The sequence below is a fragment of the Nitrospira sp. genome, assembly GCA_029194675.1.
Classification (GTDB): domain Bacteria; phylum Nitrospirota; class Nitrospiria; order Nitrospirales; family Nitrospiraceae; genus Nitrospira_D.
On the sequence record JARFXP010000002.1, the window covers coordinates 749,389 to 807,059 of the forward strand.

Sequence of the window (57,671 nt, forward strand, 5' to 3'; positions counted from 1 at the left end):
GGGAGGGCGGGCGATCTCAAACTCCACCGAGATTTTGACCTCGCCTAAAATGGTGGCCCTCGTGGAGGAGTTGAAGCATCGGTATCCCTCTCGAGTCGTTATATTTGATCTCCCTCCATTGCTCCATACAGCGGATGTCTTGGCCTTTTCCCCCTACACAGATGCCCTTCTTATGGTGGTTGAGGAGGGAAAGACGACGGGTGAAGAGCTGCAGCGGGCTCTGGCACTGGTCAAGAATTCGCGTCCTGTTCTGGGAACGGTGTTGAACAAGGCCGGTCGATCCTCTCTGACCCTTGCGGAGATGAGGACTATGTTGGCCACATAGATCTGGATGTCGGTCATCGAGCGGCGTAATCATGTACGAAGCATTCTACCGATTCAAAGCTAAACCATTCTCGCTCTTGCCGGACAGCGGCTTTCTCTATCCCGGCTCGGAGCACCAAGCTGCCTACAGCCTCCTGGAGTACGGCATTCTGAGTCAGGCACCGTTTATGGTGCTCACGGGCGATCCCGGCATGGGGAAGACATCCCTTCTCCAAAAGCTCATCGCGGAACATGGAAACAAGCATAAAATTGGGCTGGTCACCAATGCCCGTTACGATATCGAGCAGCTTTTACCGTGGATTCTGTTGGCTCTTGGATTAAGCACCAAGCGACTTGACCCGATCGAAGCCTACCATATCTTTTCAGAGTTTCTGTTGCAGGAGTCGAAACGTTTACGACGGGTCATTCTCATCGTTGATGAAGCCCAAAGTCTGGGCGTGGAGCTGCTCGAAGAACTACGGCTGTTGTCCAACATGAACGACGGCAAGAGCTTTAAGCTGCAGATCATCCTTTCAGGCCAATCCGATCTCCATACGTTGCTCCGGCGTTTCGATATGACTCAATTCGCACAGCGGATCGTCGTCGACTATCATCTGAAACCGCTCTCCGACATCGATACCGCCAACTGTATCCGCCATCGAATACAGGTCGCTGGTGGACATCCAGCCCTCTTTACGGACAAAGCTTGTGCATTGGTGCATCGACTGAGTCAAGGGAACCCGCGACTGATCAATCAAGTGTCAGATATCGCCTTGACCTACGGGTATGCCGAACAAGCACGAATCATTACTTCCAAGTTGGTGGCCCAAGCAGCCCTTGATCGGAGCAAGGGAGGAATCCTTCCCTTGGCTGCGAAAGAGGAGTTGGCCGGACTTGCTGCGGCGCCGGAAGCTCCCTCGGAAATGGATGATCCGATTTCGAGCGCAGGGCAGACCACCGTGTCCGTGGAATCGGCCGACGACCATCTGATGACTTCTCCAGACGAGGACTATACGCGAGCGATGGTGCTGGAAGAGGAAGGGCGATTGAAAGAGGCAGTGGAGTTGTTTCATTCAGCGGCCAGAGACAAATCGATGTGGTTCAAGGCCTATTCGCACATCGGATTCTGTTACGTCAAGATGAACGAGCATCATGCCGCGATACAGGCGTTTCGCACTGCCTTGGAGGATCCCACGGCCCAGCAGCAAGATGTCTTTGAGGTGCTCTATGTATTGGGGCGCAGTCTCGAAACCATCGGGAGGGTCGACCAGGCGCTGGAGGTCTATCATCGCGTCAACCATGTAACCCCAACATTTAGAGATGTCGCCAATCGGTTACGAGAGTTGGAGCGGACGCCGAAGCAATCGAGTCACATGGGGAAATCAGTCAACGAAAAGCACGCTTGGTTCGGTAGCGTCGTGGATAATGTCCACCGCTTTCTCATCGGCAGTCAGAAGTAGGAGGATTACAGGCGAATCGTGTCGGATTCGATCAAGAACCTGTCCGACCTTGAAGTGAGATCTGCGGAACGCTATGAACGGGGGCTCGCGCTGAAAAAAGCCGGGCTGCACAAGGCCGCGATCGAGCAGTTAGAAATGGCTGCTGGCGATCCACTATTGGCCGTGAAAGCGTACGCCCAGATCGGCCTCTGCCATAAATTGTCCGGCCGTTATGAGGAAGCCGTCCCGGCCTTTCAGAAAGCCCTCAAAGCCAAACCGGCGTCGCCGAATGAAACCGTTCAGATTCTCTATGTCCTAGGGCGCACGCTGGAATCATTGGGTCGCGTGGCGGAAACGTTGGAAGCCTATCGCTGGATTAGGCGGGAGGATGCGGCCTATCGGGATGTCGCTGAACGTATTGAGCGGCTGAGCTCCCGCCGCCCGACAGTAGCCACGAAAAAAAGCTAGGGCGAGACAGCGGTGACGCGGGCAGGGAAGAGGCTCGCAATTCGTAATCGAAGCCTCGGCGCCGCGAGCAGAGTAGTCCTCGGCCACTGAGTTAGTTACCCACCCTGTAATCCCAAAATGATAATGTCCGGTTTCACCAAAGTAGAAATGTCCTCTTCGTTGATAGACTGCCCGTTCTTCAAAGGAGGACGGGATGGTGGGAGAGGACAGGGTGATGATGACCTGGGTTGTCAATAGTGGACGCCATGAATTGCCGCCTCACGCCGCCAGCTGTTGACGAGCCCACTGCTGGGCAAACACCGCGGGCGAGCAATTTCCCAGCCTGGAATGCCGACGCTGACGGTTATAGAAGAGCTCGATGTACTCCGTGATCTCTCGCCGAGCCTGCTCCCGTGTTTCATACCGCCGGTGGTGCACCAGCTCATTCTTGAGCGTTCCCCAGAAACTCTCCATCGGCGCGTTATCATAGCAGTTGCCCTTCCGACTCATAGACGGGGTCAGGCCGAACTGCCGCAATTGCGCTTGATAGTCCTGGGCACAATATTGAGAGCCGCGATCAGAATGATGAATGAGCCCCGGGGCCGGGCGCTTGGTGTCGAGAGCGTTCCTGAGCGCCCCCTGCACCAAGTCCGTCGTCATCCGCGCCCCCCTCGCATGCCCAACCACCTCACATGTATACAGATCTTTGATCCCCGCCAGATACAACCACCCTTCTGCGGTGGGGATATACGTGATGTCGGTGACCCAGGTCTCGTTCGGGCGCGTGGCGACAAACGTTTGGGCCAAGACATTCTCCGCCACCGGCAGCGAGTGCTTTGAATCCGTCGTGGTCGTGAACCAGCGCACCTGTTTGCAACGTAGTCTCAGTTTCTTGCGTAGCCGTTTGATGCGTCCGACCCCAGCGGGGAACCCATCCTCACGCAATTCCGCTTGGAGACGTTCCGGCCCATAGGTCTGCCGGGTGCGCACATGCGCGGCCTGGATCGCCACTTCTAGGCGCGCGTTCTCCTGAGCGCGCTTCGAGGGACGGCGCGTGCGCCAGGCATAGTACCCACTTCGGGACACCTCCAGCACCCGACACAACACACTCAGGGGATACTGGGGCCGCAGCGTCCTCATGAGCGCGTACCGGGCAGCTGCGCCTTGGCAAAGTACGCGGTGGCTTTTTTTAAGATGTCGCGCTCCATCCGCGCCTCGGCCAGGTCGCGCTTCAGCCGAGAGACCTCGGCCTCCAGCTCTGTCACGGGCCGTCGGCTCTCCCCCAGCGTCGCGAGCTGACCGCGCCGGGCTCGACACACCCAGTTCTCGAGCGTCTTGCCCGACATGGCCAGGCGTCTTGCTACCTCTGGAATCGTCAACTTCTGTTCCAGGACCAGCTGCACCGCTTGCTCACGGAACTCCTTCGTATACTGCTGTCGCGGAACTCGTTCCATCTCACACCTCCAGACCTCAGATCATAGGTTGAAGGCGTCCACTTTTTCGAGCCTAGCACATGATGAGTGCCAAGGAGTTGCGGCGGATCCATGTGATTCGCCAGGTGCGGGACAAGCGGATCACACAACAGGAGGCGGGCACCATGTTGCGGCTGACGGAGCGTCAGATCCGGCGCCTTCTTGGGCGGGTAAAGGAGGAGGGCGACCAGGGACGTGTCCATCGGGGACGGGGGAAGCCGTCGAATCGGCGCATCGCGGAGCCGGTCAAGGCGAAGATGCTGCGGCTGTATGAGACACGCTATGGAGACTTTGGGCCGACGTTGGCGGCGGAGAAGTTGACGGAGCGGCACCGACTCGAGGTCAGCGACGAGACTCTGCGGCGCTGGTTGCGGGAGCGGGGGATTGATCATTTCGCACGCCGGAAGCGACCGCATCGCGCGTGGCGTGCGCGCAAGGCGCATGTCGGGGAACTGGTGCAACTGGATGGGTCCCATCATGATTGGTTGGAGGGGCGCGGCCCGTGGGGTGTCCTGATGGCCTACATCGACGATGCGAGCAGTCGCGTCTTTGCTCGGTTCTATGAGTACGAGGGCACGATCCCGGCGATGGACAGCTTCCAGCGCTACATTCGGCACCAGGGGATTCCGCTGGCCATCTATGCGGACAAGCATACGACCTACCAGTCGCCAGCTGAGCCCACGGTGGCGGAGCAGCTGGCCGGGGAGGCACCCCAGAGTCAGTTCGGACGGGCACTGGATGAGCTGGGGGTTGAGCTGATCGCGGCGCACTCCCCACAGGCCAAGGGGCGGGTGGAGCGGCTGTTTAAGACGTTCCAGGATCGACTGGTCAAGGAGTTGCGCCTCGCACGGATTGGGACCTTCGAGGCGGCGAACCGATTCCTGGAGGGCTATCTGCCGGTCTACAACCGCCGGTTCGCGGTGCGGCCGGCGCACGCAGTCAATCTGCATCGGCCGAAGCCGACGGCCCAGGTGCTGGAGCGAAGCCTGTGTATCAAGACATCCCGGTGTCTGCGGAAGGACTTCACCATTGCTCATGAAGGGCGGCTCTATCAGGTTCACGACAATCTCCGCGCCACTCGTGTGGTGGTCGAAGAACATGTGGATGGGACGATGCGGCTCACGCACCACGGACGGGCGCTCGCCTTTCACGCGATCGCGGCGCGACCTGTGTCGGCGGCAGCGGTCACGGCGGTGTCCCGATCGCAGCGCCCGATCAAACCGCCGGCGGATCATCCATGGCGCAAGCGATGGCGGCAGGAACGAGGACACCACCCGGCGGCGGCCGGAACATAAACCGGACATTTCTACTTTGGGAGAAAGCGGACATTTCTATTTGGGCTTGACAGAGTTAGTTACCCACCCATGTAAAACTTGTGTTAATTGCACAGGCTCTCTGTGTTAGGCTCGTTCGCCACCATGCAGAGGAGGTGTTATGGATTGTATCCTGATTCGTCACGGGATTGCGGTAGGGCCTGATGAGTGGGAAGGGGCGGAGGAGAATCGCCCTCTTACCGAAAAGGGAAAGAATCGCGCCAGGCAGGCTGCCGAAGGGTTGGCTGCACTTGACTGTAAGCCGACCCACCTATTCACGAGCCCCTTCGTGCGGGCTTACGATACAGCGAGGCTGGTACGCGCTGTCGTCTGTCCAACTTTGAAGGTCGAGACACGGGAAGAGTTGGCGGTCGGAGTAAAGCCTGAGCAGCTGGTTGGATGGTTCCGCACACTCCCGTCGGATGCAGTGGTGGTATGTGTGGGGCATGAACCTCAGCTCGGTGAAGCGGTAAGCCTGTTGCTCTGTGGAAAAGCCCTTCCGAACTTTCCACTTAAGAAGGCCGGGGCCGCCTATCTTGAGGTCGCGGACGGTCTTAGACCTGGCCAGGGTCGGCTCTGCTGGCTGCTTCAGCCGACGCAGTTGCGTGCCATAGGCAAGCGAACGCATGGCAAGAAACGGCTGGGGCAGGATTAAGACGGCACCGTTTCGGTACCGATCGTGGGTTTGGGGTTCTGTAACACCGGGAGAATACATCCTCGGAGCTCGTCCTGAATCTCTTCGGGAGACTTTCTCGCATCGACGACATTGAAACGAAACTCCATTGCCATCTTGTCGAATTCTTCTATCAGCAGCGATTGATATTTTTTAAAACTATCGTAGAGGTCAGCCCCGAGACGGAGGTCCATTCCGGATTCCCAGAAGTTCATTCCGGTCGTCTCGATGACTCGAAGTGCCAGGGTTTCAACATCGATCCGCAGGTAACAAACCAGGTCCGGAATCAGCGCAAACCCAAATACGTCGCGGATCCATTTGCGGTCGGCGCTCCGTACGAAGTCGCGCGCGAACGCCGTGTAGATATAGCGATCCGCCAAAACCACGAATCCTGATCGTAGAGCGGGAATGATCTGGTGCTCGAGGCGATCGGCAAAATCCGTCGCATAGAGCAGGCTGAGCGACCAACGGTCGAGGATATTGCCGGCCTTCGCCATTTCGATGGTCTTGGACATGAGGTTGGAACGGGTCCAGCCGGTCGTCATCACGCCGTAACCCTGCACCTCCAGCCATTCTTGCAGCATCTCGATGTGGGTCGTTCGGCCGACTCCATCGGTTCCTTCAATGGCGATCAACTTGCCTCTCAGATCACTCGGATCTAGGTACTTCAAACCGTCGCCAAAAAAGCGTGCGTCGGCCATAGGTGCCTCGTCTTGGTTTATAGCCACGGAGCGCTTCTTCCACCAGCGCCCGCATGTGTTCCTGCTGGGTCTCGATGTCTTGGGTCGCATCCATCGTCAACAGCCCATATTCATCGACGATCTTGTCGTATTCGGCGAGAATCCGTGATTGAAAGAGTCGGAAGCTTTCTGTGATGTCCGGGCTCAGATCCATGTCCATGCCGGCTTCATAGTACTTGAAGTGGCCACGAGTTCCTCGCGAGAGCCGAGAGATGGCGATTTCGATGGGGACTTTGAAATAAAACGCCATATCGGGCTTGATCGCAAATGCGTAAAGTTTCCGTACCCACTCGTTCGCCACGCCCCGTACCACATCGCGCGCAAACGCCGTATACATATATCGATCGGCCAGGACAAGCATGCCTGCCTTCAGGGGAGGGAGAATCTGATGATAGAGCCGACTGGCAAAGTCCGTGGCATGCAGCAAGCTGAACGTCGTCGGGGTGAGGCTCTTCGATTTTTTTCCTCGTTTGGTGGTTTCCTTCACGAGTGCCGAGGAATTCCATTCGGTAAAGAATACCTTGTACCCCTTGGACTCGAGCCACTTATGCAGTAGTTGCAGTTGAGTGCTTTTGCCTGACCCGTCGATGCCTTCGACGATGATCAACTTCCCTGGGTAAGGGTGACAGGCTGTCTTGAGTAGGTGAGGTTCAGTCATGAGTGATCCGTTTTCAGTAGTCCGGAGAACTGGACACGTCGACGGAAGACCTGCTCGAACAGGTCGGCTCTGGTCTTCGCGGCCCATAATTCCATTTCAGCGTCCGCTGTCAAATGAACTTCAATTGTAATCTGTTTCCCGAATTTGACACTCAATGCCTGAACAAGCGAGAAATGCGTCCGATCGAGCCCGTCGGCGATCCGTAGCAGCGAGGCAAGGATCTTGACCACACGTTGCAAGCGGGGTGTCAGACAGGCGAATGCTTCGTGCTTCGACGACGGCAAAGCCCGCCGGTGGTAGCGGGCGATGTTGGCGACCACATCGATTTCCTCAGCCGCCAATCCACCCAAGTCACTATGTTTGATGAGATAATACGCGTGTTTGTGATGTTGTCTCGGATTGATGAGATATCCGACATCGTGCAGAATGGCTGCGTACTCCAGCCAGGTGCGCTCTTGCTGTCCCAAGCGATGTTCTCGCTTGGTTTGATCGAACAGACTCAGTGCCAAGTCGGCCACATGCAGTGAATGAGCCTCCGGTGCCTGGCAGCGCCGGGCAAGGCCGACCACGTTTCGACGACGAACGTCGGGAATATCACGTTCAGCTTTCAGCCCCTCTCGGTGCCGTACGATAAAATCATAGATGACACCCTCTCGAATAGCCTTGTCGCAGAGCGTGATCTCGTTGAGGCCGGACAGCTCCAGCAGACATCTGAGGACCACGGCGGTCGGCAACAGCGTATCGACCCGCTTGGGGTCTAGACCGGGAATCGCCAAACGAGCCTTGACCGATGACTTCGCCAATTCCGCTTCGAGAGAGCGGATATCCTTCAGGAGAATCGTCGCGAGATTATGCTGTGGCAACGGTCGTCCGGTTTGACGGAGATGGATGACTTCACCGACATTCCCGGCCATACCGGAGGTGGCGACCAATGACTGAAACTTCTTCATCTTGAATGATCCGAGCGCATCGCGCAGATGGGCGAGCACGGCATTGTCCAGGGCATGCATCATCGACTCAGACGGCGGAGTTTTGGGAAGGAATTGCTCAGCTAAACGGATCGCTCCAAGTTTGAGACTCTGGCCGTGAATCAAACCTTCTCGATTCCCCACGATCAATTCCACGGAGCCGCCCCCGATGTCGACTACCAATGTCGGTCCGTCCGGGAGGGCGATGCTGTGCTTGACGCCCAAGAAAATCAGTCGGGCTTCCTCTGTCCCGCTGATTACCCGCACCCTCAGGCCCATGTGCTCCATGATCAAGGCGACGAAATCACCGCCGTTTTGGGCTTCGCGCACGGCACTGGTCGCGACTGCGACGATACGGTCGAACCCTTTGTTGCGGGCGAGCGTGACCAACGTCTTGAGGACTTCCAATGCACGGGTCATAGACTCTTCCGAGAGCCGCCTGGTCGCGAACACTCCGTTGCCCAAGCGCGTGATGTCCTTAAAACGGTCCAGTATCTTGAAACCGGCGTCGGGGAGAACTTCAGCCAGCACCATATGAATGGAGTTCGTCCCGATGTCGATGACGGCGAGCTTAGACACAGAAGTTCCCTACGATTGGAGAATCGACGGACCTTAATGAAAGAGCGGGCAGCCTGTCAACAATCAAAGTGTAAACTGTACGGTACATGCACATGACAGCTGGGGCGCATGGCGGAGAATGATTATTTGACGACGAAGTGGACGCTCCGGTTTCGCTGTCTGCATTCGCTGGTATACTCAAAACACAGCGGGCGATCCTTCCCGTAACTGGTTGTCTGGACATCGATGGAGAGCCCCAGTTCCTGAAGGTAGGCTTTCACATTGCTGGCTCGACGCTCGCCCAACACGAGATTGTACGTTGATGTGCCGAATTCATCGCCGCGCCCTTCCAGGAGCAGGCCTGCCACCCGGTCTTGTTGCAGTTGCTTGGCATCGGCCTCCAAGACGCGCATCGCATCCATCTGGATGGTGACCTGGTCAAAATCAAACAGGACGTCGCCCAATGTCTCATCGGAGAGGCCGGTGGCGTTTCGAGACAAGAGCTCTGATTGCATGCCCAGGCTTGTTCGCGAGTCGGTCAGTTGGCCGTCGTCAGGAGGGATCTCCTTAATCGCGGGTTCCTTGATCAGTTCTGCTTGTGCCGACTCCTCTTGACCAGATTCCGATCCCCACCACCCTGTTATTGCGCAGCCCTGTAGGAGGAGAAGGGTGAAGACGAATAGGCTCGACGCCATGATACCGCGCACCTGTCTCATAGATGCTCCTCCGAGTGAAGGACGAGCCGATCGTTATCGAGGAAGCGTCATCGCTGCTTCATAGATCGGCCGAGTATCTGTGATCGGTTCCCATGTTAAGACTGCCAACGAATCCTCCACGTATTTCGGCACGCGCATGCCGTTTAACACGCAGGTGACTCCAGGCGTACTCGTGAGAAGCCACAACATTTTTTGTGACAGCGAAGCGGTGCGGTGTGAAGTCGGCACGAGCGGGTCGATCGTTCGCGCAACCTGTTCGGTCTGGGCTTGACTCATCAGAGTGGCTTCGCGCCGGAACCCCCGCAGCAAAGTCAGCAGCTCCGGAATGTAGCGTTGACGCCAGCGTTCCCACTGTTCGGCCACGTCTCCGGAAAGCTGGTGCGAGAGCAACTGTAAGACTTGGTTGATGTGTGGGGCGATCATCTGATGCTCAATTTGTTCCCAATGTTCGATCCCCTGTATCTGCTGATGAATACGGCGCAGTTCGGCAGACCAATTGAAGTAATCGGCCGGGGCCGTCCCTGTTCCGGAGACTGGAATAGTCGGCGAGAGGGAAGTACGGTACTCCTGTTCGAGTGCGCCGACCTTGCTCAGCTGTTGATCGACGTCGAGAGGCGGGTCTTCGAGCGGGAGATCCGCCAGTCGCAGCATCCTGTTGTGAGACAACATAGCATTCAATGGTCGATTCACCAAGATGGCGATGTTTTTCTGGCGTGCGTACTCGAGGACGGTGTGAGAGCTGGACCGTCCAGTATTGACGGTAACGACGGCTCCGGATTCGAAGAGATTCATCGGGCATTGAAGGACCTGAAAGTGATGAGTAGAAGCTCCTGCAGATTTGGCGGCGGCTTCGGCCGCTTGGATCATCAGCGACAGAGAGGTGGCGTCCGGATTGTCGGCAGGAGACGTGGCCGTGTTGGATGATACCCCGTAATATTGGAGTCGCCCCGCCTTGATTTGCGTTTCGAAGTAGACGAACGCCCGCTCGATCCGGGCATAGAAATCGGCACGAAGTTTCTCCAGGTTTTCGCCTCCACGATGCGCCGCCGCTGAAAAGAAATATTCGGGATTGTGCAACAGGCAGATATCGAGCGTGGCAAGTCCCAGCCGATCCAAGGACAGCGCCAGCTGGTCCGCCAAGAATTCCGGATGAATGCAATGCCAAATACCGTCCCCATACTTCACCAGTTCGGGGTAGGGACGGCCGGACCGTTCTTTGGCTTCGGCAAGCTTGAGATTCTGCCCCTGGATATACCCGATTTTGGAGACGACGATGATTTCGTCACGGCGAACCTCACCCGAAGCAACAAGCTCGGCCAGCACAGACCCCACCAACCGTTCGCTGTCGCCGTCGGTGTAATTCGTCGAGGTGTCGATCAGATTACAAGACGATCGCAACGCCATTTTCAACGCTTCGCGGTGTTGAGAATTCTGCATATCAACGCGATATGTTCCGAACCCTAACCTGGTCGTGGTCAAACCGGTTGCACCGAGCACTGTCAAGCCGTTTGCCAAGCCTGCCTCGTCTGCCCGTGCCATCACCCGAGACGCATAGGTCGCCGTACCCTGGGCCGTTGCGCTTCCTGAGAGACTGGCGCCCTGCAGCAGTCTTGGTTCGGCTCCTCGATCCGCCGATGCAGTCTGGTCGGCCTGCAACGCCTCTTCGACGGAACGAGGATCGGTGATCGGTTGCCGGCAGGTATAATTCCGACAGATGTAGAGTGTTGGTTGTCCAGAAATGGTCGGCCTATCTCGCAAGAGTGGAAGGGAAGTTGGTTGCCCCGGAGAACCAGTCGCCACGATGCGGTTGGGAAGGTAGCAGTGCGCCACCGCTTCACGGAGGGCGCGAACATTGTCCTGCGACTCATCACCCACGAGGGCCAGTTCCACCGGTCCTTGGGTCAGAAAATCCACCACGGCCAGACTCTTGGCGAACGCGCGAGGGTAACGGGCTATTTGCCGACCATAGGCGCGTACAGCAGCAGCCGCGGCGCGGCGCCAATCTTCGCGATCAAAGTGGAAAGACAGTCGGGCCAGTGCTGAAGCGGCGACGGCATTGGCGCTGGGCGTGGCTCCATCCATGCCTTCCCGGTGTCGGAGAATGAGGGATTCATGATGACTCGCTGTCGTGAAAAACCCGCCCTGTTCCTGATCCATAAAGTCGCTGATCAGGTACTCCGCCAGCCGTCCAGCCGCCTGGAGGTACGATTCAGCGGAACCAGCTTCATAGAGGTCCAGCAATCCCTCTGTGAGGTACGCATAGTCTTCAAGATAGGCGTCGAGATGGGCACGATCGCCGCGTGATGTGCGCAGCAATCGGCCGTCCGGCTTGGCGTGACTGCGCAGCAGAAAATCGGCCGTCCGTTGAGCGCTCTCGAGATACCCGGCCTGTCCAAAGACTCGGGCTGCCTCGGCCATGGCCGACAGCATCATACCGTTCCATGCGGTGATCACCTTGTCGTCCAGTCCGGGGGGGACGCGATGTCGGCGTGCTTCGTACAACAGGGGCTTCGCACGGGATGCGAGCTCCATCAACTCGTCCCTCGTCAGATTCAGCTGTTTGGCTATATCTTCGAGCGGTCGCAGTCGATTGGGAATGTTCGTGTGTTCCCAATTGCCTGATTCCGTGATGTCGTAGAGCGCACAAAATCGCCGTGTGTCTTCGTCGTTCTTGAGTACGTCTTGCACTTCGGTCGGCGTCCAAACAAAGAACTTTCCTTCGATACCTTCAGAGTCGGCATCCGTCGATGAGTAGAAGCCGCCTTCCGGCCCTGTCATTTCCCGGCGCACATAGTCAATCACCTCGGTGGCCACCTGGCGATAGAGAGGCTTCTTGGTGACTTGATAGGCCTCGACATACACGCGTGCCAGAAGCGCGTTGTCATAGAGCATTTTTTCAAAATGCGGCACCAGCCATCGGGCATCGGTCGAATAGCGCGCAAAACCACCGCCGATGTGGTCGTAGATTCCCCCGGCCGCCATCATGTCGAGGGTTTTGGTCACCATCGTGAGCGTGTGGGGCTTGCCCGAGCGTCGGTGGCTCCGGAGTAAGAACGACAATCCCATGGCCGGGGGAAACTTGGGTGCTGTTCCGAATCCACCATGGGTTTCATCGAACTCGTCCTTGAACTGGCTGACGGCTTCGTCGAGCACAGATTCGCTGATGGAGATGGGGGAGGGGAGTTGTTTCAAGCCTTGCAACTGAGCCGTCAGCTCTTTGGCCTGCTCCCGGACTTCCGATGGACGTGTGTCCCAATAGTCCGCAATCTTTCTTAGGATATTGCCGAAGCCAGGCCGTCCCCACCGATCTTCAGGAGGAAAATACGTGCCTGCGAAAAACGGCTCTTGAGCGGGCGTCAGAAACACCGTCATGGGCCAACCGCCTTGACCCTGATTCATGGTGACCGTGGCGGCCATGTAAATCTCATCGAGATCGGGCCGTTCCTCCCGGTCTACCTTAATGCAGATAAACCACCGATTCATGAGTCCCGCAATCGCCTCGTTCTCAAAAGACTCGCGTTCCATGACGTGGCACCAGTGGCAGGCGGAGTAGCCGATTGAGAGCAAGATGGGACGATTCTTCGTCTTCGCCAGTTGCAGTGCTTCCGGCCCCCAGGGGTACCAGTCTACGGGGTTGTAAGCATGTTGCAGCAGGTAGGGACTGGTTTCATGAATGAGTCGATTGGGAGTACGTGTCTCAGGAGCGGATGACATGAGGTCAACCTAGCATCGCGACGAGAACAGCGTCAACGGAGCTGAGGGACACGTCGCGGTCCCGTCCAGTAGAGGTCGGAAATTCCAATCTTGCTGTGAATGTAAGTTGTGATAGTCTAGGAGGATCAGGACACGAATGAGAGAGATCGGCCCATACTCCAATTACCGGCTGACTGTTCGCCTCGAATTGGCGAACAAGCCCGGCATCTTTGCCAGAGTGGCTGCGCTGTTGGCGGAAGAACAGGCCAATCTCGGCGCTGTCGATATTGTGTCGGCGACGAAGACCCGCATGATTCGGGATATCACGTTCGATGTTCAGAGTGAGCAGCATGGCGAAAAAGTTGTCGCTCGTTTGGGCGAGTTGCCGGACGTCATCGTGCTCTCGGCATCCGATCGAATTTTCCTCCTCCATCTTGGAGGCAAAATTCGGGTGGGGAACAAGTTCCCGATCAGTACCAGACACGTGCTCTCCATGGTGTATACACCGGGTGTTGGTCGTGTTTCTCAAGCGATCGCGAAAGACAAGTCGAAAGTCTACACCTTTACGAGCAAGAGCAATAGCGTTGCGGTCGTCTCGGACGGGTCCGCGGTGTTGGGGCTGGGCAATCTTGGTCCGGAAGCGGCCCTTCCCGTCATGGAAGGCAAGGTGATGCTCTTTAAAGAGCTGGCGAATATCGATGCCTGGCCGATCTGCGTGAATACGCAGGAGCCGGACGAAATCGTGCGGATCATCCAAGGTATCGCGCCTGGATTCGGTGGCATCAATTTGGAAGACATCAGCGCCCCACGTTGCTTCGAGATCGAGCAAGAACTGAAACAATCGCTTGATATTCCTGTGATGCATGATGACCAGCACGGCACGGCCGTGGTGCTGCTGGCAGCGCTCTCGAATGCGCTGAAGGTCACTGGCAAACAGCTGGAACAGGTTCGGATTGTCGTCAATGGGCTCGGTGCCGCCGGCACGGCCTGCTGTAGAATCTTGCTGGCTGCCGGCGCGGCACATGTGCTGGGATGCGACAAGGAGGGCATCATCCTGTACGGGGAAGCCGAACAACTACGAGCCTGCCGAACCGACCTTCGTGCCTGTTTGACGCGAGACAGTCCGAAAGGAACTTTGCGTGATGCGTTGAAAGGCGCCGATGTATTTATCGGGCTGTCCGTCGGCAATGCGGTGACTGCCGACGATCTCGATCTCATGGCCCAGGATCGAATCGTCTTTGCGTTGGCCAACCCGGATCCGGAGGTTCCTCCGGAGCTGGGGACGACTCACTCCGCGATCTTCGCGACCGGACGGTCGGATTATCCGAATCAGATCAACAATGCCCTCGCATTCCCAGGGATCTTTCGGGGTGCGCTCGATGTCCAAGCCGGTGAGATCAACGAGGCCATGAAGTTGGCCGCAGCGCAGGCTATCGCCCAGGTGATTCCGGAAAATACGTTGAGTGAGGACTATATCATCCCTAGCGTTTTTGATAAGGACGTTGTCCCGCGTGTCGCCCGGGCGGTCGCTGCCGCTGCGCGCGCCAGCGGAGTAGCCAGACGACGGGCTAAGGCGGACGATCCCTCCATCCTTGAATAAGCGTCACGTCGCCCCCATGGGAAATAAACAGTCTGCTGTGGTCTTCAGGCTGTCCTGGTGGCTGTGGTACAATACGTCTTCTTGGAAGTCCAGGGAACCATGCCGTTCTCAACCGCGAAATTTGTGAAATTCCGAAGCGGGATGCAGAAACGCATCGGTTCACTGCGTTTAAAGACGGAAGACAGCTTGGAATGTGCCGTCGATACGATGATGGAAGAACGTGTGGACGGATTCTTTCAGGTGGAACAGGGACTCGAGGAAATCATCAAGTCCCTCGTCGAAATCGAGGAAGAATTGGAGGCGATTCGAGATCTGGCCGGAGCCATGCGGTTGGAGTCCCGGCTGGAGTTCGTCGAAGAGCGGTGGGATGAATTCGACAGCGAAATTCGCGAACGCCCCCGGCGGCGTCGTAAACGAGTCAGTCTCGCCGATATGCTCAAAGCCGCCGGTGGAACAGGACAGCTGTCCGAGAATCCACATGCCGTGAATAACGCGGTGGATGCCTATGCGATCATGGGTATGGAATTCGGCAGCTCTCTCGCCGATGTCACCGCAGCGTTCCGAACCAAGGCGAAGCAACTCCATCCTGATGCGAACAACGGCGATCGCAGTGCTGAACCGGAGCTCCGCCGCATGTTGGAGGCCTATCAGTTTCTGAAGGAATATCTCAGTCTCAGCAATACGGAACCCATGCCTCCTCCTGATCGCTCCTACAGTCCATCTGAGTAACACACCGGTGACGATGCCCGCCCCACATCAGTACATCACGAGCGCAGCCACACTCAACGAATTGTGCGCGCGACTGCGGGACAGCCCGCGCCTGGCGCTCGATACGGAATTCGTGGGCGAGGAGAGTTTTGTACCGAAGCTCGAACTCATTCAAGTCGCGACCGACCACACTGCGGCCATTATCGATTTTCCAGCCGTTCTATCAAGAGAAGCACTCGATGGGTTCTGGGAGATTGTCTGCGATTCGAGGATTCAAAAGGTCGTGCATGCGGGACGGCAAGATCTGGATCTCTTCGCAGTCCATGCCGGGCAAGTCCCAAAACCGTTCTTCGACACCCAGATTGCGGCGGCGCTGGTCGGCTTCGGCCCTCAGGTCGCCTATGCCAACCTTGTGCAACGGGTGCACGGAAGAAGGCTGGACAAAGCCCATACCTTTACGAATTGGAGTGCCCGCCCGTTGTCCCAAGACCAACTGGCCTACGCGCTGGAGGATGTGACGTTTTTGTTGGCTATCCATGACCATTTGCACAGCCGACTGTCGAAGCTTGGAAGGCTCCAGTGGGCTCATGAAGAGTTCTCTCGCCTTGCAGGTGTCGTGGGTGAGACTCGTCGCGAGCCACAAGAACGGTATCAACGCATAAGAGGATGGGATCAGCTGAAGCCGAGATCGGCTGCGGTACTTCGGGAACTTGCAGCCTGGCGTGAGGGGGAAGCGAAACGGAGAAATGCGCCTCGGAGCAGGATCGTCCGGGATGAAGTGCTGCTTCAGCTGGCGCGACATCCTCCGCGGCACCAGGATGAGTTGCGCAACGTCAGGGGTCTCCACGCTTCAGAAGTAGACCGAAATGGAGAGTCGATCCTTGTCACGATTCAAGCGGCGCTTGGGCTTCCCCCCTCGGCTTGGCCGGTGCTTCCGAAAGAGCGAAAATCTGAACCGGAATCGAATGGACTCGTCGAATTGCTTCAGGCGATCGTGAAGGCTCGCGCCGTGGAAGAAGAGATTGCTCCGACCTTGTTGGCGACGAGCGCCGATCTCCAGGAGTTGGTCGATGTCAAGACGAATCGGTCAACGCTGGATCTCCCAGTCCTGAAGGGATGGAGACGAATCTTGGCAGGTGATCTCCTGCTTGCCGCGCTGGACGGAAAGGTCTCTTTTACTGTTGATCCACACACCAGGACGATTCGGTGGTCGCTGTCCGAGCCGACCACCGGTGGCTGAGCGATTCAGCCTGAGGATGTTGCAAGAGTCCGTCAGCGTCGTTCTCGCATCGCTCAACGCCTCAACGTACCAACCACCTATGCCCCAACCTTTCGCTCGCTGCGGCCTTGCCTGGCGAAAGGCGCGTCTCGGCGCGCCGGGGTTCAGGAGGTGAGACGATGAGCTTTTTCACCATCCTCTGAGGTGTTACAGTGCGTCTTTAGGTTCGTGCATCGAAAACCATGATCTACAAGAGTTTCTTGATCGAGTCAGCCGGTCTCGCCAGCATGACCTGGTCGCCTTTCTCCACGATCGGCCGTTGAATAAGGTCTGGGTGTTTCACCATCAGGTCGAGTAGCTCATCGTCCGAGAGCTGTTTCTTCGCCAGACCGAGCTCGCGGTACAGGTCTTCTTTGGTTCGAAGTACGTCCTTAGGGGATAGGTCGGCCTTCTTTAAAAGCGTTTTAAGCTGAGCTTTGGTAAACGAGCGCTCGTAGTAGTTGATGGCTGTAAAGGGCGCCCCGCTGTCCTTGAGCAGCTGTACGGCTTGTCGGCAGGTTGTGCAGGTCGGTTTGTGATAGATCGTGATATCCGCCATTGTCACTCCTTGTGAAAACCCGTCTTGACGATTTTTTTCAGTCTGTGTTAGATCCCAACTAGGGAGATGCCTGAAACAGGATCATTTATGCCGTGGATCGGAACCAGCTCCATCGGTCAGTTCGCCTGCGCCAACGTCTTTCAACGCACGCTGAGGGATCTCCGTATCAAGCGTAAGGGCCAGCCCGTCTTTGTCCTTGGGCATGTGCTCGCTCGCAAAAAGCAAGAAGCAACCTTTGAAGCCTTCAACGACCGGCTGGCCGTTGTGAAGTTCAACGATGAGGGACTTGTGGGCTATGACCCTCAAGAGCTCCTGCTTCCAACTGAAATTGATGAGCATGGCGTTCCGTATTTTGAGATCCGGTCATGCCGATCCTGTGGGGTGCTCTTTCCTCTTACCATTGAGGAACAGGAGTCTGACCATGAACCCGAACAGTGCCCAGACTGTACAGCCTGATCACCCCGATGTTAGTCGACAAAGGGAGCCACTTCCAAGGCTTTTTTCAGGAGGCAATCTCCCGCAACCCCCTGCAACACCATCGGTAACATGGCTGCGTCGATCGCACGCACCGAGAGAACACGGAATCCGTCCGGAGACTTCTGACCTTCGAGTTTGAGAGCGTGACAGATTTCCAGTGTTTTCCAGACTAAATTGGACAGAATTTGGTCGGATGCAAGCAGATTCATGTCCGCGACCGTATCCTCGATCGCGACCTTTGCTGGAATCCGTGTCCTCTCCTTGGGAGGTTCGCTGACGACGGCGAACGCGACTGTTGTTTCGCTCGCCATGGCGGCTGAGACTGTCATGATCCCCGTCGGCATGATCAGGAAGCAACACATGATGACGGCTGGTCGTCTCATTCACATCTCTGATCCATGCCTCTATACCATCCGATCATGCCGTGCTTAGTATGCCAATCATGATTTTCCATTGCAAGAATGACGCGCCGTCATGGTAGGGTAGTGATAGACAAAGCAAGATCTTTTTTAACCTGAGGGTCCATCATGCCACATGATTTCATGCCGGGATTAGCCGGAGTCCCGGCTGCTACCTCATCGATCAGCGATGTCGATGGTCAACGCGGCGTTCTGGAATACCGCGGGATTCGAGTCGAAACACTCTGTTCGAATTCGTCGTACCTGGAAACGGCGTATCTGCTTCTTTTCGGACATCTTCCTTCAGCGACTGAATTCCAACGATGGGTCACCGACGTCACCCATCATCGGCGCATCAAATTTCGCATCATCGATTTGTTGAAAAGTTTGCCGGAACAGGGTCATCCCATGGATGCGCTCCAGGCGGCAGTGGCGGCGCTCGGCATGTTTTATCCGGGCCGCAACGTCAAGGACGTCGAGAATAATTATTGGAGCGCGGTGCGACTTGTCGCCAAGTTGCCGACGATTGTGGCGGCCTGGGCAAGGCTTCGCCACGGCGATGCTCCGATCACGCCGCGCGACGATCTGGGGTTCAGCGAGAACTTCTTCTATATGTTGACGGAGTCTGTCGTCCCTCTCTTGTGGGATGAAATATTCGATGATTGCCTCATCCTCCATGCCGAACACACCATGAACGCGTCCACATTTACGGGACTGGTCACGGCATCAACCCTGGCCGATCCCTATACCGTCGTGGCCTCGTCGATCGGTGCGTTGAAGGGTCCCTTGCACGGAGGCGCGAATGAAGAAGTGGTGGTGATGCTCCAAGAGATCGGAACTCTGGATAAGGCGCGGCAGTATGTTGAGCATACCCTGCAGAACAAGAAAAAGCTGATGGGATTCGGCCATCGCGTCTACAAGGTCAAAGATCCTCGTGCCACCGTTCTGCAGGAACTCTGTCGGCGATTGTTCAAAGAATACGGAAGCTCGCCCTTGTATGAAATTGCATTGGAAGTGGAGGCGGCGGCCGCAACAATGCTGAACGGCAAGGCGATCTATCCCAATGTCGATTTCTACTCCGGAATTATTTACGACAAGATGGGTATCGATGTCGATCTCTTTACTCCGCTCTTTGCCATGTCGCGCGTGTCAGGCTGGTTGGCCCATTGGCTGGAGCAGCTGCGCGAAAATAAGCTGTTCAGGCCGGACCAGATCTACTCCGGCGAGCATAACCGGCCCTACGTGCCCATCGATCAGCGGTAATCCTCGTATGGACAAGGCCCTCAAACTCTTGACTTCCCTCTTGGCCGATTTATCTAAGAACCATACAGGTGAATCGGCGCAGCGCCAGTAGACTCAATCAGACAATCATAGGGGAAAGACACGAAGGAGGTTGCTATGACACTCGTACGATGGGATCCGTTTCGGGAATTGGAAGAAGTCTCAGATCGATTGAACCGGATGTTCGCTCGTCCCGCTGCGGCACGCACCAATGGGAAGGAGACCATGATCGTGGCGGACTGGACGCCATCCGTCGATATCAGCGAGACCGAAGGGGAGTATCAGATTAAGGCTGAGATTCCGGATGTGAAGAAGGAGGATGTGAAGGTTACGTTGGAGGACGGAGTGCTCACCATTCAGGGAGAGCGGAAGCACGAGAAGGAAGAGAAGGGAAAGAAGTTCCATCGGATTGAGCGATCCTACGGTAGCTTCGTCCGAACCTTCTCCTTGCCCGATGTGATTGACGATGAGAAGGTCAAGGCGGAGTTCAAGGATGGAGTGCTCAACCTTCATCTGCCGAAATCGGAGAAGGCCAAACCGAAGGCCATCGAAGTCAAGGTAGCGTAAGCTGGTCTGAAAGGTTCCTTAGAACAAAGGCTCGCCCCACCAGGCGGGCCTTTGTATTTCTCGGCACCTTATTCCCACATCACCAATTCCCAGGCAGCATTAGTCCCGACGTAGATCCAAAAGCTTGACGCCGAACTTAACCTTGCCGCGCAATCGCCGCAGGCGACCATAGGCCCCTCCGGCAGCGACCAATTCCAATCCTCTTCGCACGGTCGGGGTTACATCTTCGCCGTTTGCGGTGGTAGCCCGCTCTGGGCGGTCAGCCGAGACTTCTATCGTGAGCTTCTTAATGTGTCTTGCCACGAGGGCTCTCCTTGTTCAACCGCCATAGTCGTCTCTGCGACAACGCTCTGTATACCGTAGGGGCATACGGTATTTCATGGTCATCGGGTTTACAAGGGGAGACGTTTGGTTTCGAGATGCTCAGCGGTGGCGGCTCGGAGGAGTTGGACGTCGGCTGAAATAAGAACCGACGGTTCATCGAGGTGATCCTGCAGCTCGATCGCCGAAGCCAGATGGATGGCATCAAGAGCTCGTAGGGGATATCGTTCGAGTAGCGCCCGGGAGCGTCCAAGGATACTTTCGTCCAAATTAACCCTGACGTAGGCAGGCCATTCTTGTAAAAAATGGCGAACCACTTCGTGGTAGTGCGATTCTCCTAGGACTGCTTCCCGAACACGCCTACGCAAAGCCGAAAAGGTCTCGGTATAGGCAATGGTGGCGGTGGCGTGAGGTGGAGTGTCTGCTCGCAGAGCAATGGCTTCAGCCGTCCCAATTTCCTCGATGAATTGTTTCACGAGTGCGCTCGTGTCCCAGTAGAGCATCGTCAACGTTCATCACGGTCATCGACGACCGCACGACCTAGCGATGGGCCTCGATAGGAAAGAGGTTTGAGCCGTTTCCTCGGCGCGCCTGTCGGCGGGATGATCTTTCCCAGCGCGGTAAGTTGCGCCAACCGGGCCTCCCGTGTCCCAGGCTTCCCGGCCTCGATGTGCTGAAGCAGGGCGATCGGTCGTCCTCGGTCGGTTACGATGATTTCTTCACCCTTCTGTGTTCGACGAAGATAGTGAGTCAGGCGATTTTTGAGTTCTTTGACGCCGATCCTGCTCATCGTACACCTCGGTGGCTATTGTAGCTACCTCTATAAACGAACACAAGGATTCGTCGACATCTCTCCAGTTGTGTCGTCAGAAGTTCACGCGAAAAGTTGCCGCACCGACGTGGTTCGTGGTGCGGTAGGTGCCGTTGACGGTGGGATTGGGGCTGCCGGTCACTGTATGGGTATCGAAGACCTAAGCTTGGTTAAAGACATCCAGGCCAATGGAGGATTTCGCCGAGAAGTTCTTTTCAGAGAAATGCAGTGAAGGGGAATAGCCATAGTCGGCCGTGGCGGGTATCCACACATGGACTGGATTGATTCCTACTTGAGGGGAAATCATGTACTAAGTTGATCTACTAGAGCCTCAGGGTTACTTCAACTTGTGATTCCCCGTAGCTTGCTACGGGGATCCTCTTCTCTGGTACCCTCTGGCGCATGGTGGATCAGAGGGACAATGAGGTTCGTAAGGGAGCGCACTGTGCGTGGCAAATCCACTACCATATTGTGTTTCCAGTGAAATACCGCAACGCGCTGCTGGATGAGGAGGTGACAACGATTATCCAAGAAACGGCGGCAGAGATTGCGGAGCGGTTTCCGATTGAGATGGAAGCGATGGGAACGGACAAGAATCATATCCATCTCCTCTGCAGTGCCCATCTGAAAATGGCTCCAGGACGGATTGTCCAGGTGTTCAAGCGCATCACGGCCCGGGAAATCTTTCGACGGAAGCCAGCCGTCAAACGGGTCCTGTGGGGCGGGGAATTTTGGACCGATGGGTATGATGTGGCGACCGTGGGGGAGCGAGCGAACTGGCAGACCGTCGAGCGGTACGTGCAGCGGCAAGGGCAACCGCATGAGGATATTCGGCAACTCCGAATGTTTTAGTTCTGTGATACCCCGCAGCTTGCTGCGGGGAGCTTCAGTGTGCCGGGCATGTTGAACAGCTTGAGGGTGAAAGTCCCTTCCTCAACCTGATGGAGGTGAAGGGGTAGCGAAGCGCAAGGGCACAGGTCGTGAGGGCGTGTCTGAAGGAAGCGTGGAGCAAACCTGCGCGCCGACGAACAGGAACCGGATACGAGGCGCGAGCGCCGGACGAGCACGCTGGAGATTGCGAAGTCCAGTTCCATCAAGGGCGTAAGACGTAGATCCGGCGGCGGTGCAGGGAAGGCGGTTCAACTGACCCCGGGAGATCTGTGCCGTGTCTCGGCAGCGAGACTGAAGGAGTCGAGAGACTCTTGAGCGCGACACAGAAGTCAGCAGACGGCATAGTAGGGGCGAAGGCCTCGAAGGCCGGAACGGCTCCCTCAACCGAGGGTGTAAGGGAGAGACCAGTAGGGCGTGCTGACCCCGGTTGTCAATAGTGGACGCCATGAGTTGCCGCCTCACGCCGCCAGCTGTTGACGAGCCCACTGCTGGGCAAACACCGCGGGCGAGCAATTTCCCAGCCTGGAATGCCGACGCTGACGGTTATAGAAAGAGCTCGATGTACTCCGTGATCTCTCGCCGAGCCTGCTCCCGTGTTTCATACCGCCGGTGGTGCACCAGCTCATTCTTGAGCGTTCCCCAGAAACTCTCCATCGGCGCGTTATCATAGCAGTTGCCCTTCCGACTCATAGACGGGGTCAGGCCGAACTGCCGCAATTGCGCTTGATAGTCCTGGGCACAATATTGAGAGCCGCGATCAGAATGATGAATGAGCCCCGGGGCCGGGCGCTTGGTGTCGAGAGCGTTCCTGAGCGCCCCCTGCACCAAGTCCGTCGTCATCCGCGCCCCCATCGCATGCCCAACCACCTCACATGTATACAGATCTTTGATCCCCGCCAGATACAACCACCCTTCTGCGGTGGGGATATACGTGATGTCGGTGACCCAGGTCTCGTTCGGGCGCGTGGCGACAAACGTTTGGGCCAAGACATTCTCCGCCACCGGCAGCGAGTGCTTTGAATCCGTCGTGGTCGTGAACCAGCGCACCTGTTTGCAACGTAGTCTCAGTTTCTTGCGTAGCCGTTTGATGCGTCCGACCCCAGCGGGGAACCCATCCTCACGCAATTCCGCTTGGAGACGTTCCGGCCCATAGGTCTGCCGGGTGCGCACATGCGCGGCCTGGATCGCCACTTCTAGGCGCGCGTTCTCCTGAGCGCGCTTCGAGGGACGGCGCGTGCGCCAGGCATAGTACCCACTTCGGGACACCTCCAGCACCCGACACAACACACTCAGGGGATACTGGGGCCGCAGCGTCCTCATGAGCGCGTACCGGGCAGCTGCGCCTTGGCAAAGTACGCGGTGGCTTTTTTTAAGATGTCGCGCTCCATCCGCGCCTCGGCCAGGTCGCGCTTCAGCCGAGAGACCTCGGCCTCCAGCTCTGTCACGGGCCGTCGGCTCTCCCCCAGCGTCGCGAGCTGACCGCGCCGGGCTCGACACACCCAGTTCTCGAGCGTCTTGCCCGACATGGCCAGGCGTCTTGCTACCTCTGGAATCGTCAACTTCTGTTCCAGGACCAGCTGCACCGCTTGCTCACGGAACTCCTTCGTATACTGCTGTCGCGGAACTCGTTCCATCTCACACCTCCAGACCTCAGATCATAGGTTGAAGGCGTCCACTTTTTCGAGCCTAGCACAGTCAGCAGTTTCAAGGGCCGCCCATCCTGGGTCCGTTCCATCACACAGTCATAGGCCCACACCTGAGTCGGAGAGAGCGGGCGCCGCCGCAGCCATGAGCCATCGGCCACCCAGAGCCGCGCGCGTTGGGGCTGCTTCTGGGGCACCTTGAGCCCCTCCTCACGCCAAATCCGCTCCACGCGGTTGAGGTGGACGCGCCACCCTTCTTGTTGGAGCAGGGTCGTGATCCGCCGGTACCCATACCGCCCATAGGCAGGAGCGAGTGCCACGATCCGTGTTCGCAGCGGCTCCTCATCATCTGGTCGGCAGGGTACATACTGCTGCGTGGCCCGGCATTGTCCCACCACACGACAGGCCCGGCATTCCGACACGGTCAAGGCAGCCACGGCATGCTGAACTGCCTCCCGCCGTCGGGCCGGGCTTAGAAGTTTCCCGCCGCCACCTCCTTCAGGATGCTGTTATCAAGGGAGAGGTCAGCCACCAGGCGCTTGAGCCGGGCATTCTCCTGTTCCAAGCCCTTCAACCGTTTGGCCTGATCGACCCGCAAGCCACCGTACTCTTTCTTCCACCGGTAATAGGTCTGTTCGGTGATGCCTAACTTGCGGCAGGCCTCGGCGAGCCCGAGGCCTCGGCCCGTTGCAAGCTCGATGGTCCGCAAATGTCCGATGATGTCTTCCGCTCTGTACCGTTTCCGTGCCATCGGTCCCCCTCCTTGATTGGGCCAGCGAGCCTAACTGCACCTCTGGCCTGGTTTTAAGGGGGAAGGTCACCGATGGCATGACAGTTGCTGAACCTGTATGCCGAGCCGGGCAGATCACTTACGAAATTCCTCCAAGGAGGAGACTCTCGATGATTCGACTCCAACCAGCAGCAATGGGTGCCTGCATTCTTGCCAGTGCCCTCGGGCAAGCTGTGACGGTCGACGCGGCAACGTACTATGTCGCCACGAGTGGAAGCGATTACAACCCGGGCACCAGCTCACAACCGTGGCGAACCATAGCCCATGCGGCCCGCACGATGATCGCCGGAGATACCACCTATGTGCGGGGTGGAACCTACAAAGAGGGGCTGATCCAATTCGGACGATCGGGAACCTCGTCGGCTCCGATCAAGCTCCTCAATGCGTCGGGCCAGTTCCCCATCATTGATTTTGTCGACAAGGCTCTTACGAAACAGGTTAATTTCAAGAACTACGCTGGGTATCAGAAGGCGATCGGCTGGATCACGATTGAAGGATTTGAGATCCGGAATGGGTATAATGGTCTCAAAATCGATAATGGTAATGACATCACCATTCGGCGGAATTGGATTCACCACAACCTTATGCAAGGGATTTTCGGAAATGGCCCCAGGATTCTGATCGATCGGAACAGGATCAATCACAATGGACGCTTTGCTGCCTGTGCCACGACACCATCCGTGTGCAACTTGGATCATGGCATTTACCTGAACGGCACGGCGGTCACGATCACCAGCAATCTCATTTATGACAATCTGGGCTATGGCATTCAAGCAAATGGGACAGTCAGTTATAAGCCTACAGTCCATCCGGGACCGGAGTACGCGTTGTCGAATAATTGGGTCATCGCCAACAACACCATGGCGTACCAAGCCCAGGGGAGCGGCATGGTCGCCTGGGGGTCAACCCTCCAGAATCTGAAGGTTGAGAATAATATTTTCTACGAGAATGGCGTGAGACGGACCGCTTCCTATACAAACGGGGTGACGTTCATCTCGATGGGGAGCACAGGCATTGTGATTCGAAATAATTACGCCTGCGCGACTGGAGCAGGTTCGACGGTCTTTCTCAGCGCTGGCGCCACTCAAGGGGTCAATTACACAGCCTCCGGCAACATCGTCACCACGACCAATCCCGGATTCGTCAATGCTCCAAGTACACTGGTGGCGTCTCCCAACTTTGCGCTGACCTCTCACAGCCCAGTCATTAACAAGGGCTTGACCACGACGGCCAAACTAGCTTACGACGGCGTTGTTCGGCCCCAAGAAGGCGCCTACGATGTAGGTGCCTATGAATACTATATGGGGGGCACCATCGCCCAACTGCCCATTGCGCCAACTTCGGCCACAGCATTCTAATGTTCAGAAGCGTCCGGTGACCTGACGTTGGGGGCATACTGCCCCCAGACGTGAGGTGGCGGTGTCTCCGGCGAAAGCGAAGACACGCGCCGCCGTTCAAGAATATTCACCTAAATCTGAGGGAGTTTCTTATGCTGAGAAACGCGATTTCGCTTGGTCTCGTCCATCGAAATTTCACGATTGCGATCGCCCAGGTCATAGTGTTGGGCCTTATCGCCTTCCCACTAGCTGGATGTGGTGCCGACGGACAAGGGGGACCGACTCTTTCGTCTCTTTCCACACCATCCGACACCCATTCGGGTGAAGGTACGCAGTCGAAGTCTAACCCTGCTACAACGGGATCTCCGGTCGATGACGACCCAACAACAACATCGACAGATCACGCGACCTCACATGCGGCCGTGGAATACAAGACCGCAGAACACGCGGACGAAGAACAGGCGATCGCACATGCGGTGGCAGATTCTGACCATTCAGCCGGAACGGAACCTGCTGAAGGAGAGGAAGACCCGACCGTCTCGGTGAGCCCCACTCGGACCGGCGCTAAAAACCGTAACGGGGTCGGATCCCATTACTGGGCTGTCGCGTCAATAATCGGTGACCGTCCAATCAGACCCTCGCGACGTTCAATATTGAAATGATGGTTGGCTCGAAGGTGTTGGGCGGAGGCCTTCACGGTTGACGGAAGCGTCCACATGGCAAACGAATGCTGCGTGATTCATGTGTCTGTTTTACCGGACTATCGCAAACTGACCCCCTGACGATTAGTTCAAGTATTGATTCATTTGTCCCGCCCGTGGCGCAGGATGCTAACAATGCCAACGAGGATGATCACGGCTGCGACCATCCCATACCAGGGCAGGATGGCCCATGGATCGCTGTGCTTGACGTAGCTCATGATCCAATGACCGGCAAACACAAGGCCCAACACGATCAGCGCTGCAACAACGAGGCTTCCTTCACGCTGCGACTTATCAGCGGGCATGCGTCAGCTCTTGAAAATCCGCATCGCAGTCTTATAGCTCCGTTCCCACCAACAGCTTGCAGGAATACAGGGGAGTCGACGCTGGCCGTCGACGAAACGCCTGACTACTTGTGCGCCGAGCAAATTCGTTCATCGTACACAAAACGGTTGAGCGTTGGCGAATCTGGCCGGCGATCAAGCGCCTCTGTCGGGAGAACCTGTGGCAGCTTGCATCGCCGTCATCATGAATCATGAGCTTTCTCGATGATCTGGAGCGGCATAGAGCCTATGAGCGGTCAAGAGAGATCGAACGTCTTTCATCACCATAATTTGTGGCCGACTGAAGCGGGGCAGCGTTGGGCCAGATCGCCGTGCCGCCCGCGTACTCTTCGCCCCCACCAAGATCGGCAACGTCATCGACACGCGGCTCTTCTACAGCAGTTGCCGTCGCGTCGTCAAGAAGGGCACCCCGCCCTCTTTGTCACCGGATGAGAGAACAAAGGGTCAAGCCTTGTTCTGTGCATCACCAAAGTCGAGGCTGTATTTCCGAGGGGCGCACAACAAGCTGTGGCCCAGCAATGAAGCGGGCTGGAGAACGTCCGTCGCTGGCGACAGGCTAGATTCACACGACGAGGTCTGCAAGCTGCTAAGAAAATAAGATGCGCCGCAAGGTTGGTCATCGGATCCGTTTGCGCGAAGGGTGATACACAGCCAGTTCTTCGCGCTTGCCGATTGCCACGACTTCCACAATCACCTCTTGCTCGATGATACGGTAGACGATTCTGACGCCCTTCTTAGCCTCATAGTGCTTGTAATAGCCTGTGAGGTTGAGTCCGGCTTTATTTCCGAGATGCTCCCCGAGGAGAGGAGACGTTTCGAGCTTCTTGAGTTGCTTGGCAACAGGTTGTTTCAGAAAGCCATCGAGGCGGCGAAAGTCGTCGGCTGTATCCACCGTGAGCGTGACGTTATAGCGCAAGGCGTTGTTGCTTCACCAAGGCGTCAAGGCTGATGGATTTACGGGGCTTGCGGCCTTTTCGTTGTTGCACGAGGCGGTAGATCTCAAGATGCTCCAACAGACTAAGTGCCTCCGCCATGGTTTCGCATTCTTCGACAGGAAGGGGAATGGCCTCCAGATGATTATTTTTCACGACGGCTACGCGGCGACGGCGTTTCTCGCTCAGATCAGCCAATACTTGGCTAAAGCGCCGCGCGACTTTCGATGCGCTGAGCAGTTCGTCTTTCTTGTAAGCAACGGCCATGGTGCATCTCATAGTAATAAATTACGCGTGTGACATAGCGCATAATTGTCGTAGTCTCAACTCGTTATCAGAATACATGCAATGCCGACAAAGCAGTCCACGTCGTCACCGCCGATCCAATTGTGGTTTGTGTCTGATGCTCCGGTCAGATCACCGATGTCGGTCTGGCCTCTGCGATGGCATAGGGAGCGTGGGTGCGAACGGGATAACGGGCGACCCGACGGCGGGCGAACCTCCGATAAGACCATCCCTGGCGATCTCGGTCCAATACTAGGGCCTGTCATCAATTAAGCCATGTGATGGAGGCAGCGAGATAGATTGCGCCAAGGAAGTTGGCCGCGCGTTTGTCGTAGCGTGTAGCAATCGCGCGGAATTGTTTGAGTCTGGCAAAAAAGTTCTCGATCAGGTGCCGTGCCCTGTACAGGGCTTTATCGTATGCTCGGGTGGTTGTTCTGTTGGATTTTGGCGGGATGACGATATTCTTGCCCGCTTGTTGCAACGGCTGGATTATCCGTTCATCGGCGTCAAACGCCTTGTCGGCGAGGATCGTGTCGGCGTCGATGCCGGGAAGAAGGGCATCGGCCCCATCAAGGTCATGCGCCTGGCCTGGTGTGAGATGAAAACTCGTGGGATTGCCCAGCGCATCGCAGGTGGCGTGGATTTTCGTGGTCAATCCTCCTTTGCTGCGTCCGATCGCTTCCTGTTCGCGATGCCCCCTTTTGCGCCCGCACTGTGCTGGTGAGCACGGACGATCGTTGAATCGATCATGGCGTATCCGTTGTCGGGATCATCGGCCAGACGCTCGAACACCTGCTTCCAGACACCGCCCTTGCTCCAGCGCGTATGACGCGTGTGGATCACCCGGAAATCCCCGAACCGCTCCGGCAGATCCCGCCATGGGATCCCGGCACGGTAACGGTACAAAACAGCCTCCACAAACAGTCGGTTGTCTTTCGCTGTCACACCCACTGCGCCTTCACGCCCTGGCAGCAGTTTCTCGATCTTCTCCCATTGGTCATCACGCAACCCGTATCGTCTCACCATCCGCAGGCCCCTCCCTCGGCCTGTGGATGAGTGAATCACAACATTATGGCTCTGTGAACCCAGAAAATTAATTGATGACACGCCTTAGTTGTGCTCGTTGACCAACCCAGGAACAGATTTCTCAGTACACACGTGAATGAATCAGACGTTCCTCAAGTCTGGTACATTGAGACAGTTGAAGATATTTCTGTCTGGAGTTCACCGACACTGAGCAGGTCATGGTTCGAGGAGTGGAATCAGCGACTGGTGGCCTTGTGTCTGGGCCAAATCCACCGGGCGTTCGCCTGATGACATTCTGGCATTCTTGTCCGCTCCATGCTGAAGTAGCAGGGTTACGATTGCCTGATCGCCTCGATACGCCCCGATATGCAGGAGTGTCACTCCCCCTATTCGCGCCTGAGCGTTCACATCCGCTCCTTTTTCCAAGAGGAGCGCCACCACATCTCGTTGTCCCTCTTGTACCGCGATGAAAAGCGGTGTGACGCCGTCCTGTCTTGCGGAGTTCATTGCGGCGCCCTGTTTCAATAAGAGTGCCACGACGTCCCGATGTCCATGCTTTGCCGCCAAGAAGAGAGGGGTCACGCCGTGCTCATCGGCCGCCTGTGCGTTGACTCCCTGTCCTAGGAATGTCTCCACTCGAAGAAGATTCCCTTCGGCTGCGGCGAGTCGCAGTTTCTCTTCAGGCGCAGTTATACAACCACTCACGAGAGCGAGCGTACAGAGGGCGGACAGACCCAAATACCATGCCCAACTCATCGATAGGTGGACGTTAGCTTCTGCCATGGAGCCTGACTAGCCGGAACGTCGGCAAGAGATTAGATGCGTCGGGTTTCGAGACGATCCATCCTGGTTTTGAGCACGGAGATGTCCGTTTCGAGTGTGCGGATTCGTTGGTCGAGCTGTGAAAAAGAAAGTCGCATGAGAGCGCGCATTTCTTTGAATTCATCGCGGAATTCATCTCGGATCTCCTGCAATTCATGCCGAATGTCCGAATGGCCCTCCGCGATTTGACGGATATTACTTTGGAGTGCTTCGGCGACTACGCCAAAGTGTCGCTTAATTTCCTCAACCTGTGCATCAGTCATGGCACGCCTGTATAGCCCGAATGACCGGGAAAAGCAATACCGTAGGGAGTCACTATCCTCGATCAGGAACAGAAGGAAGCTGCTGAATGATTGTTGTCAGCCGCTCAAACTGTTCTGGAGATATGGAAGCAAATTCAAGTCCGAATTCTTGGCCGGAGACCCAGCGGACGACCGCCTGTTCGACCTCGATGGCCACTCTGGGTTCCGGGATATCGATGGAAAGCTTAACGCGTATTCCGACGAGCACGGGAATGAAGCTTTGGACTCGACAGCCTCGGATAGACAGGTCCATGGCCGTTCCTGTCCCTTCTGGAATTTCAGGCGTCGACAAGGTGCTGCGAAAATGCACAGGGTATCGGGCGCAGCGACGCTGATACATAAGGCGCCTCCTTTTTATGGAATTGCCTTTGGAACAGCTCAAGCCGCTGAATCGCTCTATCGATCGGTGTCCTCACAGGGACGCACCAACTTGGATTGAGAGGATAATGGATAGCAGGGGAAATACTCTCCTATCATCGAAAATACAACATGAACCTAGCGGTGAAGAGCCGGGAATGTCTAAGAACTGCTGAAGAGTCAACTGACGAAGCGCCATTCTTGAGTCCTTCGTCGAAGCCACTCCGTCAGCTCCTCTTGACTGGCGGTCTTCAGGAGGGAGACGCTTATTGATCTTCCGAGGTATATTCGTCCGTTAGGCGGCGACAAACGTCGTTTGCCGCCGCCTGGTTTGTTCTAACCTTAGTTCGTTGTAATGATGAGTTCCCATCCGCCTGTCATGAAACCCTGATCTTCAGCGGCGTCGTCCTTCACGAATAGTTGCCATGCGCCGTTTGGAGCTGTGCCGTTAAACGCGCCCAGGCTTGTGCCATATGGCGCCGCCGGAGCAGGGGCGCCGAACGGATCTGTCGAGCCAGAAGTCGAGGGATAATTCGTCGGGAGATACGTGCCGGAAGAAATCTGGCTACTGTTTGGTAGAGATGTTGAAACTGCGCCGTCAAAGGTGAGGTTCACATTCACCAAATCGGCTCCACTACCGGCATCGGACATGAGCATGACCTTTTGTCCTCCCGGGCCTACGAGCAGGATATCAAGGTCATCGGGATAGGTGTGGTTCAAACCATTCAGCTTCACGACTACTTTGCTGATGACACCAGACATCCCTGTCACGTTGATTGTCGAAGGATAGGGCGATCCATTCGCATTATCCGGGATAGATACGGCTGTGTGGTTTGAGAAGGTTTGCGTGCCACCGCCGGGAGGTGGTGCCCCCCCGCCGTTCACCGCCAGACGAACGCCGGTTGAATGCCAAAGCGCGCTCCCTTCGGCAGCGCTGTGAGGTAAATACCCTTCATACCAGAGAACGATGTCTTTCGCGTCGATCGATTCTCCATTGTTAAAAGGCACCTGCACATTTGGACCATAGGTCCAGCCCGTGTATTCTGATGACCTGTAGAGGCGTCCGAACACGGTGTGCTTGTCATAGTCATCAGTCGTCGGGGCAGTGGTCCCATTGGAATTGGAATCGGGAATCGTAAAGTTAGTGAACCCTGGCAACACATCCACGAACTTCCCCGTAGGCAAGTCACGAACACGCCAGCCATGGTTGACGGCGTCGGTCGCCTTGGCATCAAACTCGGTCGCCTTGGTCACATATCCGGCCGCGGTGTTCTGCTGAATCTGGTCGTTGGCGGCGTCCTTGACATCAAAATCGATCCGCCAATTGGGCCAGTGAACATGGTTCACTACACACTGCAACCCCTTACTGTAGACGTGGGCGTCAAGGATACCGTCAGTACTGAGGTAGTACACCTGGTAGATGTCGTAGTTGCCGATCATATCTCGAATGCCGATCTCATACCATTGCCGTCCATTGAGCGTAAACTCACGTTTTGCAACGAGAGCATTGCCGGCCCACGGGATGGGTGTGAGGGTGCCTCCCAGCCGGTCTGCATAGGGACCACAGGCGTTATTATCGTAGAATACGCGCATGACGGGGAAGCTTATTCGGGCGATTATAGGAAGACCCTGAAATTGCACTCCCTTCAGCGACAGGCCATCAAGCTTGCCGCTCACCTCATAAGAAAACGTCCACCCGTTCCACGTAACAGTCCCAGACGTTTGGGCCAGACTCGATACTGGGAGAGCCAAGATGCTCGTCAAAAACACACTAGCGAGAAGGATTGAACGAACAGTTCTCTGACCCATCATAGCTCCTCTCTGACTTGAAGGATCCGTTGATTAGTCAAGTCCACCCACGCCATCAGTTCAGGGGGGGCATCGTCGTGTTTGTGGAAGGAGACGTAAATGATACGAGTATCGAAAAAGCCCTTCCCTTCCGGCTTATAGGCAAGGATGCCGTATGCACGTAAGCCGGCAATCCTCTTAGAGCCTTGAGCGGTGAAGTATTTGCGCGCCAATTGTTGGGCGGCCTCAATTTCTTCGTCAGTGATCTCAGGCTGGTATTCACTGGCCGGTGTGGAGGTGACCGCTGCTATTGTGTCCTCACCGTCGAATCCAACCTCGACAGTGGCGTTCTTATCATGGCTGAAAAAGACCACCTGCTTGACCACCTTGCGAGCGTTCCTCTCCTCCTGATCATTCCCATCCCTCTCCTCGGTATCCTCCTTCTCATCCTTGTCAATTTCCGTAATACGGACGAATCGATTGCCAAGCCCCAGGATCCCCCTCTCGGCTTTCTGTGCCAGACCATCCATTCGAGCTTTTTTGATGGCGCGTTCGTTTTCCTCTTCCTTAGCGTCGGAATGGACTACGACATTGGTTATACCACGGGGCTGTGGTGGCCAGGTTAACCCTTCATGGGAATGATTATGGCTATGTCGAGGTCCTGCTTCAGCTTGATTGGTCCAGGGAAGTCCTTGGCTTCCTAGCAGGATTAGTGCTGCCCCGACCGCGACAGTTCCTGTCGTGATCAGCAGCGTCTTTGTCGTAGACGGTAATCTCATTGTTGCCCTCCCTTAATGTTCCGCAGTCATTCCGGAATAGCATGTAATGGGTATGCCATCAGCCCTCTATCAATCGTAATCAGTGGAGTGTGGTAGGTTAGTGCACAGTGACGCGTGGACATCTCCTTTTCGCAATTCGGGCGAGTGTACCCAAGCCATCACGTAGTGCGATACCCTACTTTGGTAGGGGGCATGGACAGAAGGTGTGGAAATAGCGATCGCAAGTTGAGGTCAGGGCTTGTTATGTGTATTCCGTTGAGCGAGTCATAAAGTCACAAGGTTAGCCCACTCCGCTCAAGTGTCCTGCGGGTTCCACTACCTGCGTACAACGGCTGACGCGGTTGTTTCAGGCTTCCCTGAGCATGCTAATTGTCGCGAGGACGATGAGTTCGGCTCCTCCCAGGCCGACACAGGTACGTAGCTGCTGGACGTACGTCTGATGAGTGACCGTTCGGTGTATGATCCAGTAGGCCTGGGCAATCTCAATGGTTCCTCGACGACCCTGGTGCCCGGCTCACGATTTCTGCATAGATCGCATCGGATATGACGATTTGATTAGCCGGTCGAGGTAACAAGCCGAGCGAGTCAATCTGAGCCAGTGTAATCAAGGGACTCGCGTCAAGGACGAGAATCAGGTAGGCAGAGTGATCGGAGAAGCCGCCAGCGTCCGCAGATCCTGATGAAGAGTCTCAGCGGAATAGTCAAACCTGGAATTTGATACTGTGTCAGAAAGACGAGGAAGTCACCCAATGAGATCTAGCAGCTCTTCGGCTGGTTGAAGACCGTGGGGCTGCTCGGCAAAGTCAAGCTCGACGACGTGCCGCGTGTCGGCTGGCTCTTGACCTTCGCTGTGGCGGTGTACAACCTGGTGCACGTGCGGAATCTGGTGGTGGTGGCGACCTGAGTCTCGGCATCCCTGATCCACTGGCATCGGCCCGCACGAGTTTTGCGCCGTGGGCGACCACCTCGGCGCGGATGGGTTTCGCGAAACCTTTCATTCCTGCCATATGCATGGTTCTGACCGTAGCTCTCCGACCGAACGCAATCGAACCCCGGGGGCCGTGCGGTACGAAGTCCATGAGATCCTTCCCTGCGTGCAAGGAGAATATTTTGCTCGACCGAGTTTCGCTGGTTTGTTGAAGGCGTGGCTCAGGAGCAGTCGGATTGATCGTCCCTTGTCACGATAGAAAGGATCCTGGCGACTTTCTGCGACTGATCTTGGTTTGGGCCGAATGAAGAACATCTTCGGCAGTTCTCTGGTTGTCGCTTGCGCGTTGCCAAAGTGCATATCCCATGCGCAGTCCTGGAGAAGGCCAAGACTTCAGCGAAACTCATGGATTGTATTGTATGGTCTCGGTACAGAGTGAGGAGGTCTTCGCTATTCAGCGGAAGAGCATCTCGCAGGCGGATTCGGTGGCTCGCGCCATGGCTGTGAGTTGTCGGCGAATGGTTTGATCTTCGGCCCGTGCAAATCGCGCTAAATTCACTAATTCCGGATACTCCAGCGATGTTGCCTCTTCAGATTCGATCAGATCGAGCGCGCTCGCCAAGACATCTAACATCACTCCGTTGGATGACTGGACCAATGTGCGGGCAGCTGCATCGCGATCGAGGTCACGGCGGCGTCCCGGCATATCGAGATGGGTATCGAACAACAATCCTCGCAGGACGTTCCATGTCGCATGCTTTCCGAAATTCCGTCCTTCGAATGCCATCAAGCAAAAATCCCACAGCAGGTCGACGCGTGGATCGAGAAACCGATATTCGGCCTCCAACGACGATCCGTCGAGCCGGCCTTCTTCTCGCAACCGCTTTTCGATAGGCGTTCCCACGTACGGCAAGGTCCGGCAAAATCCTGCCACGGCCCAGCCGTCTTCGGTGAAGGTTCGAAGGAAGTCCATGTTGTTGCGCGCCGTTTGCAGGGTGGACCAGGGCTCCAGCAGCATGAATCCAAAGTCGAAGCTTATGTCCAGCTGGCGCAGAATCGCTCCGGCACGAAGATGGACATCCGGTTTCAAATGCTTGTTGAGCGAGGCAAGACTCGCTTCATCTCCGCCTTCAACTCCCATGTAGACGTGGCATAATCCTGCGGCGACAAGAGACGCCAACAGATCTGCGCGGATTTCGTCCGATCGGCAGGCGATCTTCCAACGCATCTCTTGCTCCAACCCGCGACGAACGATTTCGCCGGCCACACCTTTGGCCCATGCTTTGGCCTCCGTGCCACCGGCGAGAAAGTCATCGTCTTGAAACAGAATCAGTCTGGCGCCACGCTCTCGCACCAAATGTTCCACTTCATCCACGACTTTAATGGGATTACGGCGGCGACGACCGACCGTGCCATTCGCCTCATAGAAGGTGATGATAGAACAAAATGAGCATTTCCATGGGCAGCCGCGCGACGCCAGCACCGATGCCGTAGGCAGCTCTTGCCGTCGATAGTCGATGTCGCGACGATCCGGTTCAGGAAAGTCATCGATGTGGGTGCGCCCCTGGCGAGGAGGATTGAGCACGACTGTGCCGCGGTCCAGCCAGGCAATACCAGGAATCGTCCGCCACAGGGAAGGATGCTCGACCTGTTCAACGATCTCGCGCAACGTCTCTTCGCCCTCGAAGCGAACCACGGAGTCGAGTTCCGGAATGTGCCGGAGCAATTCGGCCGGTTCGAAGGAGGCATAGTGTCCACCGATGGTGAAATGTGACTGTACGCCCGCGGCTCGCAACGCGCGAATCACCGTTGCAAATTGCGGCACCATGTATTGAAAGATGAGGGAGAATCCTACGACATCCGGTCGTTCAATTTGAATGATGCGCAGTAAAGGTCCCGGATCGCTGCCGAATGCAACGATCCGGGTGTGATGGCCATATTGCAGCAGGCGGCTGGAGAGGTACCGAATTCCAAGATTATCCTGGTCTTCATACCCGACCAGCAACACATGTCGTCCCATCGTGCTTAGGTCCGAGGCTTGGCTTTTTTGGCCAGTGCCTCCAAGGTTTTCAATACGGCCTGACCGCGCAGCAAGGTCGCTTTGGTTCCTGCGATGGTGCGCTTGAGTTCGGCCGGCTTCATTTTCCTAGCCGCACCGAGCAGACCTTCGAACGCATCGAAATCCGTAACCGTTCCGCCACGCACCACATCAAGCGACTCGCTGATCAGCTTCAGCCTAATGATATCTTCGGGCGACGGGTCTCCTTTATCGATGAATTTGCCAAGATCATATGCCCGGATGACTTCGATCAGTTTTTTGAAGATATCGATTCCAGACTTGACCGGCACGACATATCCGGCCATCAGAAAACTGCTGCTGTTTTGCGCAACCGTGAAAAATGAGGACGTCGAGTTGGCAATGCCCGTCACCCCTCCGCCGGAGGTGATGTCGTCGTCATTTTCCTCGAAGTATCCGGCGGCATCCCCACCGTACACCAGCTGCTGCCACGAGGAGAAATCCAGCAACGGGTCTCCCATGTTGCGCTGCAGATGGTCTTTCGCGTGAATCGTTGCCGCCCCCCACTGTGTTCTGACGATGTGATCGTCGCCATCACCGGGCCACGCGACCGGTGTGCCTCCCGGAGCATTGACGAAGGTGCTGCCTGGTCCATCGATGGGCGTGGGGTTGATGGGGCCGGTCCCAACCCAGTGGGCATCCACCACCACGCGAGCCTTCTCGCCCGGCCCAGTGGGTGGAATGCCGTAATAGGCTGCAGCAGGCCACTCCGACCAGTTTGTAGGATGGTTAAAGGTCCAGCGGACTTTCCGTTTCCCGGTAATGCGTCGGCCGGTATCCCAATACAGAAAAGACCGCAACGTTCCGTCGGTATCCGGTAGGGAGGGAGGCGCTGTCTGTTCGACTGTGGCGCCGGCGGCCGTAACTGTGACATCGAGCGACCCGAATGCACCAAGATCAGTCCCTTCACGAAATAGCTTTCCCTTCGTCGTAAAATGCCCCATACACTTTCCCTCCTTTTCAGATGTAGAACGCGCACGCTTCAGGCACGTACCATCAGCAACGTGATGACCTATCCTTCACCTGACCCAAAATAGACGCCCAGGGGTTTCAGTGGCTGACTTCAGAACGGTAAATAGCACTCCTTGTTTTGGTTTCAGCGAGAGGTAAATTCGCAAAAGCATGTATTCCAAAACTTAGGGTATGAATTAGCATCTCATGTTTGAGCTCACCAGAGTTGGAGTAATTTGCATCTATGTCAATAGGTCTCAATGGCTAGGGCTTGCAGAATGCGACAGAGCAGTTCACGTTTTACGATTTTCTGAGAGCGATGATATTCGAGCGTGGACGTTGATCAAGGGAAAGCAAGGAGCACGCCCTGTTCTGCGCGTTGGTCATGCACAGTTCAAGGTCCGACCCTCACTTCTCCACGCGATGACGAGTGAGATTATCTTCCGGCCAGGTCGCCTCAGCCAGTGAGACAGGAATCAAGATTTTGAAGACGACATTCCATGCGGCCGGCAAGGTTCTTTTACTGTCCTCCCTCAGCCATCAATCTCTGTTTAAGGGGCGACTGCGCTGGCTTGACATCGGAAAGATGTCCACTTACCATCATTCATCTGGCTCTGTTTTTGGTCCGAGTCGATATGAACACCGTATTTCGGCGCAGACTGTCCATCGGCCTCTCGATCGTCCTGCTGTACGTAAGTGGAGTGGTCGCTGCACAGAGTGCCGAGCATGCGGTTCACCATACACATCATCAGGCGGCCATGCATGCCAGCCTGCTCTGCTCCTGGCTCTGCGCCGCAGGGCAGGCGATCGAGGCCTCTGCTGTTGGTCTACAGACCCATCAGAAGCTCTTCATCCCGACAGATCTTCACACTGCTCAGAGCCCCATTGAGCGTACCGTCCCGATTTCTCCAAGCCGCGGTCCTCCCTCACCCCGCACCTAATTGCGAAAGCTTCAGTGTGACTAAGCTGGTTGACTCTCTGCCAGGTGGCGCGGGTGCGCTGTGTGGTGCAAGCGCACTGGACTGCTCTTGTAGCTGCCAGACAGAGACCAGCCAAACGAACATGCACGGAGGAAGAGATGTACCGTCACGCGGCGATCGCGCTGATACTCGTCTGTGCCTGGGCTTGGCCCGTGGACGTACGAGGACACGGCTTCGCGGGCAAACGCTTGTTTCCTCAGACCATGTTGTTCGATGACCCGGCACCGCTTGATGAGTTCAATCTTTTTTTCGGGCATGCCAAAACGTCTGACGGGCTCACGACCAGTTACGAACTCGACGCGGCCAAGCGGATTACACCATGGTGGAGTGTGGGGTTCAGCCAGGAATTCGACCAGCTCTCTTTTGGTTCCGGCTCCACGAGTGGCTTTCAGAACTGGGCCCCTCACACCAAAGGCACGTTTTTGGTCAGTGAGCGCCATGAAACCATGATCTCGTGGGGGTTGGATTGGGACATCGGCGGGATCGGCAGTCACGCGGTCGGGGCCTCCACGCAATCGACGCTGACGCCGCAATTGTTTTTTGGCAAAGGCTTTGGCGATCTGCCCCGATCGCTTCAGTGGCTTCAGCCCTTCGCCATCACGGGGTATGTGGCCCCAAGCTTTCCGCTCCAGCAGAACCCCGTCCAAACCTTGCAAACCGGCTTCACCCTGCAATACAGCCTCCAGTACCTGAACAACTTTGTGCAGGATTTGGGGTTCCAGGGGTTCTCGAGGACCCTGGTCAGGGGCCTGGTGCCGATTGTTGAAGGCGTGTTCACCAATTGTCTGAACCAGGGCGGAGCAGCCGGGGGCGCCGGCTGTGAAGTGGTCGGCTTCATCAACCCGGGATTCTTCTGGTTTGTTCCCCACCCCTTCGAGGGCAAGGGGTACGCAATGGGACAAATCGGAGTGGAGGCGTCAATCCCAATCAACGCGCTGAGTGGCCAGAGCGTGGGGCTCTCTGTCATGTGGGGCACCTATCTGGACGATCTCTTTCCCACGAGCCTTGGCGCGCCATTATTTGCTGAACTGTTTACCACGAAGACGAAGGCTACCTACGGGAACCCCATATTTGGTCAATAGAAAAGGAGGATGCACAATGCTGCGACCGCTCATCATGCTGGCAATTCTATTCATCTGGTTGACGCCTCACTCTGTAGAGGCCCATGCTTTTGTGGAGCATGCGGAGCCCCGGGTCGGCCAACGAGTCGCCGCCTCGCCGTCGGTTGTACGGGTCTGGTTTGATCAGGGGTTGGTCGGAGGCCGAATCCGAATTGAGAATGCTGCGGGGCAAGAAATTGTCAGCAGCACCAACTGCCTCTCACCCCATGACAAATATTTACTGGAGATTGTGATCCCCCAGCCCCTCCCAGGCGGGGACTATCATGTTTACTATGAGGCTGACGACGTTCATACGCATACCACCCCAGGCGATCACTTTTTTTCCGTGGAATCCGAGGGGGCTGGCGCAAAACCCGTGACCTTGACCGAATAGCGGCTCAAGGAGCAGGGCGGGGAGGGCCTTGCGATGGAACTGCGTTGCCAGAGTCCTTGGGGCTGCCGAGTTAAAGAGAGGGTCAAGACTTGTTTTGTGCATTCCGTTGAGTGAGTCATATGTCTTGTGGCCCACTCGCTCTGCCTCGATTTTTCCGGCCCGCCCTGCCACCGCACTACGCACAGCGACGGTTGGTGTTGTTTTGGGGTTGCGCTGCACATGCTAATCGCCACTTGAACGATCGAAGATTATTCCCTGAGCGTGGTGTGTTGAAAGGACGAGTGAACCTTACTTGAGCTTATCCGGTGCCTAGACCGTATCGGATATGAAGAGTTGATCAGCCAGTTGACGTAACAACTCTTAGGCCATTGGGACACGATCTTCACCTGTATATACAACGAACCGTTTGCCGCGGAGGAAGCCGATGAGTGTCACATTGAATTCCCAGGCGAGTTGGACGGCCAGGCTGGACGGGGCCGAGACACAGGCTACGACAGGGAGCCCGGCGACCAGGGTTTTCTGGACGATTTCAAAACTTCCCCTGCTGCTCACGAGCAAAATTGATTCGTCGAGCGGCAGGCGTTTTTCCAGCAGAGCCCAACCGATCAGTTTGTCCACGGCGTTATGGCGTCCCACATCTTCCCGCACCGCAATCAATTTACCTGTCGTATCAAATAGACCCGCTGCGTGAAGCCCGCCGGTTCGGCCGAATAACGCCTGGGATGAGCGCAGGGTTTCAGGCAGAACGCACAAGACCTCCGGGGAGACACGCAGATTCGGATTGGGCCGGACGATGCCGCGCACCCGCACCGCGTCGATGGAGGCTTTCCCACAAAGACCACAGCTCGACGAGGTCAAAAAATTCCGTTGCAGCGTGGCTGGGTTGGCCCGGACACCTCGAACGAGATCCACACGGACGACATTGCGCTTATGGTTGCCGGTGGTGACTTGGCGGAGCGCGACGATTTGCTCGGCGTTCGTGATCACGCCTTCCGTCAGCAGGAATCCAGAGGCTAACTCAAGATCGTGTCCTGGTGTGCGCATGGTGATGCTGATCGGGCTGGAGCCGATGCGAATCTCAAGCGGTTCCTCTCCGACGAGATAATCCTCGAATCGAGCAACCTTGCCTTCCTGCCATTCGGTCACTCCCGTGACTTCCAGAGGGCGCACGGGGATGGTGGCCGCTACTCGCGGTTTTTTCCGTGAATCAGCGGTGGGTTTCTGAGTACGCGAAGATCGCGTAGACATGTGGTTAGCTGCCTGCCGAAACGATCTCAACCGTGGCGTTGTAGTCCGGTATGCCGCAGGGATCGAGACGGCCGGCCGGAATGACGTTGTTGGCCTCCGGCCAATAGACCTGTACTGATCCAGGTTTGACGCGCTCAAGGACGATGCGCCCACGATATTCTCCGAGCTCATTGCGCAAGATGACGGGGTCGCTCGATGTAAGCTTCAGGCGGTGGGCATCCTCTCGTGACATGAAGATCGCATCGCGAGAAGCGCCGAGAAGCGGGTCTATCTCGGCTCCGATCATGCTGTTGAATTGTTTGCCTCGTCTGGTGGTGAGAAAAAAACGCCCTTCGGGAATCGTCTCCTCGGGCAGATCGATCGGTGTGAACCGGCCTTTGCCGCCCGGGGTTTCGAACCGATCCGTCATGAGATGGGGGCCGCCGTACTGGACCTGGTCTCCCTTTTTGTAGAGCACTGCGATCCCTCTGTACGTCGGACATACTCGTTCGATCTCGTGTCTGATGTCATGGGTGTCGCGCCAGGGGAAGATCTTGGCGGCCCGCTCCGGATCGAACCGCCGAGCAACGAGGACCGGAATTTCCCATTCGTCCCTGGCCTCGCCGGGACGAGGCCCTGGTATCTCCGGACTGTAGATGATTCGTCGCTCCGTGCTTGTCTCAGTCCCACCTCCCTGTTGTTCGTAGCGTGTTCGCGAGGGGAGTAGTACCGCAATGTCTGCCGGCTCCTCCAGCATGGTAGAACTCACCACAATGTCCTGGTGCACACGAAGGCCGATGTTGCCCAATGATCGGCGCACCCGGTCCGGTTCGGGCAACGTCTCTAGAAAGTTGCCGCCACTCTGCCAAAGGACGTCGATCTCGCCACGTTCTGCCGCTAGTATCATGTGTGACGCTCCCAGACCCTTCCATGAAGGAGGCTGGAAGCCCCAAAATTCTGGCATGGCAAACAGAGCTGCGTTCTGGTCGCTGACCGGATAATCCATTGAATAGGCGTTCGGCATGGCGCCCATCTCAGCGCCGCCCTGGACTCCGCTGTGTCCACGGATCGGCATGAGGCCCGTGTGTGGCCGCCCCACGTTCCCGCATGCAAGCTGCAGATTCACGATTGCCTTGACGTTGTCGGTCCCGTACCGATGCTGCGTGACCCCCATACTCCACACGATGATGGCATGACGGGCCTTCCTGAACGTCTGCGCGAAGCGGTACATGTCGTTGCGAGTCACACCCGCACCCCGTTCGAGGCTCTCCCAGGACAGATCGCACACTTTTGATTGAAGGTCTTCCCAGCCGACAGTGCGGGCTGCGATAAAATTGTGATCCAACCAGCTCTGTTCAATCAGATGTTTCAGTACGCCGTAGAAGAACGGAATATCTCCGCCGACATGAATATGAAAAAAGTCGTCGGCCAGTTTCGTGCCGAACAGGGCGCTCTCCGCGACCGAGGGAATCCAATAACGCTCCATTCCCGGCTCGACGAAGGGATTCACAACCACGATTTTCGTGCCGGCTTTCTTCGCATGGTAGAGGTATTTCAATGTCACCGGCTGATTGTTGGCCGGGTTGGCGCCGACAAACACCAGGAGATCGGTCCCGATCCAATCCCGGTAGGAACAGGTTGTGGCTGAGCAGCCGATCGTTTCCTTGAGCGCTGCCGTACTGGGCGCGTGGCAGATGCGCGCACTCGTGTCGATATGGTTTGTGCCGATGAAGCGGGCTACTTTTTGATGGGCGTAGTAGGCCTCGTTCGTCAAGCCACGGGCGGTGAGGAACCATCCGAGACGGTGAGGATCAGTGACATGCAGTCGTTCGGCGATCAGACGAAGCGCCTCATCCCAAGAAACCGGCCGAAAGCCTCTGTCTCTCCGATGACGGATCATCGGGACGCAGAGTCGTCCGAGCTTCCGTAATGCCTTGCCTTTCATGGCGCGCAGCGGAGCCACGTCCTCCAGGCAATGCCAGTTCATGGCCGGCATCGTGTTGAGCCGGAGAAGTTGCAGCCGAACCCAGCAGAGGTGCAGGTCCTTCATGGTCCAGTCGTGCATGCCCGTGGTGCCGAGTGAGCACCCGTCACAGCAGCCGTCGCGTAGGATGCGGTAGGCATAGGCGAGGTTGTCGCGGTTTTCCCAGGCTGCGTCGAGAATGTCCTTGTAGTTGTTCGGATGTTGTTGATCGAGCCCGAAGGGGATCAGGCTGACCCAGTTTCTTTGAACTGTTCTCTTACCTGATGCGCGTTCGTCTGCCATGACGATCAGCTTCCTTCTTTGGGGACCTGTATTGTAGCATTCCTTCAATAGACAAGGCTTCCCCCGCTGGTCTCGAAGCGTCGGTCCTCAGAAAATGAACGATACACGATACAAGGGCTGCCCTACTTTTATCACATGTGTCAATGCCGGGCTTCTATGGCGATTCCAGAGCCAAAATTCTGAATAAACAGTTGCACCATCATGCGCCAATGGCGTAGCATCTTTCATGCGATTCATTGAGACCTCGGTATTTACGGCCTCTATGCATCGCCATTTGGATGAGGAAGCCTATCGTGCGCTTCAGGTGGCACTGCTGCTCCGTCCCACGCAAGGTCCCGTTATTCAGGGCGGAGCAGGACTGCGCAAGTTGCGCTGGGCTGTTCCAGGACGAGGGAAACGAGGGGGCGTCCGCCTGATCTATTATTGGGAACCAGAAAGTCAGACATTCTACATGCTGTATTTCTACGCAAAGAACGAGCAAGAAGACCTCACGTCACAACAGCTAAAGATTTTGGCCAAGCTCGTTAGGGAGGAATTCAAATGAAACACGCGGCGTTTCAAGAGCTGTTGAGAAGTATCAAGCAAGCCGGGAGGATTCGACGGGGCCGGCTTAAGCCGGCGCGCGTCACCATGTTTCGACCGGCGGATGTGAAAAGCATCCGTGAAAAACTCAACGCGTCGCAGACACAGTTTGCCCTCATGATCGGTGTCAGCGTCGCAACGTTGCGCAACTGGGAGCAGGGGCGCCGCACTCCCGATGGCCCGGCCCTCGCCCTGCTGCGTGTGGCAGCGCGCAATCCACGTGCAGTGGCCGAAGCGCTCCATCGAGAATCGCGCCAAGGAGCGGCGTAAGGGTGAGAGAAGAGTCGGTGAAGGTGGCGTCTGCCCGATGGTGCGACGGTGATGGATGCGAGACCGAACCTGCACCCCTGCGCCATGCACAGTTCAAGGTCAGACCCGAGCTTCTATTGAAAAGGCTGTTATGCTGGTCCGCATAAGAACCCGTGATAAACGTTCAAAGTAGGGGTCAAGTCTTGTCTTGTGCATTCCGTTGAGCGAATCATAAGATGGAATAGCCACTAACGCCGACGAGCACTGGAGCGGGAGCTCATTCGCCTGGATCTGGCGCCTTGTCGTGTGGCGAGCCACTTCTGAAAGGATGCCTGGCTTTCTCCCGACGGTTTGCCGGCCAAGAGCCCATCGACTCCGATGTCTTCGTCGAGCAGGTCCCAATGAATGCCGCGACCTCGCCCGATCAACCTCCAGCGTTTTCGTTCTGCTTGGGTCGCATGGACTAAGCGAGGGAACCAATCGAGGGGAACGGATAAGCTTCGTCCATCGCTCAGTTCGACGGTCAACGTGTCGTTCGTGATGGTGACAGATTCTGCTGTGGACGCAGCCATCTCAATCGCCAAAGTAGTCATGCCAGATCTCCAGAAATCGGTCCTGAGTAAACTGAACGAGCTGCCGAATCCGATTTAATTCCGCACGAGGAAACCCACCGCTTTCTTGTAGTCTGACGGGTACAAGCCAAAACTTGGCTACCTTGTCCGCTTGCCGTTCATCCTGAGGTACCGTGCCGCCCAGATGGTGGGGGTTCCCACATCGCAGCAGAAAATGGCGTCGGCGGCTGCAAGCTCATCGAGCACCTTGGCGATGTATTGAGGATGGATCGGCTTTCGCCCAGGCTCTCCCGATGCCAGCTCGTCAAGCTCTTTGCGCGTCGTGTGATAATGTTGCAGCGCATTTTTCAGGTGCCGATCATCGCTCTTCTGTTTCAGCCTGGGCGATAAGGCGGCGAGCGTAGCGTTGACATCGCCGATCAATCCCAGATCCACCCTAGTTCACCGACCGATCTGCTCGCCACAGAGATCAATTTGCACGACGGTGGCGTGATCTGGATAAAATTGCTGGTAAGGGAAGTCGGTGCCGAGCATCAACAATGTCTCGTAGTCCATCATGGCATGGTAGCCGGAGGCAAAGCCCAGCAACCCCGTCATTGACTTTCGCTCTCAAGTCTCGATCAGCTCTCACCCGTCTTGTCATCGCCTGATTGATCGTTAGGTAGATTCGTTGCGAGGGGAGAATGGGCCTCAACTTCACATTCTTCCTGGTTGATTTCAATGTTTCGGATTGCGCCGGCTCGGATTCTCGGTTAGGGCTCAATGCCCATGCCCACGCCGAGACCGATTGCGCCCGCAAGAGATCATGCCGGGTGACCGAGTACGCGACCACGCCGTCGCGCTCGACCGGGAGGCTCACGACTCGATGTTTCTCCATCATTTTCGCTGCGCCGGGAATTGTCGTCGACGGAGTGATCGCCAGCCGGTCCTTCCGCATGATCTGTTCGGCCGACAGCTGGTTCAGATCATGGCCCGCATCGAGCGCTTTCATGGCATCCAATTCATTGATGAATCCGAGATACGTACCATCGACATCCACTACCGGCGCGCCGGCCGTGTGGGTCGACAACAACGCCAGCGCGATGTCCATGCCGTTCTGTCCGGTGTGAAATACCAACGGATTGGTGGCGTCGATCTGACCGACGGTCTTGAGCCCGCCTACTGGCACACCTTCCATGGCCATGAGATCCTCCTTGGTGATTGTTGAAAGGCATCGTTGATCGGTTTGTTGATGTCGCACCGATGCAGTCGTTCCGGCCCATCACGGACGCCTCTGAGGCCCTCCGTCTCGGACTTCCACTGTAGTCATTTCAGGCCCACGATTGAGCCGCCTTGGTGCCACGGACCAAGGCAAGCTCAGATTCGACGTTGAAGCGATCCATGGGGATCGACGCTCCGTCGCGCGCTGCCGCGATTCACCGCTTGATGTACAACAGTCCGCCGATGTGCTTCGGATCGACGTGGCGATAGTACGCACCTACACCGACAGGACGACGAGTCGTGCCAATCCATTGCATGCTAGAAAACGTTTCTTCTCGGAGTGCTGTTGAGTCCACATCTTTGTGCCCTCCCTTTTGACAGATCCGCGTACATTCAGAGATTCTTTCTGAGCCGGACGACTTTTCCCCACAGTGCATCCTCCTTCGCCACCGGAATGTCGTCATACTTCCGGTTCAGCGGATGGGGAATGCAGTGGGTGCCGATGCGTTTCACTTGACGAAGCAGCATGGATTCCGAGTCTCCATCCCGATGGTGCGCGATCACATAGTCGTTAGGTTTCCACTCGAGGTCGGGATTGACAAAAATCATTTCCTCTTTGCTGAACAGAGGCTCCATCGAATCATCTTGGACTTTCACGGCGAAGGTGTACGCCCCGGACACGTCGGTCGCCTCGATCATCGCCTCGGCTTGGAGGAACTCAGGAAGGGTTTTCATTGTTACGACCTGGCCTATTTGATCCCAGCGCAGCAGGGGAAACTTTTGGATGTGACCCGCTGCGGAGTGAAGAGTTTTGACCGGCAATCCAACCGTCGTTCGTGCGTTCGGTGACACACCGGTGCGCAAGAAGTCTGCGTCCATCCGGAAATACTTCGCAAATTTCTCCCAGACCGCAGGATCGTCCAGAGTTTTGTTGGCAAGAATATTGGCGATTGTCCGGAAAGGGACTCCGACCAGCGAGGCTAATTCCTTTTCCGTCAAACCCTCGCCTAATTCCCTGTGGATGAGGCCTTTGAGATTCAAGATAAAGGTCCCTCCCTGACTCGATGGCGACATTCAGCAGCTGAAGTAACAAACTACAGATCCGCGCAGTCAGTCCTTTTCATTTCACGAGCTCCTGCGATTCGACATCCTGAGCTGCCCTCAAAGTCTTACAGATTTCACAGTCTCGCGCTATCAGGAAAAAGGCGGTTCGTTTGTTGAATTGGACGACAAGGATCCTGTCGTTTTATAAAGGACAACGATGGAGAGGCGAGACAGACACGCAGCGAGGACGATCAGGGTGCACGATCACATCAAAATGCCGTCACGTCCGCTTGGATGTTGTTTGGATTCGTAGCCGTTACCTCGAAAGCTTCTGCCACCGTTGCACATATTCTTGAACTGCCGTGACAAACGCCGCATGACTCCAGGTCAAAGGGGAAACCGAAAGAGGGACACCGGAGTAGGGGTGAATCTGTTCCGAGAACACTCCCGAAGGCAGAGCATGACGGGCGCACCATTCGAATAGCGGCAGCGCTCTTTTCAGGTCTTCCTTGCTGTTTGCCGTTGCAATGAGCCACTGAGCCAGCCAGAGCGTGCAGATGAACCAGGAATTTCCAGGAACGTTCTCAAGATCCTGACTCTGCCGGTGATAGTAATCGCCCTCGTACCGAGCCATGCCGCCGATGTTGGTCTTCACCCGGAGGCGTTCTTGCACAGCCTTCATGGTCTGCACGATACGCGGATCGTCCGGTGGAAACATGCCGAAATACCACAGCCCGAACAGCGATGAATCAAGAGTTTCATCGATGGTCCAGTTTTCATCCGAGGCTCGATTCGCCATCCTGACAAAACGATTCAATTCCGGGCGATAGAGAATGTTTTCCACTCCTTCCTTGATTTGGTCGGCCGCACCGGTGTAACGCCCGGCGAGCGCCTCTTCTCCGAAGGCGTTTGCGAACCGAGCAGCAGCGATGAGACCGCCCCACACGGCTCCGCAGGTAAAGCCCAAGACGCCGCGCCGTTCCTCCCAGAGGTCGTAGGAAGATAACGGCAATCCCGTGGCTGCATCGCGATAATTCGCCATGAAGTCCGCGGCGCGGACGATCAGCGACCGGTACAGCGGCTTGATGTACTCGACATTTTTCCACGTCTCGAACCGGTTCCAGAGGGCCCAGAGGACGAGGGCGGTCTCATCCTCCTGAATCGGCAACTCCTTCCGTCCGTCGCGCACCCATGGATGCCAGCTCGAGGCCAACGTGCCGTCCGGATTGTATTTGTGGAGCAAATATCCCTCTTTGGTCAGGACCCGATCGCAGAAGAGATAGAAGGGACGCGCGACTTCCAGGAATCCTGCCAAGTCCAGCGCATACGCGACCATCGCGCCGTCGCGAGGCCACATGTAAGAATAGGTATCGCGCACTTCAGAGGCGATGTCGGAGTCATTGGCGGCAACGATGGCGCCATCGTTGTCGATCTGCGTGCGTATGATGAGCAGACTCAGGCAGTAGAGTCGACAAATCTCAACCGGCAGATCCGCGAAGTCCGGCCGGTGTGCGTCCAGCCAGAGCTGCCAGTACGAGGCGGTTCGATCGATAAACGTCCAAGGACCACGGTGACGCACAGACCGGTTGAGTCGTGTCACCTCGTCAAAGTTTGAGCCGACCGCCAGCCAGTAGTACGCGGTTTTCGCGGCGTGGGCCGGCACAATGAGATGGACTGCTATGGTGGAATCGACCGATCCTTGCGCGATCGGGTTCCCGGAGAGCAGACCATCTTCTGCGTCCTTCCATGTGCCCTTCAGATTGTTGACCTCCTTGTGCCCGCAGGCCCATTGATGGAGGCCGATGTGCCAACCCTGGACGGAATCCGGCACATCCTCCGGTCGTTTGCCCGGCACAGCCGCGTTGATGAGGAACCATCGTGAGCCCTTGTAATGGTAGATCGCCCGGCGCTCCGGTTCATAGTAAGCCGTGTCGCCTAGCTCGTGTCCTGAGATATGAAAGTCATGATGAAAAAACAGCCGCACCTCGCGGTCACGGTCTGCCGCGTTTCTGACTTCGATACGACGAAGGTAGAGATTCTCGTGAAAGTCGACGGCGTCCTGACAACTCACATCGAGTTGGAGATCCGGATGGGAGAGGTCGACCTGTGTCACCAGCGTTTCATGGGAATACCGCAGCCGCCGACTCCAGCGCGGATCGTCCAGCCACACGAACCGCCCATCGACCCAGATGCCGAAACGGCAAACATGCCCGTCGGTATGATTCTCCAAACCAACATGCGGCCAATAGAGATCGCGAAGCTGATAGGTACCGTCGAAGTTGAGGAGCAGTGACCCATTGCCAAGAGGCAGATCACGCGGCACGTGACGTCCCTTTCTCCACGCATTCCTGTCGATCGGAATGAGCCGATAGGGTAGGGGCCTATTTACGCATCTCTTCACGGTTGCGTGCAAGTGGCCGACGTATGAGGCCGATCAAAAACGTCAGATGATTCCGGGACGGTGGGATACTGGTTGCCTCCTTCTCTGAACTATTGAACCGCCGATGAAGAGAGAGGTGCGGCGCTGAGGAATATCACACTGATTCCCGCGGTGTGATCGACTCTCTCGACAACCCGGCGTTGGCGGCAACGTCCAACGCCACGGCTGCCCAATCGAGGTCCGCCCGCCCTTGAGCCATCATCGCCAGAAAGCGGTCATGCAGCAGGCTCGCCAAAGGCATGGGCACCGTGGCGGCCGCTGCCGTCTGCAGGACCAGGTTGATATCCTTGAGCCCCAGCGAGACCGTAAAGCCGGCCGGCCTGTAGTGCTCCTGCGCGATCGCGTCTCCGTAGATTTGATAGGTGGGACAGGCAAATAGCGTCTGGCTCAGCATGGCGGCCAGCTTCGTCCGGTCAACCCCGTTTTTTTCCGCCAAGGTCAGAGCTTCAGCCAAGGCTTCGATCGCAGAAGCCAGGAGAAAGTTTCCGGCGAGCTTGACGACATTGGCCGCTCCTGGTTCCTCACCGAAGTCGAAGAGTCCTTGTCCGAGCGTATGTAGGATTGGTCGCACCCGGTCTTTGGCTGCTTGTGGGCCCGAGAGGCAGATCCAGAGTTTCTGTGCGACTGCCGCCTCTGGCCTTCCGAAGACCGGCGCGGCAAGATAGGCCACCTGATACTTGTTATGGTGTTCGGCGAGACGGCGCGCAGTCGTGGGAGATATGGTGCTCATGGACAGGTGGATGCCACGGGGGCCTAAGCGCTCCAGAATGCCTCTCTCTCCGAGCACAATCGTCTCAACCGCCTGATCGTCGGCCAGCATCGTCAGTACGATTCCGCCGGCTTCTGCTGTGTCACAGGGATGAGGCATCAACTTCGCCCCTTGCGCGACCAAGGGCGTGGCTTTGTCCGGCGTGCGATTGTAGACACGGAGACGGTAGCCTGCTTTGAGGAGACTGCCGGCCATCGCTCGTCCCATATTTCCCAAACCGATAAATCCGATGAGGTCCGTCATCCGTTGCTTTTCCATCGATCATGCGCGCGCCAGGCTCATCACTCAACGACCCACACCGCGTACCCGGTCGCCTGCTGCAGCAGCTTCCGTGTGATACCTCCGAAAAAGAGCTTTTTCAGGCCTGACACGCCATGCCGGCCGACCACGATGGTCTGAAACCGGCCCTTTCGAGCTTCTTCGAGAATAGTTCCGACGACATCGTCTTCGTAGCCGAACTTCAGGCGGACCCCAGAGGCGGGGAATCCAGTCCTCTCGAGCGTCTGATGAGCCTTCGACAAAATCTTGGATTCCAGTTTCTGCTCCTTCCGATACCAGGACTTCCGATCTTTCCTGAGTTGCTTGCCCAACTGTTCCTCACGAACAGGATCCTCGGATCCTCCATGCTCCCGTAAAACCGGTGGCAGTGGGTTGAGAACATGAAAGAGCGTCACGTTCACACCGGGAGTGGAGTGCAGTAGCCGTCCCACATATTTCACCGCCCTGGTTGAATCCTTGGAGCCGTCAACCGCAACCAGAATCCGAATGGAAAGGTTGCTCCGATTGATGGAGGACCGCCGCCCGACCTTGCTGCTCAACTTGCTCCGGTCGGCTCGCTTTGGCAATACAGGCTGAGCGGCGGGACGAGAGGCGAGCACATCCCGCTTCATGGTCAACGTTTTCCGAACAGGAGATTGACTATTTTCTCTCGTCATCGCGACCTCACCAAGAGGATGAGGTTTGCAAGCTCAAAACGAACAGCCTTCTTCACAATTTCAGATCATGGTCAGGAAGACAGCTCGCATGCGTCAACACGTTCGTTGCTCTCCTTATGCTTTCTCAAACGTAGCAGAAACAGGAGTTCCCGGTGAAGGGGGCATCTCGTTATTCGTAGAAGTTCGATGAAGTTGAGAAGTACTCTTGTACGTGCCTTGTGTAAGGATTTTAGAAGCTATCGCGTCATAGCACTATCGCGATTTATAGATACGATCATGTCATAAATACTTGTATTTGGTGTGTCCTACATGACAGAAATTGCTGAGGCACACCTGATCTGCTTCGATCTGCTTAAGAATCGACCGATCTGGTCAGATCCTACGCTAGCAGGCTGCGGAAAAACCCTCCGTTCATCCTTCGAGAGCCTCAGGACGAACGGAGCGGTCATCGAATTTACTGAGGTTTTCCGTTCGTGCTGAGCCCTTCGACTGACTCAGGACAGGCCTGTCGAAACACACAAACCAAGTTTTTCCATAGCCGGCTAGGGATTGTCCTAGCTGACCAGATTGGAAGTTTTAGGCTAATCCACTGGGAGGGATACGATACTGAGGGAATTCTGTTGCCAGAGTTATTCAAAAACCCCAAATCGGTGGTGCGGTTGAAAGAACTCGTCGTCGTATCGGGTGACTACCTGGGCTTGTCTCCTGAAAGTTCGACTAGACCGGACCATTTTCCATATCTGTCTGCGACAACGAGATCGAACAAGCCGATTGAATAAGAACCGAACCATCCCTGTCGACATCCGTCTCTTGGCACGCCCAGCATCGCTCGGACATGTGGTTTATTTGGTCGATCGAGAAGGCATTGTTCTGTACGCTCAGGGGAGCGATCCGGATTTCCTACAGGACCTAGGATTGCTGCCGGGCTATGACTGGTCGGGACGATCATTACGGTGCGAATGCCGACCGTTCATGCCCAAAGCGATGTGGAGGCCGAGACTCTGTGATCCATCGACAGGGCAGGCTCTTCGCGCCGACTGTCTCTCGGCCATGCGCCTCACAAGACCGATGGTGGACTCATGTTTAAGATTCTGATCGCCGATGATTTCCCCGTCCTCCGGGAAGGCGTCAAAGAGATCTTGAGCAACGTCATGTCTGTCACAATCGGAGAAGCCGCCGACATCCCGGAAATGCTTCAACTCATCAGGACTCAACCCTGGGATGTCGTCGTCCTGGATGTCAATATGCCGGGTGGCAGCTCAGTCGACGCGCTTCGTGAGGTCAAACGCGAATATCCCAAACTTCCGGTTCTTGTGTTGAGCATGTATCCGGAGGAACAGTACGCGCTACGGATGTTTAAGGCCGGCGCCAATGGATACCTCACCAAGACGGCCATTCCCACTGAATTGGTGCAAGCCGTCAAGAAAGTGCTCGGCGGCGGCAACTACGTCACCCCACGAATTGCCGAGCAACTGGCCGTCGCCTACGGATTCCCGACCAGGCATCGCGACCAACTCAGCAACCGTGAACTGGAAGTCTTGCGCCTGATTGCGTCGGGCAAGACGTGCACGGAGATCGCCGCCGAACTGTCTTTGAGCGTGACGACCATCATCACCTATCGGGCGCGGATTCTCGAGAAACTCCACCTGAGGAACAACATGGAACTCACGCGTTACGCGCTCGAACAGAAACTCGCTGTGTAATTCGACCAGCCTGCTTCCGGGACTGTGCGCGAGGTGGGATTGTTTCTCATCAGCCTCCGCAACGATGGTCTCTCTACCGGGCCCATGCGATGTGGGGGGCTTCGAGTGGAACAGCCGCATCCTGGTGGGCAGGCACGACGCGAGGAGTAAAGTGGGCCGACGGCCGCTTGGACTGAACGATTCCCTGGTACCGATGCCAACCCGGCGCGGTCGATGCTGTTTCCTCCCTGACGAGCGGCCGGCACAGGCGATCTTGTCCCTCTTCCGGATCAGCATAGAGTTCGACCCGGACAGCGGCAGGATCCAGCCGGCCTAAATGGACCGGCACCAAGAAGCGCCACAACTCACCTTCGCGCGTGATTCGCACTTCTCCGAAACGAATGCTTGGCCAGTGTTGCTCCACCGCAGCTTGCCAGGCGACAAGATGCTTCACCAGGCTCCCGCCTTCCGCCATTCGCTTGCGATAGTTCCGGGTTGCAGGGAGGTAGAGGGTCTCTACATACTCGCGCAACATACGATTGCTGCTGAATGCGGTAGCGAGCCGGGCCATACTTTCTCTGATCCGAGCGACCCACTTGTTTGAAATGCCACGCGCATCCCGCGTATAAAACTCCGGTACAATCTGCCGTTCCAACAGATCATACAGCTGCCCTGCCTCGACGACGTCCCACTCAGCATCGTCGTGCTCCCGACCGTCGCCCAAAGGCCAGCCCACTTCCAGGCCGTAGGCCTCGGCCCACCAGCCGTCCAGTTCAGAAAGGTTGAGCCCACCGTTGACCAGGACCTTCATTCCGCTTGTCCCGCACGCTTCCCATGGGCGTCTCGGCGTGTTGATCCACAAGTCCACGCCTTGCACCAGATGCTGAGCCAAGACCATGTCGTAATCCGCGATAAAAATGACCCGCTGGCGAACCGCCGGCGAACGCGCGAAACGCACGAACTGTTGAACGAGGTGCTTGCCCTCTTTATCCTGTGGATGTGCCTTTCCCGCCACCACAAGTTGGACTGGTCGTTCGGGTTGGTTCAGGAGCCGGGCCAACCGTTCAGGATCATGGAGCAACAATGTGGGACGTTTATAGGCTGTGAATCGCCGGGCGAACCCGATCGTCAAGGCCTGGGGGGCGAGCGCCTGCCGGATCGCCGAGACTGCCTCGGGATCGGCACTGAGCAACTGATATTGAAGCACCAGCCATTGCCGGGCATAGGTTACGAGGGCTTGCCGACCTTGTGCGCGCAACTTCCAGAGGTCTTCGTCCGATACGTCGCGGATCGCCTTGGGTAGTTCCTTCAAGAGCCCTCGCCACCGCTCTTTGCCGCAGGTCTCCGTCCAAAGCCTATCCGCCCACTCCGAATCCCACGAAGGCACATGCACTCCGTTGGTCACAGACGTCACAGGCACTTCCTGTTCCGGCCATCGCGGATAGAACGGCTGAAACAGCCGGCGGCTGACCGCGCTGTGCAGTCTGCTGACCCCGTTCACAAAGAGGCTTCCTCGCATCGCCAGCGCCGCCATCGTGAAGGGTTCTTCCGTGCTCTGAGGATGAGTACGGCCCAGGCGAAGGAATTCTTCCATTCTCATGCTTAATTGACCGGCGTACTCGCGAAAGTAGCGCTGCATCAAGCTCGGCGGGAAGGCGTCGAATCCCGCCGCCACCGGGGTATGCGTGGTGAAGATCGTGCCGGCTCTCGTCGCGCACCACGCTTCTGCGAAGGGTTGCCCCGTCTTCTGCATATAACTCCGAGCCCGTTCCAACACTGCAAAGGCCGCGTGCCCTTCGTTTAAATGACAGATTTCCGCCTCAATGCCCAGCGCGAGGAGCACACGCCAGCCACCAATGCCCAACACCATTTCCTGAATCAGACGGAGTTCCGGTCGGGCGTCGTAGAGTTTGCTCGTAATACCACGGTCGAATGCGCTGTTGAGCTGATCGTTGCTGTCCAGCAGGTATAACGTAGTCCGCCCGACCTGCACGAACCAGACGCGAAGGAATACGGTGCGACCCGGCAGCTCGAGTGGGACGCGAAGCCATTCTCCCTTGGCCAGCATGACCGGCTGGATGGGAAGGCTGATCGGATCGTTGTACGGAAAGGCCTCGATTTGCCAGCCGTTACCAGCCAGGAGTTGGCGGAAATATCCCTCTTGATAGAGGAGGCCGACCCCGACCATCGGTACGTCGAGATCGCTGGCTGTCTTCAACATATCCCCGGCCAGAATACCCAAGCCACCGGCATAGAGCGGAAGCGCCTCGCCAAGCCCGAACTCCATGCTGAAATAGGCGATCGTCTTGAGCGCCGGGGGAGGATAGCGCTCACGACACCACCCGCGCTCGGCTAGATACCTGCGCCTCGCAGCGACAACCTGTTGCAGTTCCTCTCTGAAGACCGAATCGTGCGCGGCTTGTTCTAACCGCTCATGCGGAACATACTGGAGCACCGACCGAGGATTGCGCGTCTGGTCCCAGATATCGGGGTCAAGCATAGTCCACAACTTGTCGCTGGTATGGACCCACGTCCATCTGACATCGAGCGCCAGTTCCGCGAGGGGTTTCAACTCCTCAGGAAGCGCGCGGAGCATCACTAGTGGGTGCTTAGTCATGGTGTGATCCCCATCCTTTCGTGAGCGGTTGTCGCCGACTTGCTCCTCATGTGACAACTGTCGACTCGTCACGCCGGCGGCTCAGCCAAGCCTCCGTGAGTTGGCTCTTGACCTCACCGGCATCCGGTCGGAGGCCGACCCAACCCTCAATCGAGATGATCTCTCACATGGTTCTCTGGGGGTTCTGCCAGCCGTCGCCTCCGATCAGCCCATCGGCTTCACGCGGGCCCCAGGTGTTTGGGGCATACTCGTACAGTGGCGTCGTGGTCTTGAGAATCGGGTCCAAGGCGCGCCAGGCGGCTTCCACTCCATCGTTGCGAGCGAAGGGCATGGGGTCGCCTCTCATGGCGTCTCCGAGCAGACGCTCATAGGGGTCTAACCCCTTTCCCCTCGTGTCCTCCGAACTCACGCCGCATGGCGGACAGCACTTTGTCTGCGAACTCCGCTTCCCGCGCGAGCTGAACCACTGGTAGAGCGCCGCGCTCAGGACAGGAGCGGGAACCGCCTCGTCGAGGGCGGCGTTGATGGTCCATCGTCCCTCCCGGGAGTCCGACACCCGACCGGAGAATTGAGAGAGGTCAGGACTCTCGATGAGCACACTCGAAGTGAGGTCGAGGAGCCATGACGCGATCACGCTGCCTCTGCGCCAGACCTCGGCAATGTCGGCCAGATCGAAGGTGTACCGGTAGTGATCGGGATGCCGCAGCGGAGCGGTCTCAGCATCGGGAGGCGGCGGGCGGTTTCCGACATCGGCGTGACGCAGGATGTTCAGTCCCTCCGCATAGGCCGCCATAAGGCCGTATTCGATCCCGTTGTGCACCATCTTCACGAAGTGGCCGGCACCGCTTGCCCCACAATGCAGATAGCCCTGCTCGGCGGTGCCGCCCGCCTTTTCGCGACTCGTTGTGCGAGGAGCGGCTTTCATGCCGGGAGCCAAGGCGGCGAAGATAGGGGCGAGCCGCTCGACGATGTCCTTGTCGCCACCGATCATCAGACAAAAGCCACGGTCGAGTCCCCAGACACCTCCACTCGTCCCAACATCCACGTAGTGAATGCCTTTGGGTGACAGTTCTGTTGCGCGCCGAATGTCATCATGATAGTGGGAGTTCCCTCCGTCGATGACGATATCGTCGCGATCAAGGTGCGGAATGAGATCGCTTAATGTCCGATCCACCATGCCGGCCGGCACCATCAACCAGATGATGTGGGCCTTGGGCAGATGATGGACGAACTGTTGGAGCGAGTCGACTCCCTGCGCACCTTCCTTCACGAGCGCTTGCACGGCTTCCGGATGGATATCGTATACGACGCAGCGATGGCCGGCTCGCATCAGTCGTCGTGTCATATTTGAACCCATCCGGCCGAGTCCGATCAGTCCAAGTTCCATACACACCTCTTTCTCTCGACTGCGGCAGCCAAGTCCTTCTTGGTCGCCGCTCCCTGAGTCAGTGTTCCCTCAGACTACTTGCCAGGCCTCGCGCACTCGCCACCTGTGTCTTGGCGACGGCCACGATCTGCTCCGGCGTAAAACCGAATTTCCGCTGCAGCTCTTTCAGCGGCGCCGAGGCCCCGAAGGTTTTCATACCTATGACGGCGCCGCCGCGCCCGGTGTATTGTGTCCACCCGAACGTCGAGGCCTGTTCCACGGCGATACGCGCGGTCACGTCGGGAGGGAGCACCAGGTCGCGATATTCTTGGCTCTGCTGTTCGAACAGTTCCCAGCAGGGCATGCTCACCACCCGAGCTTTGATGCCGTCGTCCCTCAACTGCTCAGCGGCCGCGACACAGAGCGCGACCGCGCTTCCGCTGGCCAGCAGCAACACGTCCGGAATTCCCTCACCGCCGTCGACGAGTACGTACGCTCCCTTGGCTACACCGGAGGCCGAGGCAACTTGCGTGCGATCCAGCGTCGGCAGCGCCTGTCGCGACAGGACCAACAACGCCGGTTCGTGCCTCAACTGCATGAGGATGCGCCAGGCCTCGACCACTTCGTTGGCGTCCGCCGGCCGGAGCACGAGAAGATTTGGGACGGCTCGGAGCGACGCTAGCTGTTCGACCGGTTGATGGGTCGGGCCGTCTTCGCCCAGGCCAATCGAATCATGGGTGAAGATGTAGATGACCGGAAGCTCCATGAGCGCAGACAGCCGGATCGCCGACCTGGCGTAATCGCTGAAAATCAGGAAGCTGGACCCGCATGGCCGGACTTTTGACAGCGAGAGCCCGTTCAGCACGGCGCCCATCGCATGCTCACGAATGCCGAAGTGGAAGTTCCGGCCTCCATATGAACTTGCTTCGAAATCTCCCGCTTTGTCGAGCGTGAGCCTGGTCTTCGTCGAGGGCGCCAGATCAGCGGAGCCGCCGATCAACCAGGGCACATGCTTGGCAATGGCGTTCAACACCTTGCTTGATGAATCCCGCGAGGCGAGCCCTTTGACGTCGGCTGGAAAAGTCGGCAGGTCTTTCTCCCATCCGTCCGGCAGGCGGCGGTGTTGCATTCGATCCAGTTGGTCGGCGAGGTCCGGAAAGCGCTGTTTGTAATCGGCGAATGTCGCCATCAAAGTCTCGCGCGCCTGATGCCCGCGCTTGCCCATCACGGTTTGGAAATGTTCGCGGACTCCGTCCGGGACCAGGAACTTGGCTTCCTCCGGCCAGCCGTAGTTGCGCTTGGTCAGCCGGATCTCCTCCTCGCCGAGGGGCTCGC

Annotated in this window: 55 protein-coding genes and 1 pseudogene (2 of these 56 only partly in view); 19 read left to right on the forward strand and 37 right to left on the reverse strand. The window is 56.8% G+C overall.

The window, feature by feature from the left end:
* The 3 genes in view from P0120_12490 to P0120_12500 are tightly spaced (at most 31 nt apart) and all read left to right on the forward strand, a layout consistent with a single transcriptional unit that may run on beyond the window.
* Positions 1-325, forward strand: partial view of a CpsD/CapB family tyrosine-protein kinase gene (locus P0120_12490; protein MDF0675137.1) — the end only. 503 nt of this gene lie to the left of the window's left edge; 325 of the gene's 828 nt are visible here — the last part of the coding sequence; the start codon falls outside the window, past its left edge; it ends in the stop codon at positions 323-325.
* 31 nt (positions 326-356) lie between these two features.
* Positions 357-1,763, forward strand: coding sequence for an AAA family ATPase (locus P0120_12495; protein MDF0675138.1), 1,407 nt, complete (start codon positions 357-359; stop codon positions 1,761-1,763).
* Positions 1,764-1,781: 18 nt separating this feature from the next.
* Positions 1,782-2,210 carry a tetratricopeptide repeat protein gene (locus P0120_12500; protein MDF0675139.1) on the forward strand — a complete coding sequence of 143 codons (429 nt, stop codon included), beginning with the start codon at positions 1,782-1,784 and terminating at the stop codon, positions 2,208-2,210.
* 258 nt (positions 2,211-2,468) lie between these two features.
* Here P0120_12500 and P0120_12505 read toward each other — a convergent pair.
* Positions 2,469-3,643 (reverse strand): IS3 family transposase gene (locus tag P0120_12505; protein ID MDF0675140.1). Its coding sequence is split into 2 segments (ribosomal slippage): positions 2,469-3,367 and positions 3,367-3,643, totalling 1,176 coding nucleotides; the frame shifts between segments, so codons are not numbered across the junction.
* A gap of 59 nt (positions 3,644-3,702) precedes the next feature.
* Between P0120_12505 and P0120_12510 the strand changes: the two genes are divergently transcribed.
* The gene (locus P0120_12510; GenBank protein ID MDF0675141.1) at positions 3,703-4,956 is read left to right on the forward strand and encodes an ISNCY family transposase; all 1,254 of its coding nucleotides are present in this window, start codon (positions 3,703-3,705) and stop codon (positions 4,954-4,956) included.
* 139 nt (positions 4,957-5,095) lie between these two features.
* On the forward strand, positions 5,096-5,629 hold the full coding sequence (locus tag P0120_12515; GenBank protein MDF0675142.1) for a histidine phosphatase family protein: 534 nt from the start codon (positions 5,096-5,098) through the stop codon (positions 5,627-5,629).
* On the opposite strand, the gene P0120_12520 is transcribed toward P0120_12515, so the two are convergent.
* From P0120_12520 to P0120_12540, 5 genes are all read right to left on the reverse strand, one after another.
* Positions 5,626-6,348, reverse strand: a complete 723-nt coding sequence (locus P0120_12520; GenBank protein MDF0675143.1) for a dTMP kinase — start codon at positions 6,346-6,348, stop codon at positions 5,626-5,628. The two genes, P0120_12515 and P0120_12520, sit on opposite strands and share 4 nt — an antisense overlap.
* Positions 6,296-7,045, reverse strand: coding sequence for a dTMP kinase (gene tmk, locus P0120_12525; protein ID MDF0675144.1), 750 nt, complete (start codon positions 7,043-7,045; stop codon positions 6,296-6,298). The genes P0120_12520 and tmk overlap by 53 nt, the downstream gene beginning before the upstream one ends.
* On the reverse strand, positions 7,042-8,592 hold the full coding sequence (locus P0120_12530) for a Ppx/GppA phosphatase family protein (GenBank protein MDF0675145.1): 1,551 nt from the start codon (positions 8,590-8,592) through the stop codon (positions 7,042-7,044). The genes tmk and P0120_12530 overlap by 4 nt, the downstream gene beginning before the upstream one ends.
* A gap of 122 nt (positions 8,593-8,714) precedes the next feature.
* Positions 8,715-9,287 (reverse strand): OmpA family protein, encoded by a 573-nt coding sequence (locus tag P0120_12535; protein MDF0675146.1) that lies wholly within the window; start codon positions 9,285-9,287, stop codon positions 8,715-8,717.
* A gap of 33 nt (positions 9,288-9,320) precedes the next feature.
* Positions 9,321-13,001, reverse strand: a complete 3,681-nt coding sequence (locus tag P0120_12540) for an aldo/keto reductase (protein ID MDF0675147.1) — start codon at positions 12,999-13,001, stop codon at positions 9,321-9,323.
* A gap of 136 nt (positions 13,002-13,137) precedes the next feature.
* On the opposite strand from P0120_12540, the gene P0120_12545 reads away from it, so the two are divergent.
* The 3 genes from P0120_12545 to rnd are packed head-to-tail and all read left to right on the forward strand — an operon-like array spanning position 13,138 to position 16,528.
* Positions 13,138-14,580, forward strand: coding sequence for an NAD-dependent malic enzyme (locus P0120_12545; GenBank protein ID MDF0675148.1), 1,443 nt, complete (start codon positions 13,138-13,140; stop codon positions 14,578-14,580).
* Positions 14,581-14,637: 57 nt separating this feature from the next.
* Positions 14,638-15,309 carry a J domain-containing protein gene (locus P0120_12550; GenBank protein ID MDF0675149.1) on the forward strand — a complete coding sequence of 224 codons (672 nt, stop codon included), beginning with the start codon at positions 14,638-14,640 and terminating at the stop codon, positions 15,307-15,309.
* A gap of 13 nt (positions 15,310-15,322) precedes the next feature.
* Positions 15,323-16,528, forward strand: a complete 1,206-nt coding sequence (gene rnd / locus P0120_12555) for a ribonuclease D (protein MDF0675150.1) — start codon at positions 15,323-15,325, stop codon at positions 16,526-16,528.
* Between the two features lie 226 nt (positions 16,529-16,754).
* Here rnd and arsC read toward each other — a convergent pair whose 3' ends face one another.
* The gene (gene arsC, locus P0120_12560) at positions 16,755-17,105 is read right to left on the reverse strand and encodes an arsenate reductase (glutaredoxin) (protein MDF0675151.1); all 351 of its coding nucleotides are present in this window, start codon (positions 17,103-17,105) and stop codon (positions 16,755-16,757) included.
* Positions 17,106-17,192: 87 nt separating this feature from the next.
* Here arsC and P0120_12565 point away from each other — a divergent pair, with 87 nt between their 5' ends.
* Complete coding sequence (locus P0120_12565; protein MDF0675152.1) at positions 17,193-17,561, forward strand: hypothetical protein; 369 nt, start codon at positions 17,193-17,195, stop codon at positions 17,559-17,561.
* Positions 17,562-17,572: 11 nt separating this feature from the next.
* Here P0120_12565 and P0120_12570 read toward each other — a convergent pair whose 3' ends face one another.
* The gene (locus P0120_12570) at positions 17,573-17,965 is read right to left on the reverse strand and encodes a hypothetical protein (GenBank protein ID MDF0675153.1); all 393 of its coding nucleotides are present in this window, start codon (positions 17,963-17,965) and stop codon (positions 17,573-17,575) included.
* A 144-nt stretch (positions 17,966-18,109) separates the two neighbouring features.
* Here P0120_12570 and P0120_12575 point away from each other — a divergent pair, with 144 nt between their 5' ends.
* The gene (locus tag P0120_12575) at positions 18,110-19,243 is read left to right on the forward strand and encodes a citrate synthase (protein MDF0675154.1); all 1,134 of its coding nucleotides are present in this window, start codon (positions 18,110-18,112) and stop codon (positions 19,241-19,243) included.
* 135 nt (positions 19,244-19,378) lie between these two features.
* Positions 19,379-19,828, forward strand: coding sequence for an Hsp20/alpha crystallin family protein (locus P0120_12580; GenBank protein ID MDF0675155.1), 450 nt, complete (start codon positions 19,379-19,381; stop codon positions 19,826-19,828).
* 99 nt (positions 19,829-19,927) lie between these two features.
* On the opposite strand, the gene P0120_12585 is transcribed toward P0120_12580, so the two are convergent.
* From P0120_12585 to P0120_12595, 3 genes are all read right to left on the reverse strand, one after another.
* Positions 19,928-20,131 (reverse strand): hypothetical protein, encoded by a 204-nt coding sequence (locus P0120_12585; protein MDF0675156.1) that lies wholly within the window; start codon positions 20,129-20,131, stop codon positions 19,928-19,930.
* A gap of 89 nt (positions 20,132-20,220) precedes the next feature.
* Positions 20,221-20,652 carry a type II toxin-antitoxin system VapC family toxin gene (locus P0120_12590; GenBank protein ID MDF0675157.1) on the reverse strand — a complete coding sequence of 144 codons (432 nt, stop codon included), beginning with the start codon at positions 20,650-20,652 and terminating at the stop codon, positions 20,221-20,223.
* A gap of 2 nt (positions 20,653-20,654) precedes the next feature.
* Positions 20,655-20,939, reverse strand: a complete 285-nt coding sequence (locus P0120_12595) for a type II toxin-antitoxin system prevent-host-death family antitoxin (protein MDF0675158.1) — start codon at positions 20,937-20,939, stop codon at positions 20,655-20,657.
* Positions 20,940-21,362: 423 nt separating this feature from the next.
* Between P0120_12595 and tnpA the strand changes: the two genes are divergently transcribed.
* Complete coding sequence (tnpA, locus tag P0120_12600) at positions 21,363-21,812, forward strand: IS200/IS605 family transposase (GenBank protein MDF0675159.1); 450 nt, start codon at positions 21,363-21,365, stop codon at positions 21,810-21,812.
* A gap of 497 nt (positions 21,813-22,309) precedes the next feature.
* Here the strand turns inward: tnpA and P0120_12605 are convergent.
* The 3 genes and pseudogenes from P0120_12605 to P0120_12615 all read right to left on the reverse strand — a co-directional run bounded on the left by P0120_12605 (position 22,310) and on the right by P0120_12615 (position 24,245).
* Positions 22,310-23,485 (reverse strand): annotated as a pseudogene (locus P0120_12605) (IS3 family transposase).
* Positions 23,407-23,931: an IS3 family transposase gene (locus P0120_12610; GenBank protein MDF0675160.1), complete on the reverse strand. Its 525-nt coding sequence runs from the start codon at positions 23,929-23,931 to the stop codon at positions 23,407-23,409. Before P0120_12610 ends, P0120_12605 begins: the two are co-directional and overlap by 79 nt.
* A 35-nt stretch (positions 23,932-23,966) precedes the next feature.
* Positions 23,967-24,245 carry a transposase gene (locus P0120_12615; protein ID MDF0675161.1) on the reverse strand — a complete coding sequence of 93 codons (279 nt, stop codon included), beginning with the start codon at positions 24,243-24,245 and terminating at the stop codon, positions 23,967-23,969.
* Between the two features lie 149 nt (positions 24,246-24,394).
* Here P0120_12615 and P0120_12620 point away from each other — a divergent pair, with 149 nt between their 5' ends.
* Positions 24,395-25,642: a right-handed parallel beta-helix repeat-containing protein gene (locus tag P0120_12620; protein ID MDF0675162.1), complete on the forward strand. Its 1,248-nt coding sequence runs from the start codon at positions 24,395-24,397 to the stop codon at positions 25,640-25,642.
* A 781-nt stretch (positions 25,643-26,423) separates the two neighbouring features.
* Here P0120_12620 and P0120_12625 read toward each other — a convergent pair.
* From P0120_12625 to P0120_12675, 11 genes are all read right to left on the reverse strand, one after another.
* Positions 26,424-26,627 (reverse strand): hypothetical protein, encoded by a 204-nt coding sequence (locus P0120_12625; GenBank protein MDF0675163.1) that lies wholly within the window; start codon positions 26,625-26,627, stop codon positions 26,424-26,426.
* Between the two features lie 655 nt (positions 26,628-27,282).
* A complete protein-coding gene (locus P0120_12630; GenBank protein MDF0675164.1) occupies positions 27,283-27,582 on the reverse strand; it encodes a type II toxin-antitoxin system RelE/ParE family toxin in 300 nt (99 codons plus the stop codon).
* Complete coding sequence (locus P0120_12635; protein ID MDF0675165.1) at positions 27,572-27,865, reverse strand: hypothetical protein; 294 nt, start codon at positions 27,863-27,865, stop codon at positions 27,572-27,574. The genes P0120_12630 and P0120_12635 overlap by 11 nt, the downstream gene beginning before the upstream one ends.
* Before the next feature lie 283 nt (positions 27,866-28,148).
* Positions 28,149-28,906 (reverse strand): IS5 family transposase gene (locus P0120_12640; protein MDF0675166.1). Its coding sequence is split into 2 segments (ribosomal slippage): positions 28,149-28,574 and positions 28,577-28,906, totalling 756 coding nucleotides; the frame shifts between segments, so codons are not numbered across the junction.
* A 219-nt stretch (positions 28,907-29,125) separates the two neighbouring features.
* Positions 29,126-29,692, reverse strand: coding sequence for an ankyrin repeat domain-containing protein (locus P0120_12645; GenBank protein ID MDF0675167.1), 567 nt, complete (start codon positions 29,690-29,692; stop codon positions 29,126-29,128).
* Positions 29,693-29,724: 32 nt separating this feature from the next.
* Positions 29,725-29,994 (reverse strand): hypothetical protein, encoded by a 270-nt coding sequence (locus tag P0120_12650; GenBank protein MDF0675168.1) that lies wholly within the window; start codon positions 29,992-29,994, stop codon positions 29,725-29,727.
* 52 nt (positions 29,995-30,046) lie between these two features.
* Positions 30,047-30,373 carry a PilZ domain-containing protein gene (locus tag P0120_12655; protein MDF0675169.1) on the reverse strand — a complete coding sequence of 109 codons (327 nt, stop codon included), beginning with the start codon at positions 30,371-30,373 and terminating at the stop codon, positions 30,047-30,049.
* A 359-nt stretch (positions 30,374-30,732) separates the two neighbouring features.
* Positions 30,733-32,202, reverse strand: coding sequence for a hypothetical protein (locus P0120_12660; GenBank protein MDF0675170.1), 1,470 nt, complete (start codon positions 32,200-32,202; stop codon positions 30,733-30,735).
* Positions 32,199-32,708, reverse strand: a complete 510-nt coding sequence (locus tag P0120_12665; protein MDF0675171.1) for a hypothetical protein — start codon at positions 32,706-32,708, stop codon at positions 32,199-32,201. The genes P0120_12660 and P0120_12665 overlap by 4 nt, the downstream gene beginning before the upstream one ends.
* A 1,631-nt stretch (positions 32,709-34,339) precedes the next feature.
* The gene (locus P0120_12670) at positions 34,340-35,905 is read right to left on the reverse strand and encodes a radical SAM protein (protein MDF0675172.1); all 1,566 of its coding nucleotides are present in this window, start codon (positions 35,903-35,905) and stop codon (positions 34,340-34,342) included.
* Between the two features lie 5 nt (positions 35,906-35,910).
* Positions 35,911-36,906, reverse strand: coding sequence for a hypothetical protein (locus P0120_12675; GenBank protein MDF0675173.1), 996 nt, complete (start codon positions 36,904-36,906; stop codon positions 35,911-35,913).
* Positions 36,907-37,548: 642 nt separating this feature from the next.
* Between P0120_12675 and P0120_12680 the strand changes: the two genes are divergently transcribed.
* The 3 genes from P0120_12680 (at position 37,549) to P0120_12690 (ending at position 39,387) form a co-directional block, all read left to right on the forward strand.
* Complete coding sequence (locus P0120_12680; protein ID MDF0675174.1) at positions 37,549-37,854, forward strand: hypothetical protein; 306 nt, start codon at positions 37,549-37,551, stop codon at positions 37,852-37,854.
* Positions 37,855-37,991: 137 nt separating this feature from the next.
* The gene (locus P0120_12685; protein ID MDF0675175.1) at positions 37,992-38,975 is read left to right on the forward strand and encodes a hypothetical protein; all 984 of its coding nucleotides are present in this window, start codon (positions 37,992-37,994) and stop codon (positions 38,973-38,975) included.
* 16 nt (positions 38,976-38,991) lie between these two features.
* Positions 38,992-39,387, forward strand: a complete 396-nt coding sequence (locus P0120_12690) for a copper resistance protein CopC (GenBank protein MDF0675176.1) — start codon at positions 38,992-38,994, stop codon at positions 39,385-39,387.
* Between the two features lie 360 nt (positions 39,388-39,747).
* Here P0120_12690 and fdhD read toward each other — a convergent pair whose 3' ends face one another.
* Entirely contained in the window at positions 39,748-40,635 is an 888-nt protein-coding gene (fdhD, locus tag P0120_12695; GenBank protein ID MDF0675177.1) for a formate dehydrogenase accessory sulfurtransferase FdhD, read from the reverse strand.
* Positions 40,636-40,639: 4 nt separating this feature from the next.
* Complete coding sequence (locus P0120_12700) at positions 40,640-42,880, reverse strand: FdhF/YdeP family oxidoreductase (GenBank protein ID MDF0675178.1); 2,241 nt, start codon at positions 42,878-42,880, stop codon at positions 40,640-40,642.
* Between the two features lie 226 nt (positions 42,881-43,106).
* Between P0120_12700 and P0120_12705 the strand changes: the two genes are divergently transcribed.
* Positions 43,107-43,424: a type II toxin-antitoxin system RelE/ParE family toxin gene (locus tag P0120_12705; GenBank protein ID MDF0675179.1), complete on the forward strand. Its 318-nt coding sequence runs from the start codon at positions 43,107-43,109 to the stop codon at positions 43,422-43,424.
* The gene (nadS, locus tag P0120_12710) at positions 43,421-43,732 is read left to right on the forward strand and encodes a NadS family protein (GenBank protein ID MDF0675180.1); all 312 of its coding nucleotides are present in this window, start codon (positions 43,421-43,423) and stop codon (positions 43,730-43,732) included. Before P0120_12705 ends, nadS begins: the two co-directional genes overlap by 4 nt.
* Positions 43,733-43,959: 227 nt before the next feature.
* On the opposite strand, the gene P0120_12715 is transcribed toward nadS, so the two are convergent.
* From P0120_12715 to P0120_12745, 7 genes are all read right to left on the reverse strand, one after another.
* Positions 43,960-44,304 carry a DUF2442 domain-containing protein gene (locus P0120_12715; GenBank protein ID MDF0675181.1) on the reverse strand — a complete coding sequence of 115 codons (345 nt, stop codon included), beginning with the start codon at positions 44,302-44,304 and terminating at the stop codon, positions 43,960-43,962.
* 117 nt (positions 44,305-44,421) lie between these two features.
* Positions 44,422-44,718 (reverse strand): hypothetical protein, encoded by a 297-nt coding sequence (locus P0120_12720; protein ID MDF0675182.1) that lies wholly within the window; start codon positions 44,716-44,718, stop codon positions 44,422-44,424.
* 34 nt (positions 44,719-44,752) lie between these two features.
* On the reverse strand, positions 44,753-45,466 hold the full coding sequence (locus tag P0120_12725) for a CBS domain-containing protein (protein MDF0675183.1): 714 nt from the start codon (positions 45,464-45,466) through the stop codon (positions 44,753-44,755).
* A 410-nt stretch (positions 45,467-45,876) separates the two neighbouring features.
* Positions 45,877-46,524: an XRE family transcriptional regulator gene (locus P0120_12730; GenBank protein MDF0675184.1), complete on the reverse strand. Its 648-nt coding sequence runs from the start codon at positions 46,522-46,524 to the stop codon at positions 45,877-45,879.
* Between the two features lie 319 nt (positions 46,525-46,843).
* Positions 46,844-48,850: a glycoside hydrolase family 15 protein gene (locus tag P0120_12735; protein MDF0675185.1), complete on the reverse strand. Its 2,007-nt coding sequence runs from the start codon at positions 48,848-48,850 to the stop codon at positions 46,844-46,846.
* Positions 48,851-49,061: 211 nt separating this feature from the next.
* Entirely contained in the window at positions 49,062-49,994 is a 933-nt protein-coding gene (locus P0120_12740; protein ID MDF0675186.1) for an NAD(P)-dependent oxidoreductase, read from the reverse strand.
* A 23-nt stretch (positions 49,995-50,017) separates the two neighbouring features.
* Positions 50,018-50,671: a universal stress protein gene (locus P0120_12745; GenBank protein MDF0675187.1), complete on the reverse strand. Its 654-nt coding sequence runs from the start codon at positions 50,669-50,671 to the stop codon at positions 50,018-50,020.
* A gap of 1,079 nt (positions 50,672-51,750) precedes the next feature.
* Between P0120_12745 and P0120_12750 the strand changes: the two genes are divergently transcribed.
* Positions 51,751-52,374, forward strand: coding sequence for a response regulator transcription factor (locus P0120_12750; GenBank protein MDF0675188.1), 624 nt, complete (start codon positions 51,751-51,753; stop codon positions 52,372-52,374).
* 73 nt (positions 52,375-52,447) lie between these two features.
* Here P0120_12750 and glgP read toward each other — a convergent pair whose 3' ends face one another.
* From glgP to tkt, 3 genes are all read right to left on the reverse strand, one after another.
* Complete coding sequence (gene glgP, locus P0120_12755; GenBank protein MDF0675189.1) at positions 52,448-54,970, reverse strand: alpha-glucan family phosphorylase; 2,523 nt, start codon at positions 54,968-54,970, stop codon at positions 52,448-52,450.
* Positions 54,971-55,133: 163 nt separating this feature from the next.
* Positions 55,134-56,357 carry a decarboxylating 6-phosphogluconate dehydrogenase gene (gnd, locus tag P0120_12760; GenBank protein MDF0675190.1) on the reverse strand — a complete coding sequence of 408 codons (1,224 nt, stop codon included), beginning with the start codon at positions 56,355-56,357 and terminating at the stop codon, positions 55,134-55,136.
* A 58-nt stretch (positions 56,358-56,415) separates the two neighbouring features.
* Positions 56,416-57,671, reverse strand: partial view of a transketolase gene (gene tkt / locus P0120_12765; protein ID MDF0675191.1) — the 3' portion only. The gene runs 838 nt beyond the window's last position; the window shows 1,256 of its 2,094 coding nt (coding positions 839-2,094); the start codon falls outside the window, past its right edge; it ends in the stop codon at positions 56,416-56,418.

Excerpts from the sequence above, each read along its gene's own strand:
- P0120_12545 (MDF0675148.1), top strand. The coding sequence starts at position 13,138 with ATGAGAGAGATCGGCCCATACTCCAATTACCGGCTGACTGTTCGCCTC.
- P0120_12575 (MDF0675154.1), top strand. The coding sequence starts at position 18,110 with ATGCCACATGATTTCATGCCGGGATTAGCCGGAGTCCCGGCTGCTACC.
- P0120_12745 (MDF0675187.1), bottom strand. The coding sequence starts at position 50,671 with ATGACGAGAGAAAATAGTCAATCTCCTGTTCGGAAAACGTTGACCATG.
- P0120_12675 (MDF0675173.1), bottom strand. The coding sequence starts at position 36,906 with ATGGGGCATTTTACGACGAAGGGAAAGCTATTTCGTGAAGGGACTGAT.
- P0120_12700 (MDF0675178.1), bottom strand. The coding sequence starts at position 42,880 with ATGGCAGACGAACGCGCATCAGGTAAGAGAACAGTTCAAAGAAACTGG.
- P0120_12740 (MDF0675186.1), bottom strand. The coding sequence starts at position 49,994 with ATGGAAAAGCAACGGATGACGGACCTCATCGGATTTATCGGTTTGGGA.
- P0120_12725 (MDF0675183.1), bottom strand. The coding sequence starts at position 45,466 with ATGGCCATGGAAGGTGTGCCAGTAGGCGGGCTCAAGACCGTCGGTCAG.
- P0120_12510 (MDF0675141.1), top strand. The coding sequence starts at position 3,703 with ATGATGAGTGCCAAGGAGTTGCGGCGGATCCATGTGATTCGCCAGGTG.
- P0120_12750 (MDF0675188.1), top strand. The coding sequence starts at position 51,751 with ATGTTTAAGATTCTGATCGCCGATGATTTCCCCGTCCTCCGGGAAGGC.
- arsC (MDF0675151.1), bottom strand. The coding sequence starts at position 17,105 with ATGGCGGATATCACGATCTATCACAAACCGACCTGCACAACCTGCCGA.
- nadS (MDF0675180.1), top strand. The coding sequence starts at position 43,421 with ATGAAACACGCGGCGTTTCAAGAGCTGTTGAGAAGTATCAAGCAAGCC.
- P0120_12590 (MDF0675157.1), bottom strand. The coding sequence starts at position 20,652 with ATGCTCTACTGGGACACGAGCGCACTCGTGAAACAATTCATCGAGGAA.
- P0120_12535 (MDF0675146.1), bottom strand. The coding sequence starts at position 9,287 with ATGAGACAGGTGCGCGGTATCATGGCGTCGAGCCTATTCGTCTTCACC.
- P0120_12540 (MDF0675147.1), bottom strand. The coding sequence starts at position 13,001 with ATGTCATCCGCTCCTGAGACACGTACTCCCAATCGACTCATTCATGAA.
- P0120_12615 (MDF0675161.1), bottom strand. The coding sequence starts at position 24,245 with ATGGCACGGAAACGGTACAGAGCGGAAGACATCATCGGACATTTGCGG.
- P0120_12650 (MDF0675168.1), bottom strand. The coding sequence starts at position 29,994 with ATGACTGATGCACAGGTTGAGGAAATTAAGCGACACTTTGGCGTAGTC.
- P0120_12645 (MDF0675167.1), bottom strand. The coding sequence starts at position 29,692 with ATGGCAGAAGCTAACGTCCACCTATCGATGAGTTGGGCATGGTATTTG.
- fdhD (MDF0675177.1), bottom strand. The coding sequence starts at position 40,635 with ATGTCTACGCGATCTTCGCGTACTCAGAAACCCACCGCTGATTCACGG.
- P0120_12515 (MDF0675142.1), top strand. The coding sequence starts at position 5,096 with ATGGATTGTATCCTGATTCGTCACGGGATTGCGGTAGGGCCTGATGAG.
- gnd (MDF0675190.1), bottom strand. The coding sequence starts at position 56,357 with ATGGAACTTGGACTGATCGGACTCGGCCGGATGGGTTCAAATATGACA.
- P0120_12665 (MDF0675171.1), bottom strand. The coding sequence starts at position 32,708 with ATGGATGGTCTGGCACAGAAAGCCGAGAGGGGGATCCTGGGGCTTGGC.
- P0120_12635 (MDF0675165.1), bottom strand. The coding sequence starts at position 27,865 with ATGGCCGTTGCTTACAAGAAAGACGAACTGCTCAGCGCATCGAAAGTC.
- P0120_12680 (MDF0675174.1), top strand. The coding sequence starts at position 37,549 with ATGAACACCGTATTTCGGCGCAGACTGTCCATCGGCCTCTCGATCGTC.
- P0120_12495 (MDF0675138.1), top strand. The coding sequence starts at position 357 with ATGTACGAAGCATTCTACCGATTCAAAGCTAAACCATTCTCGCTCTTG.
- rnd (MDF0675150.1), top strand. The coding sequence starts at position 15,323 with ATGCCCGCCCCACATCAGTACATCACGAGCGCAGCCACACTCAACGAA.
- P0120_12715 (MDF0675181.1), bottom strand. The coding sequence starts at position 44,304 with ATGACTACTTTGGCGATTGAGATGGCTGCGTCCACAGCAGAATCTGTC.
- P0120_12620 (MDF0675162.1), top strand. The coding sequence starts at position 24,395 with ATGATTCGACTCCAACCAGCAGCAATGGGTGCCTGCATTCTTGCCAGT.
- P0120_12625 (MDF0675163.1), bottom strand. The coding sequence starts at position 26,627 with ATGCCCGCTGATAAGTCGCAGCGTGAAGGAAGCCTCGTTGTTGCAGCG.
- P0120_12660 (MDF0675170.1), bottom strand. The coding sequence starts at position 32,202 with ATGATGGGTCAGAGAACTGTTCGTTCAATCCTTCTCGCTAGTGTGTTT.
- P0120_12570 (MDF0675153.1), bottom strand. The coding sequence starts at position 17,965 with ATGAGACGACCAGCCGTCATCATGTGTTGCTTCCTGATCATGCCGACG.
- P0120_12705 (MDF0675179.1), top strand. The coding sequence starts at position 43,107 with ATGCGATTCATTGAGACCTCGGTATTTACGGCCTCTATGCATCGCCAT.
- P0120_12690 (MDF0675176.1), top strand. The coding sequence starts at position 38,992 with ATGCTGCGACCGCTCATCATGCTGGCAATTCTATTCATCTGGTTGACG.
- P0120_12595 (MDF0675158.1), bottom strand. The coding sequence starts at position 20,939 with ATGAGCAGGATCGGCGTCAAAGAACTCAAAAATCGCCTGACTCACTAT.
- tmk (MDF0675144.1), bottom strand. The coding sequence starts at position 7,045 with ATGACTGAACCTCACCTACTCAAGACAGCCTGTCACCCTTACCCAGGG.
- glgP (MDF0675189.1), bottom strand. The coding sequence starts at position 54,970 with ATGACTAAGCACCCACTAGTGATGCTCCGCGCGCTTCCTGAGGAGTTG.
- tnpA (MDF0675159.1), top strand. The coding sequence starts at position 21,363 with ATGGTGGATCAGAGGGACAATGAGGTTCGTAAGGGAGCGCACTGTGCG.
- P0120_12655 (MDF0675169.1), bottom strand. The coding sequence starts at position 30,373 with ATGTATCAGCGTCGCTGCGCCCGATACCCTGTGCATTTTCGCAGCACC.
- P0120_12685 (MDF0675175.1), top strand. The coding sequence starts at position 37,992 with ATGTACCGTCACGCGGCGATCGCGCTGATACTCGTCTGTGCCTGGGCT.
- P0120_12580 (MDF0675155.1), top strand. The coding sequence starts at position 19,379 with ATGACACTCGTACGATGGGATCCGTTTCGGGAATTGGAAGAAGTCTCA.
- P0120_12565 (MDF0675152.1), top strand. The coding sequence starts at position 17,193 with ATGCCGTGGATCGGAACCAGCTCCATCGGTCAGTTCGCCTGCGCCAAC.
- P0120_12670 (MDF0675172.1), bottom strand. The coding sequence starts at position 35,905 with ATGGGACGACATGTGTTGCTGGTCGGGTATGAAGACCAGGATAATCTT.
- P0120_12520 (MDF0675143.1), bottom strand. The coding sequence starts at position 6,348 with ATGGCCGACGCACGCTTTTTTGGCGACGGTTTGAAGTACCTAGATCCG.